Here is a 57671-nt window from a genome sequence, read left to right as displayed (position 1 = left end):
TTCCTGCTTTACCGATTATTTTGGTTATGCGCCCAGTGCGGTAAAATACAGGCAGGAGAATGTTCTACTCGACAACGGTTCTTCCATTTCGCATAGTAAAGCCAATCCCTCAAAACATAGGATAAGAATTATCGCAAGTAGTGTTGTTCTCATTTCATTACTATTGATTTCTTATGTTTTATGGCCTGTGTTTAATAAAACTGCGGTAGATGCAAAAGAAAGTCCGGATCAGGGAATGACACAAAATCCGGAAGCATACGACCTTTATCTTAAAGGAGAACATCTTCGCAGGATCTACACGCCATCGAGCCTTGATGAATCGATTGAATATTTTAATAAAGCCATAGCTTTGGATTCAAGCTTTGCTCTGGCTTATGCCGGGATTGCTCAAACCCTTATATCAAAAGCATGCATTTTTGATGCATCGCTGCATCCCCTCGAATCCTTTAAACAGGTGCGCCCTTTGCTTGAAAAAGCCGAAGACCTGGAACCCGGAATGATACAGGTTCACATACTAAAAGGTTTTATTCATGTATTTGGCGACTGGGATTTTGAGAAAGCAGAAGAGGAATATCAAAAAGCGATTGTTACCAATTACCCCGAAGCGCTTGGTGTTTACATCGATCTTTTGAATTTTGTACAAAAGCACGAGTTGGCACTTGAAATGTCAAACCGGCTAAACCGAAATCATCCGCATTATCCCAACAGCCGAATGATTCTGACACTTTGTTTTTTAGGCGAATATGAAAAGGCTGAGGAATTTGCATCTGAACGACTTAAGATTTTCAATAACTATTTCACGCTCGACAACAGTGGTTTTCTGTACCTGAATACCGGACAATATGCCAAAGCTATTTCCCTTTTTCAGCAGGCAATCGATATGGAAGGAATTCGCTACCCCCGAATGTTGGGATGGATGGGGGCCGCTTATGCCAAATTGGGCGACACGGAAAAAGTTATGGCCCTGCTACAGGAATTAAAAGATAAAAAGGACGAAGGCTTTTCAGGTTCCTACGCCTTTTTTGTTGCTGTAATTTACGCTTCGTTAGGCGATACGGCCTCGGCACTGGAGTGGCTCGAAATCTCCTATCAGCACCACGATATGGAGATTCCCTGGTTGCTAACGGAGCCCCAGTTTTTACCGCTTCACAACGAGCCTGCTTTTCAGGAACTTGTACGCAAAGTCGGTTTTTCTAATCCAAAATATTCTTCATAGGCACTGCAATTGAGCAAGTTGTATGGATTTTTGCAACATGATTGATAGCTTGTAAAAAAAAGTTGATAGCATTTGCAACATGACAGATAGGCGACATAAAGGTGTTTTTTTCAACTTTGATTAAAGCAAAATTTCACCTCTAAAATCTGTTGCAATGAAAATTCATTTTCCCTTTTTAAGCACTTTATTATTTAGCATCGTACTTCAGTTGTTTTTGCTGCCGGTTTTTGCTCAGAGTAATAAAGCCGAATTCCCAACCAGGTTTAAAGTTGCCGCAGCGCGATTAGCTCCCGTTTTTATGAATAGGGAGAAGACCCTGGAAAAAGCCTGCAATGCGATTGCCGAAGCCAGTGCACAGGGCGCGAAGCTCGTGGTGTTTCATTTTTCCGTTGCCGGTGACGATAAAATCAATAACCCATAAAAAGTTTAACCATGAAAAACAACGATAAAATTCTATTAAGGGGAGGGGCGGTGTATATAATAATCGGATTACTACTGGCATGGAGCCTGATAGGTGTTTACTCAGATTTAGGTTTTGTAAAGGCCATTTTTCCGGGAGAGACACAGCGCATCCTCCAGGCACACATCGATTTTTTATTGATGAGTGCCCTCATTCTGGGATTGCGAGCCACACGTGTGCCTTTTTATTGGCACATTAAATGGAGTATGGTAACTGGAGCCTTCACCAACTCGGGCATATTCCTGGTTTTTGCCATGTTTCCGGTTACCGACCCGAGCTCCGAATTGTATATGTCCGAACTCAAAATGAATGATATTGTACACGCATTGTTCCGCATCAGCTTTGTAATTACCACTTATGGATTTGGTGGAGCGGGCATTAGTCTCTTACGATCGACGCTGAATAAAAAACAACATTTACCTGAATAGCCATGAAAAACAATGACAAAATCCTCTTACGCGGAGGTAGTTTATTCGTCTGTATAGGATTACTCCTGGCATGGTGCCTGATTGGCTCTTACAGCGGCGTTAGTTATGTAAAGGCTGTATTTCCGGGCGACCCTCAGCGAATATTGCAGGCACACCTGTATTTTCTATATATGGGTGCTCTTACACTGGGTTTGAGGGCCACTGAGCTTCCTTTGTACTGGCACATAAAATGGAGTATGGTTATTGGAGCCTTCACCTTCTCGGGCATTTTTCTGGTGTCTGCTATGTTTCCAGCTACCGACCCGCGATCCGACTTGTATATGCCGGAACTCAAAATAAATGATATTGCACACTATTTGTCGCGGTTCAGCTTTATCATCACAACTTATGGATTCGGTGGAGCAGGCATTAGCCTCTTCCGGTACACTGTAAGTAATAAATAACCTCAAACTGACAAGCGATGAAAAACAACGACAAACTCTTATTCCGTGCGGTGGGACTGTATATTATTTTTGGCTTACTGTTGGCCTGGTGTTTGGTGGGCAAATACAGTGCACTTCCCTGGGTGGAAAAAATATTACCGGGAAATCCTCATCGCATATTGCAGGGGCATCTCGATTTTCTGTTGATGAGTGCCTTGATATTGGGAGCCTCAGCAACACGGGTAAGGCTGTCCTGGCATATCCGTTGGAGTATGGTAATTGGTGCTTTTACCAACTCCAGTTCGGTCATCGTTTTTGCGATGTTTCCTTCTGCCGATCCCGGATCTGAAGCCTACATATCGGGTTTGCCGGTCAATAACATGATTAGCTTCCTGATGAGAATAAGCTTTATTATTACGACTTATGGATTTGGCGGAGCAGCTATTTGTATTTTTCTTTCCACTTTCGAAAAAAGTAAACTTTATACGGAGCATTTAAAAAACAACGACATACTCCTGTTGCGTGCTGCCGGTTTGTACCTCATCATTGCCTTAATTTTAGCCTGGACACTAATTGGTAAATACAACGGCATGGCGGTAGTGGAAAAACTATTACCGGGCAATCCGCATCGCATATTGCAAACGCACATCGGGTTTCTTCTCGGGACTGCCCTGATACTGGGAATAGCTGCAGCTCCGGCAAAAATTGCCTGGCATATTCGTTGGGCTCTGGTAATTGGCGCCTTTACCAATACCAATATATTTCTTTCTTTTGCCATGTTTCCTGTTGCCGATCCCGGCTCCGATGCTTATTTATCCGGTTTGTTAGCCAATGAAATATTTGGTTATTTCACAAGAGTCAGCTTTGTTGTCACAACATATGGTTTTGTTGGATCGGGTGTTAGTATTGTGAAATCAACTTTCTCCGGAACAAAAACGAATTTCTAGAGACTTCTTGATAAACGTAAGGCTGGCTATCATCGCCTTTGGTTAAGTTCAGAAAGAAGTTTTCGGCGATCAGTTTACTTGTATTTAGGAAGACTAATCTTAAACTGTGTGCCAATTCCGGGCTGGCTATCCACGGTAATTCTTCCGTTGTGCTTGTCAATAATTTCTTTCGATAGCATTAAACCATAACCGGTACCAACTTCTCCGTTAGTTCCCATGCTTGATTTTGTTTTGCCGTATTCGAATAATGTTTTTAGCCTCTTGTCTTCAATACCAATACCATTGTCCGAAATAATAATCTCAATCCAGTCGCCTGCTTGTTTTGTTTGTATGGATACATGGCCACCCTTATTCGTGAACTTAATTGCATTACTTAAAAAATTACGAATCATCGTAGCAATCAGGTCTTTCTTGCCATATATTTCCGCAGCTCCGCCTATTTCCTGTATTAGCTTAATATCTTTTAAAAGTGCCGAAGGTTGTACAATTTGCAGTACTTCCGAAATTAAACTTGTGGCATTAATTTTCTCAAACGATTCCAAAGCAGCTTTTTCAAGGTTTCGCGCATAACCAATCAGACTGTCTAATAATTCAAGGTTTTTAACTGATAGTTTATTAATGATTTGCGAATACTTGTAAGCCTCGGTATTTTCGGTATTATTTAGGTTTTCGAGAAGTAAATCTGAAAACCCGATGAGCGAATGGTACGGACTTCTCATATCGTGACAAATAATGGAGAATATTTTGTCTTTGGCCGACATCAGCTCATTTATTTTACGATGCTGAATATGCAACAATGAGTGTGTTGTTATTTTCGAAATCAGTTCGTCGAGTTGGAAAGGTTTGGTTATAATGTCGCGGCAACCCGATTTAAACGCTTTTGAAATGTTTTCTAAATCGGTTTTCTCGGCCATAAAAATAACCGGGGTGTCAGCATTTTTTATTGTCGATTTTAACGACTCGCAAACCTGAAAACCATCGGTTGGCATTCGAATATCGAGAAGGATTAAATCGAACTCAATTTCTTTACAAAAATTAATGGCTTCATCGGGCAACACCGTAGCTTTTATAATGTAGTTGGCATCCTCGAAAAACGAAGAGATTAATTTTAAATTCTCGGGTTTATCATCAATAATCAATAAGTTAATCAGGTCGATGTTGTTCATACACTTATGTTGTAACGTATGCGATTAATATCAATATTATTTTCCGACACAAATTCTTTGAGTTTCATATCCTCCGATACGGTATGATTAATAAACCAGTCTTTCAGAAAATCATAAAATTTTGAGAATTCGTGTTCTCCGTATTTAACCAGGTTTAATTGCTCGAGAAGTTCAAAATGATGGATTTGATGATCTTTCAATTCAGGATAATCAATCATCGACATACAGTTTTCTTCACTGATGAAATGAAAAACTGCATATTTTTCAATTTCGGTAAGTATCCTGAGCAATTCTCCCTTGGGTCTTTCGGTATTTAAGGCAAATTTAAAAGAATTCATTAACTCCAGAAAAATGCGGTGTTCTAAATCAATTCTGTGAATTCCGGTGTTGAATTCTTCTCTCCACTTGATAATGTCGTCGTTCATAAGTTGTTAGCCCTCATTTTTTAAGTGTTTGTAATCGTGCAAGTAAAAGAAAGGTTTCTTTATCGCTAATTAACAATTATTGAAGACAAGTTGTTGTTCGTTTTTATCGACCTGAGATATGGTATAAAACATGTTTACTCCTTGGAGCTTAATTAATATAAATCTAATTATTTGAGTATTAGTGTTTAGGAGCGGGGGCCGCATGTGTTCAATGTTGTATAACAACTTTTGGTGTTAAAATAGCATATTTACGATACGAGATCGAACATAAAGTTGCCGAACGTTTTATCGGCTGATACACATTAAAACGATCAGGTTGAAGTAGATGAGATTGTTTGTGTTTAATTACTATGGTTTGGGTATAATCAACCGAACAGTAACGCCATCTTCGTTATTTTTTAGGCTAACACTGCCGTCGTGTGCTTCTAAAATTAATTTGCTTAGATAAAGCGAAAGCCCCGGATTCATATCAACATGTTTAAATCCCGTTTTAAATGGTCTGATCTGAATCTCGTCATTATTTTCAGGGAAAAGCTCACCGATATCGGTTATGGAAATTTCATAAGCATTTTCGATTTTCGTTAATCTTACCGTGATTTGACTTGCTTCATTCGCAAACTTAATGGCATTATCCATAATCATACAAATGGCTTTCTTTAGTAACGATTCATCGTAGGAGAAAACAGCTTCATTAACATTGAAACGGGTTAAAACCTCCAGCTGCTTTTCGGCCAGTTGCGGTTGTTTCTCCACGATACAAATCTTTATGGTGTTTATCAAATTTCCTCTATACAAAGTAAGTGCTTCTTTTGCTTTTGTGGCAAGCATCGATATATCGAGGGCTTTATACGAGAAACTTTCCAAACGGTCGGATGATATCTGGATGATCTTCAGAAACTCCTTCAGGTTGTCGGGCAATTCGCTTACATCGAGAATGCCGAGCATACCTACAATTCCGTTTAAAGGCGTGCGTATTTCGTGACTGATAATATTCAGAAATTCCGTTTTTGCGTCATCTAATTGAAGCAACTCAAGGTTAGCTTTTTCTAATTCGATTGTTCGTTCTTTTACCTTTTTTTCCAGGCTCTGGTTTAATACTTTTAATGCCTCTTCGCTTTGTTTTAATTGCTTGTTCAACTTTCTGTTTCGAAGTAATTCGATAAAAAGGGCTATTGCAAGTACTACAAATAGCAGAATTACGAGTTTTTGCCGGCCGCTTAACTTTGTCAGTTTTTGAATCGTTCCGATATATTCCTGGTTTGCCGCCAATAATTCTTCGCGTTGAGCCGACATTTTTTCAATCTCCTGCTCCACTTCAAGGCGTATATACTCCATTTTACCTTCTTCGTCCAGCTTTGAACGCTGCGCTTCAATCATCCCCTGGTAATGCGTTAATGCACTTTGGTAATTTCCATTAATACTATCTATTTTATAAAGCGTTTCTAAATTCACCCGAGTTTCCTGCCAACTATTTATTGCCGACGAAAGCTGGTACGCTTCGGTGCTTATACGTTTTGCTTTGACGTAATCGCCCAACTTAAAAAGCACTAAACCGTAGTGGGTAACTACAAAAGGATAATAGCTCGACATGCTCTCGAGCCGTTCATCGTTATACGCCTTCTCAAAAAAGCTGAGAGCTGTGTTGTAGTCCTCATTCTGAATTTGTGCAGCCGCCAGGTACGACCGGGCATAAAGTTGGTCTAGCCAGCTTGTATTAGGTTTGGAAGCAGCCAGCGATTCTTTGAAATATTTTTCTGCCGTGGTGTAATCTTTTAAATTCTCGGAATAAATAGCTCCCATATTTGCCAAAATCAGCGATCTGAACGATCTGTCCGGAGTATTGACCAGACTATCGTAATGCAATGCATAATTAAAAAATTCAAGGGCATAATCGTTTTCCGCGAAAATGGAGAAGAATGCACCAATGTCGTTGCATATGTATAACAGGTGGGTAGTATCGTTGTTTTCCAGTAATACCTGGTACGAATTATAAAGTTTTCGTGCAGCCTCCACAAATTCGCCGCTAACCAAATCTTTTGTCGCCGCAAAATGTCGGGCGCGGGCAATAAACAACGGATCGCCCACGGAGTCGGCCAGCGCATAAGCATCATCAAAATACGGGAACGACTGAGGTAACATGCCAAGAAAGGAGTACGACATTCCTAAATGAAGGTTAATGGCGTATTTTGAACTTAAATCGTTTACATTATCGATTAATGCATAAGCTTTTAGCAAAGCCTCCTGTGCTTCGTTATAGCGAACCTGATCTAAAAGGTATTTCCCTTTTTTGTGATAGAGCGAAGCAACTTGTTCAAGATCATTCTGTTCTTCTGCAAGCAGAATTGATGCGTTTAATTCGTGAAGTATTTTTTCCTGCTGAATGGAGTCTGTTGTGATGTTATTGCTTTCAACGTTTGGTTTTCCAACGTTTTCTCCTCTGGCTACAAAAACAAGTGAGAAAAATGCATAACACAAAGTAATGAGAAAGAATTTTGTCATGTATTTATGTTTTTAAAACCGGGGAAGAACACCTAAAATGTTCCTCGTTCTCTTTATGACTAACAACATACGGATAAAAAAGATTTTTAACACCATTTTTTTAAACAAAATTTTAAAAAGTAGTATGAAGTTAACCTTGTTGTTTAAAGGTGTTTATGAAAGCCAGTAAGGAGGTAGTTGCGGAAGTGAGTGGATGTAACTGAACAGAAAAGTGGAAATAAAAAAAAGCCCGGGGCTGTATGTGTAAAATCAATACAGCCCCGGGCTTTAATCAGGAATCGTAGTACATTGTTTAATCAACCACAAACTTAACCCCAAATGAGAACATCGATGCGGAGAACGCTGAATCGCGGTCGTATTTGTGGAATTTGGCGTCGATACTTTTTAAGCCCAGTTTCCAGATGTGGCTTTTCGTAAACACATCGGTGTAGCTAACACCAAATCCGTAGTTGTTGGCCGAAAATTTCGACAGGTCGTAATCCGAGGTGTAATACTCTTCGGTAGACAAATGCTCGTTGTACGGCGCAAAATAGTCGGCGGCCGTTTGGTTGTAAAACCGGTACGACGGGTAAATCGTAAACTTATCGGTAATCTTTACCGGAATTTCAAGGCTTGCCGTGTGCGAGGTAATTCCCCAATCGTCGGTGTAATAGCGGTAATAGGTGCGCAGTGTTACCCGGTGGTTTACAAAATAGTTGAGCCGGGCACCCAGCGCAATTTTAAAGCGTGAGTCGGGCAGCTGCTCAATATCATCAGCCAGTTGGAAGTTCTCGTAAAAGTAATCTTCCTTATCGGCAAAATAAATTCGATGAAACGGAGTCGCCAGCAATCCATCCTGTAAAATAAAATCAGCCGATACATATCCCGTCATTCTGCTCGACAGTATTTGCGAAAGACCAATACCGGCAGAGTATGAGTTTCGTCCTTTGCTGGTATGCTCGTTAAACGACGGATCGTAACCGGGAACTACCTGCTGGAATGAACCTCCTTCAGGCCTTAGTTCGATAGGGTAGAGAAGTTTCCAGGTGTCGAGGTATATATTACCATTCAGCGATAATTCTGTATTTTTCTCGTTGAATAACCAGGTGCGTCCTCCGCCAAAACCAAACGAGGTGTAATCAAATTCAGCTGAAACCGAAAGGTTTGCATTCCACAGCAGGTTCCGGTCTTCGGAACTATGGCTGTAACTTCCAACCACATTTGCCCATACATCCGATTTTGATGCCCCGCTGCTGGCCACAAAAGGATCGGCCGGTTGCTTGCCATCAAAAGGATCAATGTTACTCGATGAGGCAGAAGTGTAAGCTGAAATATTGGCGTTAATCGTCAGTACATCGTCGTCGTTCAGCGGAACGGCCACAACAATTGTCGGCGAAAGATCTTGTAATTCCTCCGTTCCGTAGCCACCGGTAACAGCGGCATTCTCTCCATCCTGCTGGTAGTAATTCACCAGAAAATCTATCTCGGTATGCTCCAGTACACGTTTTTTGTATTCGCCCGCCGTGATATCATCCTGGGCACTAACAGCGAGTACTGAACCAATCAATAATAAACTAAATAAGTACTTCATGTCTGAAAAATGGATTAATTGCAGCCGCATCCGCCACCGGTTTTACCTCCGTTTGCTCCCGAAGCAGCTTCTCTGTACGATTGAAAAGTAGTTTGGAATTTATCGATCTTGCGGTCGGCCAGCGCCATATCCGGATCGTTTATATTTACCTTTTCGTACTCCTTAAGCACTGTGCACGAACTGAAAAGCATAATGCCCAGTCCGGCCAGTAAAACAATTTTTTTCTTCATCTTCATTCTGTTTCGATTTTAATATTTTCTGATTGATGAATATTTCCTTTGTCGTCAACGATAATACAATCGATTTGTGGTAATTGATTAATGCGGTCTATTCCCACTTCAATTCCCATTACAAAAACTGATGTTGCCAGGGCATCGGCCAGTTCGGCCTTTGGTGCAAATACGGTAGCACTGATGATGCCGTGTGCCGGATAACCGGTTCGTGGGTCGATAATATGTGCGTAGCGGATGCCGTTAAATTTTACATATTTTTCGTAGTCGCCCGAGGTTACCACCGCCCCGTTTTTAATAGGTAGAAGTGCAAAAGCCTTGTCTTTGTTCATTGGGTTGGTAATGGCCACTTTCCAGTACGAGCCGTCGGGTTGTTTGCCCCAGGTATTCATATCGCCCGATGCGTTGATAATGCCCGCGCTAACACCTTTGTCGATCAGCAATGCTTTGGCTTTATCCGCTGCATAACCTTTTCCAATGGCTCCAAAACCGATTTTCATTCCCTCTTTTTTCAGGAATACAGTTGTAGCAGCTTTGTCCAACACAATGTTTTCATAACCAACTTTTGCCACCGAGGAAGCAATGGTTTCTTCCGAAGGCATGGCCGTCATACTTCCATCAAAATGCCAGATGCGGTCCATCGAAGCATAACTGATGTCGAAAGCACCGTCGGTTAACTTCGAAATCTGAATGGCCCGTTCGATCAATGCAAAGAGTTCGGGCGATACTTTTACCGGGTTTATTCCTGCATTTTTATTTATAGCTGAAGTCTCTGAATTGGCATCCCACGAGGAAATTAGTTTTTCAATGCGCTGAATCTCTTCAACTGCCAGGTCGATATAAGCGTTTGCTTCCTGCTCGTTGTTGGCAACAACAGTAATGTCGAAACGGCTTCCCATAAGTTTTAGCGTTCGTTTATAAGGTTGCTGGCCAAAAACCTGCAGCCCCATTGTTACTAAAACCAACAGTATTGATATTTGGCGAACCATTAGTTCACGAAAGTTTCAAGATGTTTGATGTATTCGTCGGGCGAGAGTTTTTTATAGCCCGTTTCTCCCAGCACTTTGCCGGTTTCGTCCAACACTACCACCAGCGGAAAGAAACCTTTTTGGTTGTACTTTTCGGCCAGTTCTTTGTTGGCTTTCACCTGTTCGCTGTCGGGCTGGTTCTTTTTCTTACGCGGGAAATCAGCTTTGTAAAGCACAAAATGCTCGGCCGAATAGTTTTTAAACACATCTGAACTCCAGATCTCGTTCTCCAGTTTCATACACGGCGCACACCAATCCGAACCTGAAAATACCAGGATGATGGGTTTGTCTTCTGCTTTAGCAGTTTGTAGTGATTGCTGAAAATCGGTTTGCCAGTTTTGACCAAACGCGATACCCGAAAAAATCAGGGTAAGTAGAAAAGTCAATGAGGCAGTTTTAGAAACGGTTTTTTTGCTCACTGTTCTATATTGTTAAGATTATCGAATCATATAGATTTTTCGATATGTATAACTTAATAGTGTTCAAATTGTTTTGCAACAATCGAAATTTAACAGAATTTAAATATAGAGGATCAGGGAATTAGTCCTCCACAGGGATATTGTTTTGGCCATTTATTACATGATGAAAACCCAGTTGCTCGGCTTTGTGTACATCGTTTTTAGCTACTCTGATGCTTCGCCGGCTTTGTAAAACCGCGTGGTAGGATAAGCGAAATGAATATCGTTTTCTTTATTAAAAGCAGTAAGAATATCTTGCCAGATTATATTCTCCGATCCTCGTCGTTGCCGCGGATTACAGAGGTAGCGAATAGTAAGACGCACACCAAACTCCATAACTTTAGTGTAAATAATTGGAGTGAGATGTTTGTAATAGATCATATAATTTTTGCTGGCTTCCTGAATTTCCTTGTGAGCTTTTATATGAATATCCTTTGAATAGTCCTGACTAATTGTTTCAAGCAGACTTTTAGCCTTTTCCCAATTGCTCTCGAAGGTGATATTTACTTTTACTTCGTTCCAGATGTACTCAAAACCGGAGCTGAAATTAGCCTGTGGTTCCATAAAAACTTTTCCATTAGGAAGGTGGATAATTCGGCCGGTACTTTGGTCGGCATCTACCCAGTTGCCGATTTCGAGCATTGTAAATTGAAACAGACGGATGTCGATAATATCGCCGGTGTTTTCACCAACCTGAATACGGTCGCCCACAACGAATGGTTTGCGTGTGACAATAAAAAACCACCCTGCAAGATTGGTTAAAGGATCTTTTAGAGCAATGGCCAAACCTGCGGAGAACAGACCTAAAAAGGCCCCAAACTGTTCGAATGCCGGCAGCCAGATGGCTCCAACCAAAACGATCGTAACAATTGGAATGACAAATGAAAGTGTGCGTTTCCATTGATAGCGGGTTTTAACATTTTCCGTCTGTCGCCACACAACTCTTAATATGGCAAACCGGATAACCGAAAGCAGGATAATTACAATTAACGAAAACAGAATCTCCGATTGTGTTTGTACTGACAATCCGGTATGCTCAGTAATAAATTCGCTAATATTCATAGGTAGTAAAACGAAATTGCTCGTTTAGGAAGATACGAAATATTTTGTTTTGTTCAGCAAGCGTAAGAAAATGTGTTACTCAATTGCCTTTTGCTCTTTTGAATGCACAAACAAAATCGTACCCAGATCATCGTATCCCGCAAAAGTGTTTTCTTTTTCGTGTTTTATCATTTCCTCGCGCAGCCCGACCAAAATTAAACCGGCATCTTTCGATTTTTGCGAGATAATAGTTTTGGTAGAAATCTCGTCAGTACGCTGAATAATCTTAATATTTTTTTCGGTAATCGGCATTCGTCCCGACAGTACCAGCTTTTTCATTTCTTCTTTTGATTGCTGCACTTCGTCTTCGTGGCAAACCACAAAAATCTCGATGCTCGTTTTTTTCAATTCGGGGTGTCCCAGAATAATAAAACTAAGCAGGATCATCAGGTTGGCATTTTCGGTGTCGAACGAATTGATCCAGATGTGGATGCCATTCTGAATTTTCATCTTTTTAGGCGACGATGCCAAAACGCAAATATCGAAGTCGCCACTGTTTACCAGCGAGAAGTTCTCGATAATTCTCCCCAGGTTATCGGGTTTTTCTTTGTTGTATTCAAAAATCACCATATTGTTTTCCATCCCGGCGACACCAGGTATTTGTATGGCCTGCGCAATTGCCGAAGTGTACGATGGCGAAATAATGGTGTCGATGTATACGTAGTTTTCTTCGTCATCGGCTTCCTCAATCATTTGGTTGAGAACCTGGTCGGCCTTTTCAACGGTTTTGGAAGAATAATAACCTTCGATGAGGTAGAGGAAAGTGCCAAAACCATATTTGTACGAAATCCAGTTTAACAGTTGAAAAGCCCGATTATTATGGGTTGTATTATCGGAAATACAAATGGCACTGGGGCGCCATTCATTCTGTTGTACCATTTTTTTGCGCTTCTGCAGATGTACCTGCAATTTGCGGTTTAACTGAAAAAGGGAGTTGGCAAACAACGATGCAAAGTCTTTTCGGTGTTTGTGATAGTGGTTAATGTATAGGTAAATCAAGGTCATTGCTCCACCTGCCATTAGCGCATAAGGAGTACTGATTTTAAACATAACCCAAATTGAGACAAGGAAACCGATCAGCGACAGGTACCAGCGTGAGCGGAAAGTGGGGCGATACGACGGTGAGGCTCCAAAATGATTCAAAAATGAGATGAGGCACAAGGAACCATAGGTCACCATAAAAAACATGGAGATGACGGATGCAACGGCATTTACATCGCCAAGTGCCACAAAAACAAAGGCGATCGCCACAGTTACTATCGATGCATTTTGTGGCTCGTTATCGGCCGGATTTACTTTCGATATCCAGCGGTTAATTCGTTTCGAAGGGAAAGCACGATCGAGCGCTAAAGCCTGTAAAGTACGTGGTGCTACCATTACCGATCCCAAAGCCGAAGAAAGTGTTGATGCAGCCAGTCCGAGCGGTACAATTACCGAACCGGCAATAGCAACTTTACCCATAATCAACTGGTGTTCCAACAGATCCTCAGTGGATGCTGAAATAGTGAGTTTGTATACGATAAAAACGTACAGTATCATGCCCGAAACTGTTGCCAGCACCGTCCCGAGTGGAATGGATTTCGAAGGGTTTTTTAAATCGCCCGATAAACCAACTCCGGCCGTCATTCCAGTAAAAGCCGGGAAAATAATCGCAAATACAACAAAAAAATTGTCGAAGTTACGGAACTGATCACCTGAAAAAGGCAGACTTGCAGTTTGCGAAAATTCTGTTGATCCGAGAAAGAACAGAATAATTGATATAAACAAAATCCCCACTACAAAATAAAGTGCTTTAACGCCCAAATTGGCACCTTTTTTAATGATCAGCAACGCCAGACCGGCCATAACCGGTAAGCTGATTACCTGCCGTGGCAAAAGAAAATCGTATTTATCGGCCAGCAGGTTAAAAAAGAATTCAAATGCTTCGGTAAATGCAATTACATAAAATGCCACACTGATGGCTTGCGAAAAGAACAGGGCTACACCAATGGTTGCGCCAATGTTCAGTCCAAACGAGCGCGAAATGATAAAATACTCGCCACCTCCTTCAACACGTTTATTGGTTGCAATTTCAGAAATGGCAAGTGCTGTTGGAATGGTAACCAGGTGGCCCAAAAAGATAATAAGGATAACTCCCCAAAATCCGAGGGTACCCACTGCATAACCAAAACGCAGGAATAAAATGGCTCCTAATATCGTAGATATGGCCGTAAGAAATACTGGTGCTGTTCCAAATTTATTGCTTTGAGCTGTCATGTATAGTCTGTTATCGTGATTGTATCCGCTATATAAAAATAAGAAAGTTAGCCGTCATATGTTTTCCCATTTTTAAATAAATGCATTTTATACTCAATTTGTTCTAATAATAATACAATATTCCTTGTGGATTTAATTCGGGAAAAGGATTCAATATGGATCAAATGAAACAATGTGTCCCATAATGAGATCGATGAAATGTTTTGTTAAATGCCCTAAAGGGTTGAAGAATAAGCATTTATATGTTTTGGCATGTGAGTTGGTTAGAATGAAGTACGCTTTTACAGAATTTAAACACAACAACAAGGACGCAAAAAATGAAAAAAGAAAATCTAACAAAACATTTAATCAGGTAGTAAAATAAACTGTATTAAATCGCCGTAAAACCAGCGAATGAATTCACATACAAACCAAGTCATTCGTAACACAACAGGCGTATTTACTTAGATTTCTTTTCGATTTGTATCGTTTCTTGAAAAAGAAAAATGATATGAAAACTTCAGTAGCAAGTAAAATTAAAATTTCATCCCCTTTATCAGGTTTAGCAGTACTGTTTATTGCTTTGCTGATTTTACTTCCCGGGATAGAAAATAGCTATGCACAGGTTTTTGATGGAAATTATAGCGACGCAGATTTTGCATCGGCTCAAACGATTCTTGTTGATCCGGAAGCATCGTCCACATGCGAGGTTGAACAGATATGGGCAACTACAACAGCTAACTCGGAATTGCTTCTTGGTTTTTTAAACGGAAATAACGGAAGTGCAATTTTCAGAATGTACATGGACAGCGATAATGATGCCACAACAGGTTTGCAATACGATACATACGGTGAGGAATATTATGTTGGAGGAGCCGACCTGGTACTGGAAGTAAATGTAAAAAACGCAAAAATTGATTTGTATCGCTGGAATGGTGTAGAACTTGAAATCGACAATTCCGGTCTTGTTCAATCAGCAATTGGAAATTATACAGGTAAGGATGGTAAATTCTTCGAGGTTTTGATGCCATTGTCGGTTTTCGATAATATCTGTTCTTCAGGAGCATATAATGTTGTTAACCTGGTACGATATATTGCATTTGCAGGAGGTGATACACATTCTTCGGTATGTTACCAGACAAATGTTGGTTTTGGAATCGGACTTGGTGGAAATTTAACACCCGAAGCAGTAAGTGTTTGCGAGGGAAATAATAGTACACTGCTAACACTGAATGATTACGAAGGAAAAATTATTGGATGGCAGTCAAGTACAGATAACAGAGAAACCTGGACTGATATAACCAATACGGAAGAAACTTATCTTGTAGAGGACCTGACTGAAACTACCATTTTCAGAGTTTTAGTTGAAGATGAAAATTTTCTGTGTCCGGTAGGCGAGAAGGTGATACTGCAGTCGGCTAATGCTGTAATAACAGTTAATCCGAATGTTTCAGCAACCGTTGATGTTCAGGCTTGTGATTCATACAGCTGGAACGGAAATACTTATACCGAAAGCGGAGTTTACACAGCAAACTTCGAAACAGTAAACGGATGCGACTCAACAGTAACTATAAATCTAACAATTAACAGCTCAGTTGAAACAGAAGAAACAGTTTCAGCTTGTGACGTTTACGAGTGGAACGGAACAGCTTACACTGAAAGTGGCGTTTACACTGCAAACATTGAAACAGTAAACGGATGTGATTCAGTAGCCACTTTGAATTTGACAATTAACAACTCAGTAGAAACTGAAGAAACAGTTTCAGCTTGTGACGTTTACGAATGGAATGGAACAACTTACACCGAAAGCGGAATTTATACAGCAAACTTCGAAACAGTAGACGGATGCGATTCAACTGCGACTTTAAATCTTACAATAAACAACTCAGTAGAAACTTCAGAAACAATTTCAGCTTGTGATTCTTACGACTGGAACGGAACAACATACACTGAAAGTGGAGTTTACACCGAAAACTTTGAGACAGTAAACGGTTGCGATTCAGTTGCCACTTTAAATCTGACAATCAATAACTCAGTAGAAACTTCAGAAACAATTTCAGCTTGTGATTCTTACGACTGGAACGGAACAACATACACTGAAAGTGGAGTTTACACTGCAAACTTTGAAACAGTTAACGGATGTGACTCAACAGCGACTTTAAATCTTACAATAAACAACTCAGTAGAAACTTCAGAAACAGTTTCAGCTTGTGACGCTTACGAATGGAACGGAACAACTTATACCGAAAGTGGCGTTTTCACTGCAAACTTTGAAACTGTTAACGGTTGTGATTCAACAGCGACTTTAAATCTGACAATCAATAACTCAGTAGAAACTTCAGAAACAGTTTCAGCTTGTGACGCTTACGAATGGAATGGAACAACTTATACCGAAAGTGGCGTTTTCACTGCAAACTTTGAAACTGTTAACGGTTGTGACTCAACAGCGACTTTAAACCTGACAATCAATAACTCAGTAGAAACTTCAGAAACAGTTTCAACTTGTGACGCTTACGACTGGAACGGAACAACTTATACCGAAAGCGGAGTTTACACAGCATCTTTCGAAACAGTAAACGGATGCGATTCAGTTGCCACTTTGAACCTGACAATTAATAGCTCAGTAGAAACAGAAGAAACAGTTTCAGCTTGTGACGCTTACGATTGGAATGGAACAACTTACACCGAAAGCGGAGTTTACACAGCAAACTTTGAAACAGTAAACGGATGCGATTCAGTTGCTACTTTGAACCTGACAATCAATAACTCAGTAGAAACTGCAGAGACTGTTGCAGCTTGTGATGCTTACGAATGGAACGGAACAACTTACACTGCAAGTGGCGTTTACACAGCAACTTTCGAAACAGTAAACGGATGCGACTCAACTGCTACTTTGAATCTGACAATTAATAATGCAATAGAAATACAACTGACAGTTGCCGCTTGTGGTTCTTACGAATGGAACGGAACAACTTACGCCGAAAGTGGTGTTTATACCACAAACTTCGAAACTGTAACTGGCTGTGACTCGATTGTAACACTGGACCTGACAATCAATAACTCAGTAGAAACAGAAGAAATAGTTTCAGCTTGCGAGTCTTACGATTGGAACGGAACTACTTACACTGAAAGCGGAGTTTACTCGGCAACTTTCGAAACCGTTAACGGCTGTGATTCAATCGCCACTTTGAAGCTTACAATTAACAACTCAGTAGAAACTTCAGAAATTGTTTCAGCTTGTGATTCTTATAGCTGGAACGGAACAACTTATACCGAAAGCGGCGTTTACACAGCAAACTTCAAAACAGTAAACGGATGCGATTCAGTTGCGATTTTGAATTTGACAATTAACAACTCAGTAGAAACTTCAGAAACAGTTGCAGCTTGTGATTCTTACAACTGGAACGAAACAACTTACACTGAAAGTGGCGTTTACACAGCAACTTTCGAAACTGTTAACGGATGTGATTCAGTCGCCACTTTAAACCTGACAATCAACAACTCAGTAGAAACTTCAGAAACAGTTTCAGCTTGTCAGTCTTACGACTGGAACGGAACAACTTATACTGAAAGTGGCGTTTACACAGCGTTTTTCGAAACATTAAACGGATGCGACTCAACTGCTACTTTGAATCTGACAATTAATAATGCAATAGAAATACAACTGACAGTTGCCGCTTGTGGTTCTTACGAATGGAACGGAACAACTTACGCCGAAAGTGGTGTTTATACCACAAACTTCGAAACTGTAACTGGCTGTGACTCGATTGTAACACTGGACCTGACAATCAATAACTCAGTAGAAACAGAAGAAATAGTTTCAGCTTGTGAGTCTTACGTCTGGAACGGAACAGCTTACACTGAAAGCGGCGTTTACACAGCAACTTTCGAAACTGTAAACGGATGTGACTCAACAGCGACTTTAAATCTTACAATAAACAACTCAGTAGAAACTGCAGAAACAGTTTCAGCTTGTGAGTCTTACGAATGGAATGGAACAACTTACACTGAAAGTGGCGTTTATACCGCTAACTTTGAAACCGAAAATGGCTGTGATTCAATCGCTACATTGAAGCTAACAATCAGCAATTCTTCTGTTACCGAGAAAACAGTTGTTGCTTGTGATTCGTACAAATGGAACGGAAAAGTTTACACCAAAAGCGGAATTTATTACGTTACAACACAAACCAATAGCGGTTGCACTGCTACCTCAATTTTAAATCTTACAATTAATAATTCAATAGAAATTGAATTGACAGTTGCCGCTTGTGGTTCTTACGAATGGAACGGAACAACTTACACCGAAAGTGGTGTTTATACAACAACTTTCGAAACTGTAAGCGGCTGCGATTCTATTGTAACGTTGGATTTAGTAATCAACAATTCAGTAGAAACTGAAGAAACAATTTCAGCTTGCGAGTCTTACGACTGGAACGGAACAACTTACACTGAAAGCGGAGTTTACACTGCAAACTTTGAAACAGTAAATGGTTGTGATTCAATTGCCACTTTATACCTGACAATCAATAACTCACTAGAAACAGAAGAGACTGTTTCAGCTTGTGAGTTTTACGAATGGAACGGAACAACTTACACCGAAAGTGGCGTTTACACAACAACTTTCGAAACCGTAAACGGATGCGACTCAACAGCGACTTTATACCTTACAATAAACAATTCAATTGAGATTGAAGAAATTATTTCAGCTTGTGATTCTTTCACCTGGAATGAAACAACCTACACCGAAAGTGGTGTTTATACAGCAACTTTCGAAACCGTAAATGGATGTGATTCAATAGCTATTTTAAATCTGACAGTAACCAACGATTGTAACAAGGCTGCTATCGAAGCAGTTAGCGATAACCTGGTTTTGGTGGCCTGTTCGGATAGTAAAATTCAAGGCGAAATCAATATTCTTAGCAACGACCTTGGAATTGACGGAGACGTAATGGTGTCGATTGAAAATCTGCCTGACGGATTTATTTTCGAGAACGGTATCTTATTCTACTCAGCTGAAAATCTGACAAAAAGTATTTACTCTATGTCGTACCGCGTTTGCTCGTCGGTTAATCCGGAAGCTTGTTCGGAGGCAGAAATTCTGATCACCATTTTGGTGGATACTGACTGTGATAACATAGCCGATGTTGATGACATTGACGATGACAACGACGGAATCCTGGATATTCACGAAATGGATGATAACGAGTTTGATATCGATTCGGATAACGACGGAATTGTAGACCGTTTGGATATTGATTCGGATGGCGACGGTATTGTTGATAACATTGAATGGCAATCGACAATTAGTGAAGGCGGTTACTACGATTATGTTGCTCCATCGGGAGTTGACAGCAATAACGACGGCTGGGACGATGTTTACGACGCAGAGTTTGGTGGAGTTTATTACGAAGCCTGGGATACCGACGGAGATGGAACTCCTGATTATTTGGATCTTGACTCTGATAACGACGGAATTGATGATGTGATTGAAGGAAATGATTTAAACTTTAACAAAGAAGCAGATGCTACTCCGCTTGGAGAAGATATGGATGCCGACGGATTGGATGAAGTTTACGATATTGTTTCGGGAAGATCGCAAACTACAAATCCAATCGGAAGTAATGCACCACTTCAGGATGAAGAAAACAATGGAATCAGAGATTGGAGAGATACTCCTGAAACAGCTGACGCACAGGATATGTACATTCAGACTGAAGATGAATGTACCCTCTTTATTCCTGACGGATTTTCACCAAATCAGGATGGATACAACGACTACTTTAAAATGGAATGTTTCGAAAAATATCCAAACGCCAGCATCGAGATTTTCAACCGCTGGGGAAATTTGGTTTACGAAAAAGAAGATTACGGAAATGAGGATCGTTGGGGATCAACAGATGCATGGTGGGATGGAAAATGTACCAGCAAGATGCGAATTGGCGGCGATATGTCACCAACAGGAACTTATTTCTATGTGCTGAACCTGGGAGATGGTTCTACTCCGGTTGCCGGTTCAATTTTCCTGAATAATTAATGATTAACAAAAGAAACACAAGATGAAAACAAGAATACAAATAGGATTTAGCGCACTGTTGATTTTGTTGAGTGTTGTATCGAAAGCTCAGCAAGATCCGATGTACACACAGTACATGTTTAATACGCAGACCATTAACCCTGCTTATGCCGGAACATGGGAGTCGGTTGGATTTCTGGTACTTGGTCGCCAGCAGTGGGCCGGATTCGAAGGTGCCCCGGAGACTTATTCCTTTTCGTTTCAGGCGCCACTAAAAAACGAAAAAGTAGCGTTAGGATTTAATGTTATTAACGATAAAGTGGGCTATGTAAAACGTTTTTATGTGTATGGCGATTATTCGTACCTGGTTCCGTTAAGCGAGACCTTAAAACTTCGCTTGGGATTAAAAGGTGGTTTTACCAGTTATAGTCACAACCTGGCAGCGCATAATATTCTCGATCCGGGAGATCCGTCGTTTGTTGGCGAGATCAATTCGAAATTAAAACCAAACTTTGGGGTAGGAGCTTTTCTGTACAGCCAAAAAGCTTATGTTGGATTCTCCATTCCGAGAGTGGTAAACAGTACTTTTGAAAACGATTATGAGAATTTTTCGATAAGCGGGCAGATGCGCCATTATTTCCTGATTGCAGGAGCTGTTTTCGACCTGGGTGAAAACGTAAAATTTAAACCAACAGCTTTAACCAAAGCATCGTTTACAGGCGAAACAGGTGCGCCATTACAGTTTGACTTAACCGGTAATTTCCTGATCAAAGAAAAGCTTTGGCTGGGCGGAATGTGGCGTTCCGGCGATTCGTTTGGATTTATCACTCAATTTATGTTTGCTGAAAAACTGAGAGTGGGTTATGCCATTGATTTTTCAACAACTAACCTGAAAAATTACAGCCACGGTACCCACGAAGTAATGATATCATACGAATTGAAATTTAAGAAAGAAGAAGTGATTTCACCAAGATATTTCTAAAAGCTAATTTGATGTTGTGTTAAAAAGGGCATTTCGGATTTCCGGGTGCTCTTTTTTGTTTTTTAGAAGCACCGGTTTAGTATTCGGCATACACTGCAAAACCTTTTTCCACCAGTTCGTCGTTTAGCGTTTGCTCGTTGTCGGCAAGCCGAATAACACCAATGTAGCGGCCAAATTTACCCACTTCTTTGCTGGTTTCAACAATCACTTCGTTGTTGTTAGCCGAAATCCGCTCCATAACAAATGTTTTGGCTTCCATGCCTTTTTTGTACTCTTCCGAATCTTTTTTTACGTTGTACGTTTCAGGGGTGTTAATGCCACGAAGACGGATGCGCTGAAACGTGGTGATTTTAAATCCAAGATCGATAACCAGGTCGATGGTGTCGCCATCTACAACGCGATCAACTTTTGCTTTATAGGTATACATGTTTTTGAGTTTTGTTCCATTCAAGTTACGGATTTGAAGCCTAATAAAGTAGTTTATACGTGAGTAATTTGGATTCGTGCTTTTGTATAAGTCGTTGTGTTGTACTAAATTCGGAAAACGAATTAAACTAAAATGCCTAAATTAATTATCACGAAACCGTCGGGAGTCCGGCAGTGGGCGTTAATCCTGGCGCCGCTTATCAGTTTGTTTGTAATTCTTTTCACCGACCTCGATCCGCAAAACCGAAATGTAACTTATTGTTTTGCCATTGCTTTGTTAATGGCGATCTGGTGGATAACCGAAGCCATTCCGCTGGCAGTTACGGCATTGTTGCCGGTGGCACTTTTCCCTTTGTTTGGTGTTGTTGATGGTAAAACCATTTCAGCCATGTATTTTAACCACCTCATTTTCCTTTTTATTGGTGGATTTTTAATGGCTTTTGCCATGGAACGGTGGAATTTGCACCGAAGAATTGCATTGCGGATTTTGCTGGTTGTGGGGATAAGTCCCGGGCGGATTTTACTGGGATTTATGCTGGCAACATCTTTCCTTTCGATGTGGATGTCGAACACCGCAACAGCTATGATGATGGTTCCAATCGCCCTTTCGATAATTATAAAACTGGAAGAAAGTCTGGGCGAAAAGAAAATGGGAAAGTACGCGATCGGTTTACTTTTGGGAATCGCATATTCAGCATCGATAGGCGGTGTAGCCACGCTAGTCGGAACACCGCCTAATTTATCCTTTGCGCGGATTGTAAGCATTATTTTTCCGGAGATGACAGAAATCTCATTTGCCGACTGGTTTATTTTTGCGCTGCCGGTAACTGTGCTGTTATTTGTAATGGCATGGCTGCTACTTTTTATGATGTACAAACCCAAAAAAAGCTGGAAAAAGATTCACATCAACCAGTTTCGTGAAGAATATAATGCATTGGGAAAAGCAAAACCCGAGGAGAAGATTGTACTGATTATGTTTGTTATCCTGGCATTTCTATGGATATTCCGTTCCGGATTTACCATTCAGACGTTTGAGATACCGGGCTGGTCGAAATTGTTTAAAAATCCATCGTACATAAACGATGGTACAGTGGCCATATTTATTGCGGTGCTGCTTTTTATCCTGCCGTCGAAATCGGAAAAAGGGGAGCGGATAATGAATTGGGAAACCGCCCGAAAAATTCCATGGAACATTGTTTTGCTTTTTGGCGGTGGTTTTGCACTGGCCCAGGGATTTGTAGAGTCCGGACTTTCGGTTTGGTTTGGCGAACAAATGGCCGGTCTTGCCAATGTGAAACCAATTGTGCTAACTTTTGCCAACGTTACCATGATGTCGTTTTTAACTGAACTAACATCAAACACTGCCACCACCGAAATGATTCTGCCTATTCTTTCAGGGCTTTCAACTACCATCGAAGTTAATCCCTTGTTGTTAATGATACCGGCAACTTTGGCGGCTTCATTGGCATTTATGTTGCCGGTGGCCACGCCTCCCAATGCCATCATTTTTGGCACCAACCGCATCAAGGTAAAAGATATGGTTAAAACCGGCATTCTGCTCAACCTTGCCGGGATTATTGTTGCAACGCTGGTAATGTATTTCTGGGGCGTTTTGGTGTTTAATATTGATGTTACTGTTTTTCCTGATTGGGCAGCTGTCGCGGCAGCCACAAGTTAGTTCGTTGACTTAGCTGTATTTTCTGATTCGGCTTTCCATTCTCAGATTTCGTTTTCAAGAACGTATAATCCAACTATCATTTCTTTTATGGAATTATTCTGTTTTCAATTTATAAAAGTTATTGTTCCTAATATTTAGTTAAACATAGAATAACTTATTGTATAAAAAAATAAGGTGCTGACTCTCCAGATTTTGACCCAAAAACCCGTTTCTGACACTTGACACGTATGCTCAAAAAGCATTAACTTACGTACTTATTCAATATTTTATGAAGTTCATTATCAGATGAAATTGAACTGCAACAGGATACCTAAAACCAAATTTATGATTCAGCAGAATATAAAATGCCCTTCTTTTTTACGCTATTTAAACTTAAAAGCAGGTTTACGTTTTTTATTTATTTCCGGTTTAATTTTGTTCGGATTCTCAGAAACAAAAGGACAAAACTGTACGGTGAATGCAGGTACCAACGGTGATTTCTGTATAAACGAGACCGCAACCCTCGACGGGGCAGCAGCAGGTTTATTTGTCAATCCTGATTCAACGGCATCGTGGAGCCAGGTCTCCGGACCAAGTGTGGCCATTGTTGATCCGTATGATTTGCAAACTAAGATAATTGGTTTAGTTGGTGGCCAAACTTATGTATTCAGGCTTTCGGCAACTTGCGAAGACGGAACACTGGTTTCGCAGGATGTGACTTATTTAGCTGATCCTATTACTATTGCTGACGCTGGTGAAGATCAAACATACTGCCCGGGTAATTATGTTTTAAGTGCAAATGAACCCGGCGAAGATGAGTACGGAAGATGGAGCTTTGCTGATGAATCGTATGGTATTACATTTACAACTCAATCCATATCGGAAAAAATCAGTGGCGATCCGAGTGCAGGCATAACAGTTGATGGAAGTTCCTGTGGGGCGGTTGGTTTGGTCTGGACTATTTTTGGTGCCAACGGTTGTATAAGTCGCGATACAGTAGTTATTACCAATCGTGGAGGCGATCTGCCGGTTAGTGCAGGCAGCGATATCGTTCTTGACAATTGTTATTCCACTACTCAAAGTACCAATTTAAATGCTTCGTCGGGTGGATGTGGAATTGATGGACAGCAAGGAACGTGGACGGTTCTCGACGGACCAAATTCACCTACAATTGCCAATTCAAATTCGAATACATCCCGCATTTCGAACCTGGTAGAAGGAACTTACACGCTGAGGTGGACGGTTGAAGGACCGTGTGCCAGTGGATCCGACGAGGTAACTATAACTGTTCCGGCTCCTACAGCTGATGTTACGGATGCTCAGGGTGGAAGTGCTGTGTATTGTGATGGACGTACCGAAATTATTCTCGATGCGAACCAACCACTTTATGCCAACGAAACAGCAATGTGGACACTGGTGAGCCCGGATGATCCGAATGTGGTTATTGAGAATGCTGACAATTATATTGCCCTGGCTAAAAATCTTGATGGAGTAAGCGATTATGTTTTTCGTTATACCATAACAAATCCAATTACCGGTTGTGTAAGTTCTGCCGATGTTCATATATCGTATGCCGAATCACCGTCGGTTAATATTATCCCCAGCACCATTATAATGCAATTAGGGCAGGTATCAGACTCCATTCCATTTGAAGAAACCGGAACAGGTGAAACTACCTGGAGTATTGTGTCGGGGCCGGTTGGAGGACTTATAAGCAGCCCCAATGGAATAAAAACTTTAGAATCAGTTCCAACAGAAGAGTATTCCTTTGATTCATCTCCACTTGTTTTGGGATTCGAAACTGCCGGAACCTACATTGTGCGGATCAGAAAGTTTGCCGCTTTTGGTGGCGATTGTGAAACGGCACTGGATGAAGTAGCTGTTGTGGTATCGCGCGAAGCAGAAAATTCAAATGCCGGAACCGACCAGTATTTAGCCTGTGATGTTACAAATACTTCGCTGTCGGGTAACGATCCCGGCGATGGCACAGGACTTTGGTCTCAGGTATCAGGACCGAATACGGCTAACATAACTTCTCCTCATACCAGAATTACCCCAATTAGCGATTTAATAAGTGGAACCTATGAATTTAAATGGAACATCATAAACGGTCCTTTAAGTGTCCCGCACGAACAAATTGTTAAAATCGTTGTAGCCGACACTATTCCTTCTCAAGCCGATGCAGGTCCAGATCAGGTGGTGTGTCAGCAAACACCGGTTTACCTCGACGGGAATGAACCAATTTTAAATGAGTGGGGAAACTGGGAAGTTATTCCCGATGAATCGTGGATTGTTTTTTCCGATAAAAGTGATCCGAATACAAAAGTGACGGGCTTGCTGCCTAATTCAACTTACTTGTTTGTATGGTCGCACGAAAACGCATGTGGAATAACTTACGATACCTGTGTGGTTGAAGTTACCGGAACAGTTGGTCCTGTTGAAGCCGATGCCGGTGCTGACGCATGTTATACTTCCGGAACAAACTCATTTAATCTTGCAGGAAGTGATCCCGGGTCGGGAACTGGAACCTGGACGCAGGTAAACGGATCAGGAGCGAATATTACCACTCCTTCATCTCCAACAACAACTGTAACTGTCACTGCCGACGGAACATATTATTTCGAGTGGTCGGTTAGCTCAGGTGTTGGTTGTAATCCATCCGTGGATACGGTGATGATAACGATAGCAGCTGAAACTTCTCAGGCCGATGCAGGTCCAGATCAACAGATTTGTGGCGATACCATTTATATGAGTGCTGCCAGTCCGACTATCGGAACAGGAGAATGGATTCAGTTATACGGAGCAGGGGGCGTTGTAATTGAAGATATTACTTCGCCAACAACCATGATGTACGGCCTTGTTGAAGGTACATATTGGTTTATATGGGAGGTAAGCAACAATGCTTGCGATGTAACTCGTGATACGGTTGTAGTTAATGTTTCGGAAAGAGCCGAAACTCCTGATGCCGGACCTGACCAGGTAATTTGTGCTGCCAATTCCACCACACTCGATGCCAATTATATTAGCAATGGTTTATGGACGATTGTTACAGGACCTACCAACCCTGTATTTTCTTCACACACCGATCCGAAAGCCGAACTTTCGAATCTGGTAATGGGAAGATATGTTTTAACCTGGGCCGGACTTGGAGGTGCCTATTGTCCGATTAAAACCGATACATTGATTTTGTATGTTGTTCCTCTGGCCGATGCCGGCCCCGATCAGGAACATTGTAATACCATTACTGCAGTTGAATTGGCCGGTAACGATGCCAGTAAAGGAACCTGGGAAGAGGTCACTGACTTTGGGGCAGTTATAACAGCAACTTCAGCTAACTTTGCCACTGCTTCAAATTTGGTACTCACCGAAACCTACTTGTTTAGTTATACCATCGATACGGCAGGTTGTACAACTTCCGATACAATGGCTGTTACTTTATATCCGCCACCTGATATTGCCGATGCCGGCCCCGATCAGGTACTTTGTGGTGCAGGCAGCTTCGATTTAAGTGCACTGGATTATGACGGCTCAAACGGAACAGGTCAGTGGACCGTATTGTACAGCCCGGGCGGAGGAACATTCTCACCCGATGCATCATCACCTGACGTTACTTTTACTCCCGATCCGGGATCGGAATATGGTATTTTTGTTTTTGGCTGGGAAATAGCCAACGGAACCTGTTCTAATACTGATCAGATCAGAGTAGAAAATTACGAACCACCGTCGCAGGCCGATGCCGGTAATCCACAGCTTATAACCTGTGAACCTTTTACAACTTTAGGTGCCGACACTACCGATATGGTTGGTGTTGGACACTGGTATTACTTGAGTGGTACCGGTGCCACAGAGCCGGTTATCGAGTCACCTCTTGATCCGCATACCACCGTATCCAATCTCAGTCCAACCGCGGCAGGAACTGTTGCCAATTACCGTTTTGTGTGGACAGTTAGTAATGGTCCGCTTTGTCCGTCTTCGTCGGATACCGTTTTTATCCTCGTTGAAAATCAACCAAGTGTGGCCGATGCCGGAGAAGATCAGGAATTGTGTGAGCAAAGCACGATAAATATGAATGCCATTGTTCCTGAAATTGGTGATGGTGCCTGGACTTTCATTGATGAGGGACAGGAGGTTCAACCGATAATTGACTTTCCCGATTCGGCAACAACCAGTGTGTCGAACCTAACGCCGGGTGTTTTTCGTTTTGTTTGGCAAACCTCAAAAAGCTTTTGTACCTCCGAAGATACGGTTACCATAACAAATTATGCTGAACCAAGTGATCCATACGCCGGTGAAGATTTCGACTATTGTCAGTTTGATGTAGTTGTTTTGGCGGCTACTCCACCTGAGGTGGGAACCGGAGTCTGGAGTCAGGTTTCAGGTCCTACAAACGCAATTTTACTTACCCCAAATAATCCCGAGACGGTGGTTGCCGGTACAGTGGTAACAGATGATTCAACGTCTTATGTATTCGTTTATACGGTAAGCAATGAAACCTGTCCATCAAAAAGCGATTCGGTGATCGTTAAGATTTTCGATGCACCGGTGCAAGCAAATGCAGGACCTGATATTGGTGTTTGTAATGCCGATAGCGTACAGCTTAATGCAAATACACCTGCAGTCTTTTCTTCTCCTGATACAGTGGTACATGGTGTGTGGTCGGTTGAACCGGCAAATTCCATTTCTTTTGATGATTCAACAGATCACGAAACAATCGTTCGGGGACTTGTTCCCGGAAACACATATACGCTTACCTGGACACTTTACAGTAACCAGTGTACCTCGACCGACGAAATGGTAATTACCGTTTATGACGACGTGACTATTATTGGACCTGAAAGTGAGGATCTTTGTGTTGGTGGTAATGCCGCTTTGAGCGTTTCTGTAAGTGGTGGTACCGGAGCATACTTTTATCAGTGGCAGGTAGATACATTATCCGCATCCGGTGGTTGGTCAGATATCAGCGGTGCAACATCACGAACGTATACAACGCCAAGTTACGATACGCCCGGAGAATATGCTTATCGGGTAATCGTAACCGATTGCGGAACTGCAATTTCCGACTCGGCAGTTATTACCATTTTCGACGATCCATCCATTATCACTCAACCTGAAGGAGATACCCTGTGTTATGGCGATACACATACCATGAGTGTGTTGGCAGATGGAGGAGCCGATCTGACTTATCGTTGGCAAACCAGTACAACAGGCACAGGAAATTGGAGTGATATTAGTGGCGCTACAGGGGCCTCGTATACCACCGAATCGATCACGCAAATTACGTACTATAGAGTGGTAATTGAGGACCATAATACTGGTTGCGATAACGTTACTTCCGAAGTAGTTGCCGTATATATACCTACAATAGAAACACAACCGCTAGACGAAATTTTATGCGAAGGCGGAACAGCAAATCTGTTCCTTGAAATGAGTGCAGATGGGGCTTATTCGTATTCCTATCAGTGGCAAATCTCAACTGATAATACCAACTGGAATGATATCGTCGATTCAACATCAACAACTTTAACCACTGATGTTTTACCGATAGGTGTATACTATTATCGTTGTGAAATTACTTCCGATTCACCTGTGACTTGTACCTTAACCAGTAACGCTGTAGCCGTTGAAGTAGTTGCCGATCCGATCATCGATTCGGAATCTGGAGATGCAGATATATGTGTTGGTGGTACTGTTACAAATTCCGTTTCGGTTTCGGGAGGAGTTAGCGGAAGTAGCTTTAATTACCAATGGCAAGTGTCAACAATTGACTGCAACTCAGGTTTCAGCAATATTGGTGGAGCGACGTCAGCCACTTATACAACTTCTGCGTTAACTATTCCACTTACATATTATTTCCGTTGTATTATCACCCAGGATGAGCCGGGCTGTGAAGTTATTTCAGCATGTAAAACTGTTGTTGTTCATCCCGATCCGGTAATTTCTCCGCACCCCGAAAGTGTGTCCGTATGTAGTGGCGACTCGCACACCATGTCGTTGGGAGTGAGCGAAGGAGTAGGAGATTATGGCTATCAGTGGAGAAGCAGACCGCAGGGAACTTCAACATGGAATACCATTGAAGGAGCAACCGACAGTATTTATACCGCAACCAATATAACCGAGAATACTGAATTTCAGGTGATCGTAACCGATGGCGTTGGATGCGATGTAATTGCATCCAATTTAGCCACTGTTTACGTGCCAAGTATTACTGTGCAGCCGATTGGTGCTGATGTTTGCGACGGAGGAGAACATACAATGACAGTGGAAGTGGATACTCAACTGGCCATGACCTACGATTATCAGTGGGAACACGCACTCGATCCGAGCGGGCCATGGAGTAGCGTAGATGTTGAAATTACAGATGGAACTGGATTCGACACCGATTCTTTCACTTCAGCGCCTTTGCTAACGTCACTGCATTATTTCCGTTGTGTGGTTACACCAACCGATCCGGCCTGTTCGCCAATTTATACCGATACAGTTTTGGTTAATGCAGCTACCGATCCGGTGGACACAACCGCAGCAATTCTAAAAGAAATTTGTGATGGAACCAACGAAACTTTTACCGTTGAAGTAGATGCCGGTGTTGACGGAAGCAGCTACATATACCAGTGGCAGGACAGCATCGCCGGTGGTAGTTGGGCTGATGTTTCCGGTGGAACAGGAGCCGATTCGGCTAGTTATACAACCGCAAATATTAACATTACTACACCCGGCAAAACAGACACGATATTTTATCGATGTCTGATCACACAAGCCGAGTCGGGATGTTTGGATGTTTCAGAACCTGATACTTTGCTTATTCATCCGCAACCTGAAATTGTGGCCCTTTCAGCCGACACGACAATTTGTGCGGGTACTACTGCAACCTTAAATGTTGAAGCGCAGTTTGGTTTGGGAGATTACCAGTACCAGTGGCAAAAAGACACTACCGGTACCGGTGATTGGGTCAACATTACAGGCGCAACCGACAGCACGTACATTACCGATGCACTTTATTCAAAAACATATTTCCGTGTATTGATAAACGACGAAGGCAAAAACTGTAACGATCTGGTTTCAGAAACTATTACTGTTTCTGTTCCCGAGATTTTAGTTCATCCGCAGGACAATGAAGTTTGCGAAGGTGCCGAAGATGTTTTGTCGGTGGTTGTTGATGCCGGCTCGGCAACAATTTCTTACCAGTGGCAGTTCAGCGATTTCGATTGCGAATCGGGTTGGCAGGATATTGTTGGAGCAACCGACAGTACATACGTTGACAATGTGTTGCCGGCAGAAGGACAAACACGCTATTTCAGGTGTTTGGTTTCGGTAAACGATCCGGCCTGTACCGAATTGTATTCCGAGTGTGCAGCTATTACAATCATCGACTGCGACGCCGTTATCGGAATTGCGAATCAATTGGTTTCTTTAGTTTCCAATGGCGATGGTTCATACGATGCCTTATTTAATATCAGGGTTGAAAACCTTGGATCCGGTAACTTAAATAATATTCAGGTAGTCAATAATCTTGTCGATTCCTTTGGAGTGGGCAATTATTCGGTGGAGGAAATATTCAGTACTTCTTTTGCCGTGGATACTACTTTTAATGGCGATACCAATCAAAACATGTTAATGCCACTCGGCAATTCGCTTGTCAGTGGTGCCTCAACAAATATCGAACTTACCATTACGATTTATTCCGGTGGAACGTATTGGATGTCTTGCACCGCAAGTGGTGAAAGAGCGGATGGAAATTTGGTTACAGATATTTCTGACAACGGAAGCCAAACCGATACCAACCTGAATGGCGATCCTACCGAGGAGGATGAAAACGATCCTACACCTATTTATGTTGACGATCAGGCCGATCTTGTAACCGTTAAAACACTTTCCGATTTAACCTATTCGTACCTCGATTACACTCAGGTTTCAGTCAGGATACAAGATGGAGGCGATGATGTTCTGGAATCGGATGGAGGTGATGTTTTAATTAGTACAACGAGTCTGGAACTGGTAAACGACGATAGTTTGCAACTGGTAGCATTACGTTTTTCTGATTTGAATATTCCTCAGGGAGCAATAATTGAGAATGCGTATATTCAGTTTCATGCTAATGCAACAAATAGCGAAACAACCAATTATACGATCGTAGGGCATGCCAGCGATGATTCGCCTACTTTCTTAAGCAGTCTTTTTAATGTTTCTTTAAGAAGCGCAACAACTTCGTCAGTAAGTTGGGAACCTCCTTCATGGATTGCCGGCGAAGAAGGCCTCGATCAGCAAACTCCTGATTTAACTTCGATTATCCAGGAAATTGTTAATCGCGCTGGTTTTTCAGAAAGCAGTGCCATTACATTTATGATATCGGGCGTGGGAGCAAATGCCCGAGCTGCAGTTTCGTACGAGCAGGATCCTTCAAAAGCACCACTTTTGCGAATTGGATATTCTGAAAGTGTTGCCCAGCCCGATACGCTGGTTAACGAGGGGGATCTTGTTTTCTTTAATGTGAAGGTAAGCAACAACGGTCCTTCAGTGGCCACTAATGTTGAACTGAATGATATTATTCCTGATGGTCTGGCTGTTGAAGAGGCTACTACCTACGGAGATGGCACTTTTAATAGTGGAACCGGAGTTTGGAGTATTGGTACTTTAAGTCCAGGAGAAAGTGTTAACCTGGGAATAGATGCCCTGGTTGAGGAAGGTACTTCAGGTTCGCAGCTTACCAATTTGGTAACAGCGGCAGTTTCTGATATGCCCGATACAACTTCGGTAGGAGACACCCTCTCCGCCAGTGTGTATGTTCAGGATTATACAAACCTGGTAATTTCCAAAAACATTTTAGGAAGTAATGAACTTTCAGAAGGCGCAACAGATACTTTCCTGATCAGGGTGATCAACAAAGGTACTGCCTTGGCAACCAACGTAAGTTTAAACGATCTTCTACCTGCCGGATTAACTGCAAACGGAAGTCCGGTGGTAACACAGGGCAGCTATGATTCAGGTACAGGATTGTGGCAGATCGGTACGCTTGGAGCAGAAAGTTATCCATCTTCTGCTGTAACGCATGCGGCTGAAATTTATATCCCGATAAAAGTCGATGTAGGGACAGCCGGTGACACCATTACCAATGTTATAAGTAATGTCAGTCTCGATCAACAGGATACCACCACTGCCGGTGACGATCTTGAAGAAAGCATTGTGGTGGTGCTGTCGCTTCTTGCCGAAAATGATGTAAACACAACACTTGAAAACATTCCTGTTACCGGTCAGGTATTTACCAACGATATTATTGGAGAAAACGTAACGGTTAGCGGGCCGTTTAATGGACCGTTAAACGGAAGTATTGCCTTTGTGGCCGACGGTAGTTATACCTACTCGCCAAACGAGGCATTTACAGGAGAAGATAGTTTTGATTATGTGATTTGTGACAATAATGGTATTTGTGATACGGCTACTGTTGTTATTGAAGTTATTCCGGCTTTTGCTGATGAAAACCGTTCGCCTGTTGCTGTCAATGATAATTCTACAGCTAAAATTAATTCGCCTGTAAATGGACAGTTACTCTCCAACGATTTCGATCCCGATGGCGATAATATTACCATTAATACCACACCTGTAAGCGGACCTGCTTCGGGAAGTCTGACAATTAACGCAGACGGAACTTATACGTTTACGCCTGCTGTTGACTTTGTTGGTCCGGTTTCGTTTGAATATGAAATTTGTGACAATGGCAGCCCTTCGTTGTGTGACACAGCTTTGGTTACCATTCAGATTTTGAATACTTCTTCGGCTACCAATACAACGGTTGCCGTTGATGATGCTTATATGATTGATTGCGGAGAATCAGTCTCCGACAATGTTTCGGTGAATGACTACGACCAGGAAGGCGATTCCCAGAATAATTTTACATTGCTTAGTACAGTAGCAAATGGAACACTATCGTTTAACGCCGACGGTAGTTTTAGCTATACACCGGATGTCGGATTCGAAGGAAATGATCAGTTTATTTATCAGGTTTGTGATGATGGTAGTCCATCGGCTTGTCATCCGGCAACGGTTTATATTTTGGTTGAAATACCTAAACCCGATGCTGTTTGCCTGAACATATCAATTCCGCTCGACCTGACAGGTTCGGCATACATTGAACCCGAAGATCTGGATGGAGGATCGAGTAGCAGCTGCAGTTCGCTGAGTTTTAGTGTTGATATAAACAGTTTTAGCTGTGATGATATTGGCGATAACACGGTTCAGTTGACTGTAACCGATGAATATGGAAAATCGGATACCTGTTTCGCTATTGTTACAATTCTCGATAGTATATCACCAGTTTTGGTTTGTCCTCCTACACAAATAGGCTATGCCGATGAAAATTGCGAGACAACCGTGCCTGATTTTGGTACTGTAATAGCCGGTATAGGATGTTCTGACGGTATTATTATTACACAATCGCCATTGGCTGATGCCGTGGTTCCTTTGGGAGACACTACAATAACCATAATCGCTACTGATACTTTGGGAAATGCTGATACGTGTACTACAATCTATTCGGTGGTAGATACTATTGCTCCGGAATTTACATGTCCGGGAATGCAAACACTTTATCTGGATACTAATTGCCAGGCGGAGGTACCTAATCTCGCCGACAGTATTACCGATGCACTGGATAATTGCGGTCCGGTATCAATTACTCAAAGCACACCGGCCGGAACGCTGATAAGTAATAATCTGCCTGTTATCGTAACGGTTAGCGATCCTTCGGGCAACAGTTCTCAATGTATAGTAATCTTGCAGCTTGTTGATACAACATCTCCAACGGCTGTATGCACTGATATTACTCTTCCTCTCGATATCACGGGTAGGGCAAGTATTTCTACTGCAGATGTTGATGGAGGTTCTACGGATAACTGTAGTCCAGTGAGTTTGTCAATAGATAAAAGTGAATTTAACTGCGATAATATTGGGGCTAATGCGGTTACATTAACGGTGACCGATGAAAGTGGAAATGTAAGTACTTGTGTTGCCACAGTAACTGTTGTCGACAGTATTGCTCCAGCACTGGATTGCCCGGAATCACAAATTGCTTATGCCGATCTAAACTGTGAAGGCACTGTTCCAGATTTTGGAGCACAGATACTTGAAATTGGATGTCTGGATGGTATTACCATCACGCAGACGCCGACAGCCGGCGAAGTTGTTCTACTAGGTGAAACTACAATTACGATTGTTGCTACCGATGCCCAGGGCAACACCGACAGCTGCACCACACTGTTTACAGTAATCGATACTACGCCACCGACATTTACCTGCCCACCAACACAAACGGTTTATGCCGATGTCAACTGCCAGGGAGCAGTACCGGACCTTCTGGCACTTGTAACAGATGCAACAGACAATTGCGAAGTAACACTGGCACAAAGTATTTCAGCCGGAACCTTGATCAATAACGATATCCCGGTAGAGATTACAGCCACTGATGCAAGTGGCAACGAAACCAGTTGTACGGTACTGATTCAGGTAGAAGACACGATCTCGCCGACAGCGGTTTGCCAAAATATCGAGCGTCCGCTGGATATGACCGGCAGTGTATACATTACAGCAGCAGATGTTGATGGAGGTTCAACAGATAATTGCAGCGCAGTCAACCTGTCACTGGACATCACAGAATTTAGCTGCGACGATATTGGAGATAACATTGTCATTTTAACCGTAACCGACCAGAGCGGTAACCAATCCACCTGCCAGGCCACAGTTACAATTACAGACAGCATAGCACCGGCACTGGATTGTCCTGAGTCACAAATAGGATATGCCGATACGAATTGCGAAGGCACTGTACCAGACTTTGTCGCAACGATCAGCGGCGGAGGTTGTACGGATGGTATTACGATCACACAAACGCCGACAGCCGGCGAAGTTGTTCCTTTGGGTGAAACTACAATTACCATTGTGGCTACCGATGCCGAAGGCAACTCCGACAGCTGCACCACGTTGTTTACAGTAATCGATACTACGCCACCGACATTTACCTGTCCACCAACGCAGACGGTTTATGCCGATGTCAACTGCCAGGGAGCAGTACCAGATCTGCTGGCACTTGTAACAGATGCAACAGACAACTGCGAAGTAACATTGGAACAAAGTATCTCAGCCGGAACGCTGATTAATAACGATATCCCGGTAGAGATTACAGCCATTGATGCGAGTGGCAACGAAACCAGTTGTACGGTACTGATCCAGTTAGAAGATACGATCTCGCCGACAGCAGTTTGCCAAAATATCGAGCGTCCGCTGGATATGACCGGCAGTGTCTATATTACTGCTGCCGATGTTGATGGCGGATCGACCGATAATTGCAGCGCAGTCAACCTGTCATTGGATATCACAGAATTTACCTGCGATGATATTGGAGATAACACAGTAACACTCACTGTGACCGACCAAAGTGGTAACCAATCCACTTGTCAGGCTACTGTTACGATTACCGACAGTATTGCCCCTGCACTGGATTGTCCCGAATCGCAGGTTGGCTATGCCGATACAAACTGTGAAGGAACAGTACCAGACTTTGCCGCATCGATCAGTGGCGGAGGATGTACCGATGGTATAACGATCACACAAACACCGGCCGCGGGCGCAACCGTAGCACTTGGCGAAAACGCGATCACGATCATCGCTACGGATGCCGAAGGCAACTCCGACACTTGCACCACGCTGTTTACAGTAATCGATACCACGCCACCGACATTTACATGTCCACCAACACAAACGGTTTACGCTGATGTCAACTGCCAGGGAGCAGTACCAGATCTGCTCAGCTTAATCAGCGATGCTGATGACAATTGCGAAGTAACATTGGCACAAAGTATCTCAGCCGGCACATTGATTAATAACGACATCCCGGTAGAGATTACAGCAACGGATGCGAGTGGCAATGCAACCAGTTGTTCGGTATTGATCCAGATAGAAGACACAATCAGCCCGACAGCAGTTTGCCAGAATATTGAGCGTCCGCTGGATATGACCGGCAGCGTATACATCACTGCAGCAGATGTTGATGGCGGATCGACCGATAATTGCAGCTCAGTCAGCCTGTCATTGGACATCACAGAATTTACCTGTGATGATATTGGAGATAACATTGTCATTTTAACTGTAACCGATCAGAGTGGTAACCAATCCACCTGCCAGGCCACAGTTACGATCACCGACAGCATTGCACCAGCATTGGATTGTCCTGAATCGCAAGTTGGTTATGCCGATACAAACTGTGAAGGTACAGTACCAGACTTTGCCGCAACGATCAGTGGAGGAGGTTGTACTGATGGTATCACGATCACACAGACACCTGCTGCAGGAGTGATTGTTCCTTTGGGTGAAACTACAATTACGATTGTTGCTACCGATGCACAGGGCAACACCGACAGTTGTACTACGCTGTTTACGGTAATCGATACCACGCCACCGACATTTATCTGTCCACCGACGCAGACGGTTTACGCTGATGTTAACTGCCAGAGCGAGGTTCCGGATCTTCTGGCACTTGTAACAGATGCAACAGACAACTGCGAAGTAACGCTGGCACAAAGCATTGTAGCCGGCACGCTGATCAACAGCGACATCCCGGTAGAGATTACAGCAACGGATGCGAGTGGCAACGAAACCAGTTGTACGGTACTGATCCAGGTAGAAGACACGATCTCGCCGACAGCAGTTTGTCAAAATATCGAGCGTCCGCTGGATATGACCGGCAGTGTTTATATCACAGCAGCAGATGTTGATGGAGGTTCAACAGATAATTGCAGCTCAGTCAGTCTGTCATTGGATATCACAGAATTTAACTGCGACAACATAGGTGACAACACGGTTACATTAACCGTAACCGACCAGAGTGGCAATCAATCCTCCTGCCAGGCCACAGTTACAATTACAGACAGCATAGCACCGGCACTGGATTGTCCTGAGTCACAAATAGGATATGCCGATACGAACTGTGAAGGTACAGTACCAGACTTTGCCGCAACTATCAGCGGCGGAGGTTGTACAGATGGTATAACGATCACACAAACACCGGCCGCAGGCGCAACCGTAGCACTTGGCGAGAACGAGATCACGATCATCGCCACGGATGCCGAAGGCAACTCCGATACCTGCACCACGTTGTTTACAGTAATTGATACAACGCCACCGACATTTACCTGTCCACCGACACAAACGGTTTACGCTGATGCCAACTGCCAGGGGGCGGTACCAAATCTGCTTAGTTTAATTAGTGATGCTGATGACAACTGCGAAGTAACACTGGCACAGAGTATCTCAGCCGGCACCTTGATCAATAACGACATCCCGGTAGAAATTAAAGCCACCGATGCAAGTGGCAACGAAACCAGTTGTTTGGTACTGATCCAGGTAGAAGACACAATCAGTCCAACAGCGGTTTGCCAAAATATCGAACGTCCACTGGATATGACCGGCAGCGTTTACATTACAGCGGCCGATGTTGATGGAGGTTCAACAGATAATTGCAGTCCTGTTAGCCTGTCATTGGATATCACAGAATTTACCTGCGACGATATCGGAGATAACATCGTCACCTTAACAGTAACCGATCAGAGTGGTAACCAATCCACCTGCCAGGCCACAGTTACAATTACCGACAGCATTGCACCTGCACTGGATTGTCCTGAATCACAAGTTGGTTATGCCGATACCAACTGTGAAGGCACTGTACCAGACTTTGCCGCAACGATCAGCGGCGGAGGTTGTACTGATGGTATCACGATCACACAAACACCTGTAGCTGGTGAGATTGTTCCCCTAGGGGAAACTACAATTACCATTGTGGCTACCGATGCCCAAGGCAACACCGACAGCTGCACAACGCTGTTTACGGTAATCGATACTACGCCACCGACATTTACCTGTCCACCGACGCAGACGGTTTACGCTGATGTCAACTGCCAGGGAACAGTACCAGATCTGCTGGCACTTATAACAGATGCAACAGACAACTGCGAAGTAACACTGGCGCAGAGTATCTCCGCCGGAACGCTGATTAATAACGATATCCCGGTTGAGATTACAGCTACCGATGCAAGCGGCAACGAAACCAGTTGTACGGTACTGATACAGGTAGAAGACACGATCTCGCCGACAGCAGTTTGCCAAAATATCGAACGTCCGCTGGATATGACCGGCAGTGTTTATATCACAGCGGCAGATGTAGACGGAGGTTCAACAGATAATTGCAGCGCAGTAAGCCTGTCACTGGACATTACAGAATTTACCTGCGATGATATTGGAGATAACATTGTCACTTTAACTGTGACCGACCAAAGTGGCAATCAATCCACCTGCCAGGCAACTGTTACGATCACCGACAGCATAGCACCAGCACTGGATTGTCCTGAATCGCAAGTTGGTTATGCCGATACAAACTGTGAAGGTACAGTACCAGACTTTGCCGCAACGATCAGCGGCGGAGGTTGTACTGATGGTATCACGATCTCGCAAACTCCTGTTGCAGGAACGGTTGTTCCACTGGGTGAAACTACAATTACGATTGTAGCCACGGATGCACAGGGCAACTCCGACAGCTGCACCACACTGCTTACAGTAATCGATACAACTCCACCGACATTTACATGTCCACCGACACAAACGGTTTACGCCGATGTTAACTGCCAGGGCGAGGTTCCGGATCTTCTGGCACTTGTAACAGATGCAACAGACAACTGCGAAGTAACACTGGCACAAAGTATCTCCGCCGGCACACTGATCAATAACGACATCCCGGTAGAAATTACAGCCACTGATGCAAGTGGCAACGAAACCAGTTGCTCGGTACTGATTCAGGTAGAAGACACAATCTCGCCGACAGCAGTTTGTACGAATATCGAACGTCCGCTGGATATGACCGGCAGTGTTTATATTACAGCGGCAGATGTTGATGGAGGTTCAACAGATAATTGCAGCGCGGTGAGCCTGTCATTGGACATCACAGAATTTACCTGCGATGATATTGGAGATAACATCGTCATTTTAACTGTAACCGATCAGAGTGGTAACCAATCCACCTGCCAGGCCACAGTTACGATCACCGACAGCATAGCACCGGCACTGGATTGTCCTGAATCAAAAGTTGGTTATGCCGATACAAACTGTGAAGGCACTGTTCCTGACTTTGCTGCAACGATCAGTGGAGGAGGTTGTACTGATGGCATTTCGATCACACAAGAACCTGTTGCAGGCACGTTTGTTCCGTTGGGTGAAACTACAATTACGATTGTAGCCACGGATGCACAGGGCAACACCGACAGTTGTACTACGCTGTTTACAGTAATCGATACTACGCCACCGACATTTACCTGTCCACCAACACAAACTGTTGCGGCAGATGAAAATTGTGAGGGAACTGTACCCGATTTGATAACTTTGATCACGGATGCTGCTGATAACTGCCAGGTGAGTCTTTCACAAAATATACCCGCAGGAACAATCATAAGTAATGATATAGTTGTTGATATTAAGGCGGTTGATGGTTCAGGAAATGAAACAGAATGTTCGGTTCTTATTCAAATTGAATATGAAGGCAGACCAACGGTTGATGCCGGAGAAAATGCAAATATCTGCACAAGTGATGGCAGTTACCTACTAAATGGTGTCGTAACGAATTCTGACAGTGTGGTATGGATAAGCAGCGGCTCCGGTAACTTTAGCGATTCTACTGCTTTGAATGCAACCTATACGCCAAGTGAAGCCGATTGGATGGATGGACAAATTCAACTTACACTAACGGCGTACGGAAAGGGTCGTTGTGGTGAAGCGTCGGATCAAATGGTGCTTACCTTATGGCAGGAGCCAAGTGTTTATGCCGGTCGTGATGTATCGATAGGCCCGGACGAAACCTATCAGATACTTGATGCTGAACTTGAAAATGCACAAGATTTTACCTGGGAGTTGATTGGAGGTGGAGCCCTGCGCGATACTTCAACCTTAACGCCACTCTTTGATCCTGATCCGGGACAATTGGGCACAGTCACCGTCGTACTTACTGCTATCCCTTACGGTTCTTGTCCGCAGGTAACAGATTCGATGACAATTGCAATTAGCGAAGATCCGGGACTTACATTCGAGAAGAGAGTGGTTCAGGCGACTGTGAACAACGATGGAAGCTACACCATATTATTTGAATTCAGTTTGGAGAATACCGGTAATGTAATTTTGAGTAATTTAAGTATAACAGATGATTTGGAAACTGTTTTTGTAAGTGCCTGCGATTATTCCATTACAGGGATGACGTCAGCAAACTTAAACCTGAACTTTGACTTTGACGGAAACACCGACACCGAAATTCTGAATACAGGAAATACGCTGGAGGTGGGAATTAAAAAGTCTGTGGTGATGACTGTTAGACTGGAAAATTGTGATCCGACAATTACAGAGTATACCAATACTGCAATTGGACGCGGTGATTCGCCCGGTGGAGATATCTTGAGTGGTTCCGATTCAGCGGATATTCTACTTAAGGATAATCCAAACATTGGATTGGCAAAACAGCTTGTATCTATTAATCAGGAAACAAGTGGACACTTTGTTGCCCATTTCGATTTGAGGGTTAAAAATTATGGCGATGTAGAACTTACAAATATCATTGTAACCGACGATTTGGATGCAGCCTTTGGAGCCGGTAATTATGAAGTTTATGAAATATACAGCGAACTTTTTACTGTGAATACCGCATTTGATGGTTCAGCAGATATCAATTTGCTTGCTGATGATAATACACTTCAGGTTGGAGAAACAGGTTCGATTGATCTTCGTGTTACAATTTTATCGGGAGGATATTATGAAAACACTGCCACTGTAACAGGTAACGATCCTGCCGGAAATAATTTGACTGATACATCGCACGATGGTGCAGATCCTGCTCCGGGTGGAGGGAATAATCCTGATGCCTTTAGCGATCCAACCATAATAAGTATAAATACGCATCCAAATATCGGATTGGCCAAACAATTGGTTTCGATCGAAGAGTTGTCAGATGGTTCTTTCTCTGCTCTGTTTAATTTCAGAATCAAAAACTATGGCGATGTCGATTTAATCGATCTTAAACTGAACGATAATCTCGATGCTGCTTTTGGAGCCGGAAATTATGAAGTAAACGAGATTTACAGCGAGATTCTTGCTGTTAATACCTCGTTTAACGGTTCGTCGGATGTGAATTTACTTGCAGAAAATAATTCGCTGGGTGCCTTGCAATCGGGCTCTGTCATTCTTCGGATCACCATATTCTCAGCAGGAAACTATACCAATACTGCCATGGTAACGGCAACTGATCCGTTGGGTAACGGCCTTTCTGATACCTCGCAGGATGGATCTGATCCCGCACCGGGTGGAGAAAATAATCCTGAGGATTTCGGCGATCCAACAATCATTCAGATTAGCGATTGCACACTTGAGGTCTCTTGTCCTTCTGCAGGCACATATACTTTCGAGAGTACACCGGGATTATGTGGTTACAAAGTAGCCGGTACAAGTCTTGATGCAGTTGTGGGTGGTGATTGTAGTAATGTTACGCTATCACATGATTTTTACGACTGGGGAAATCCTGTTTCATTAGATGGAGCAATCTTCCCGGTTGGAACAACTGTTGTAACCTGGACAGCTACGCAGCCGAACGGAAAATCAGAAACCTGTTCGGTAACAATAACCGTAATCGATTCAGAAGCACCTGAATTTGTAAACTGTCCTTCGGGAGTTACATTTACGGTTGGATTACCAAGCGGAGCTTGCGAAGGTGGTGCAATCTGGAATATTCCGGTTGCGACCGACAATTGTTCGGATGTAACAGTTGCTCAAACTGCCGGTCCTGAACAGGGAAGTATACTCACCGCCGGAATTTACACCATCGAATTTACTGCTACGGATGCTTCGGGTAATACATCAACCTGTAGTTTTAATGTGTTTGTAACCGACACCGAAGAACCAATTATTGTTTGTCAGCCGGATATTATACGTGCAACAGATGAAGGTTCATGTTCATGGACATCGATTCCGGGAAGTTTATCGCCGTTGCTGGCACGAAGTAATTGCGATGCGGCAATAGTTTGGGAAGTTACGAATCCTGATGGAACAACAGAAACCGGTTCCGACGATGTGAGCGGATACGTTTTTGATGCCGGAACGAGTAAGGTAAAATATGTTATTGCCGAAACCACCAGTGGGCAGACCTGGGAATGTAGCTTCAATGTAACCATCGTTGATGAAAATCCTCCGATGATCGAATGCAGTCCCGATCTGACTTTAACATCCGATGCCGAAAACTGTCAGGCAGATGTTGAACTTATTCCTCCAACTGTAAGCGATAATTGCGGATCGGCAGAATATTCGGTTTCGTACAGGGTTTACAATCCTAATAATTCAACAAGCGCTCTCATCCAGGGAACTGAACTGAATTACAGTTTTGCGATAGGATATAGTCGGGTAGAATGGATTATAACCGATGGAGCGGGAAATTCGGTCTTCTGTTTCCAGAATGTATTGGTAAGTGCAAGCGATTCATCGATGCATGTAAATGCCGGTATTGATGCTGAGTTATGTGGAGGAACTACTTACAGTACCACAGGTGCTGAGGCTCCGGATTATGCGACTCTGAAATGGACAACAAATGGTTCGGGTAGTTTTAGTAATCCAGCTGAATTGTTTACCAGTTATACGCCAAGTACAGCTGATGAACTAAATGGTAGTGTTGTACTCACCTTAACTGCGAGCACCGATTGTGCTGAAACAAGTGATGAGGTGGCCTTGTTATTTGGCAGTCCGCCCGAAGCAGATGCCGGACCAAATATCGCCACATGTTATGGTGTGCCGATACAAATTGAGGGTGCAACTGCACAAAACTACAGTTCTGTGCTCTGGACTACAGACGGTGCCGGAGAGTTGATAAATGAGCAAACACTGACTCCATCATACTATCCAGCCGATAATGAGGACGGTACAATAGAATTAATAATGCTGGTTGTTGGCGATGGTGCATGTTCGGGTGATACTATCCACGATTTGGTTCATCTGCAAATTTACCCTGAGTTGTTGGTTGAGACAGGTCCTGATGATACAATTTTTATTGGCAACCAAACAGAGTTGACGGTTAAGGTCTCAAACGGATCAGGAAATTACTTCTACAGTTGGGACCCAGCGGTATTTGTAACCGATGACAAGGCTGCTACAACCTTAACACAGCCGCTGGATGTTACCACCGTCTTCGAAGTTTTGGTTACCGATGCGGAAACACAGTGTACGGCCACCGACGAAATAACAATTTATGTGGAGGAAGACAATGATAAACTGATCGGGTTCTACAACGCCTTCAGCCCGAACGGCGATGGTGTTAACGATACCTGGGCGATTAGGGGAATTGAGGAATTTCCGAGGAATGAAGTTATGATCTTTAATATGTGGGGAGACAAGCTTAGAGAGTTCCAAAATTACGACAACGTGAACGTATTTTGGGATGGAACAAACAAGAATGAGAAGCTGCTTCCTGATGGTACTTACTATTTTGTCATTACTTTAACTGGAGTGAAGTCTTATGCCGGTTGGGTTCATATTAAAGGAGGAAATTAATAAGATGAAGAAAATTAAATATATCAAAAAAGCCTTACTGGTAATTGCCTTATTAGCCGGATTTTCAGCTGCTGCGCAACAAGATCAGATGTTTACGCAATACATGTTTAATAAACTGGTGCTGAATCCTGCTTATGCCGGCAGCCGCGAAATCTTTACAGTTGATCTGCTGAATCGCTATCAATGGGTGGGTATCGACGGTGCTCCAAGAATCATAACGCTATCGGGGCATACTTTACTGAAAAACTCTAACGTTGGTTTGGGAGCATATCTGTATCGCGATGAGATCGGTCCAACCATAAACCAGGGGGCAATGGGTACTTATTCATACCGTATTCAAACTCAACAAGGGTGGTTTTCGTTTGGAATTCAGTTTGGTGTAAAGTATTTCACTTTCGATTGGAATGCCATTGACACCGAGTATCCTGATGCGGTTTTCAGTCCTGAGGATGTTCAGCGTTTAAGTCCCGATATGAACCTGGGGGTGTATTATCAAACCAAGCGGTTTTATGCCGGTTTATCGTCGAAACAATTGCTCGAAAATGAATATGGCTCCGGGAAAGTTGATGGGAAAAATACGTTTACAAAACTTTCGAGGCACTATTATGCGATGCTGGGGATGGCAATCCCAATCGATGAAAAAATCGTTTTCAGGCCATCGGCACTTACAAAGGTTGTAGGGAACGTTAGGCCGCAGGTCGATCTTAACGCCAGTTTTTTATTTGGCGATACATTTTGGGTGGGACTTTCATTCCGAACTCAACGAACGGTTGCTTTTCTGACAGAGTTTCGAATTACCGAATACCTCCGACTGGGTTATTCGTTCGACTTAATGATGAATGATCTGCAGCTGCATAACAAAGGCACGCACGAATTCAGGCTTGGTTTCGACATTGCAACAGCCAAACGTATGAAGACACCTCGTTATTTCTGATTAAAAACTATTTGAAAACCTGCGAAATGAATATACGAACGGTAACAACAATTATACTCACAGTACTTTTAGGCTTTGGTGCCCACGCACAGCTTAAAAAGGCGAACAAGCTTTACGAATATTTTAATTATGCTGAAGCCATACCTTATTACCTGAAAGTCGCCGACTCGGGTGAAACTAATGAGCGATTTGAAGCCACACAAAAGCTGGCGAACTGCTATCGTTTAACAAACGACGTGGTAAATGCAGCTAACTGGTATCAGAAAGTGCTTCAATTTAATAATGCCGATACCCTGAATTATTATTATTTAGGTCAGGCGCTGCGGAGTATGGCCATGTATAACGAAGCTGCCGATGCTTTTTCCACGTTTATAAAAGCATGTCCCGATAGTCTCGATGCACAGAAGTACCATGACTTTTGTATCGATATAAAAGAATGGCTGGTATTACCGCCCATGGCTGATGTGATAAATATTCGGTCGATAAATTCGGAATACTCCGATTTTGGTCCGGCATTTTATAAAAACGGAATGGTATTTACCTCCGATCGTCGGCTGGATGTGATCGACAATTCAACCTATGGCTGGACAAATTTTTACTATTTGAACCTGTATTATACAGAGCCGGAATACACCGGTAATTTTGGCGATGCCATGACCACACCGGAACAGATGGATAAGAATTTTAATCAGTCGTATCACGACGGCCCAATTAGTTTTTCGAAAGACGAGAAGACGGTTTATGTTACCAAAACCGTGGCAAAGGATGCAAAGAAAGAAAAAGGGGAGCCGGAAACTTATCTATTGAAAATTTACTTTGCGCATATTACTGATGGAAAAAAGCTTCATTACGAGCCTTTCTTTTTAAATTCTTCGGAATATTCAGTCGCGCATCCGGCCTTAAAAAGCGATGGTTCGGAGATTGTTTTCTCATCTGATATGCCGGGTGGTTACGGAGGATCCGATCTGTATTTGTGCTACTTACAGGATGATGATAAATGGAGTGATCCTATAAATCTTGGATCGGAGGTAAATACATCGGGCAACGAAGTTTTTCCGTTTCTGGCCAACGATTCGCTTTTATACTTTGCTTCCGACGGGCATCTCGGATTTGGCGGACTGGATATTTACCGGTCGGCAAAAATCGATTCGGAATGGAAAAAGCCGGAGAATCTGTTAAAGCCAATCAACTCTTCGTATGACGATTTTGGTATCGTGGTTGAAGAAAACGGCACCGAAGGTCTTTTTAGTTCAAATCGTCCCGGCGGCGCAGGATCGGATGATATCTATTCTTTTCAGAACCTTCGAAACAATTTGGTACTTGGCGGTTTTGTAAAGGAATTTGGCTTGAACAAGCCCATCTACGATGCAACCGTTTTTGTATTAAATACCACCCGAAATGAAGTGGAAATTTTAAAAACCGACGACAAAGGTTATTTTGAAACGACCGTTGATCGTAACGAACAGTATGTGATGAAAGCCATGAAAAACGGGTACATTTACGATTGTATGCTACAGGTAACTCCGTCCGATAATTCCGTAAAAAACACATTTGCCGAACGCGATCTTTTGCTGACTAAGCTTGAATTGGATCAGCGTTTTATTTTCCAGGATATTTATTTTGATTTGGATAAGGCAACTATTAGCGAAGAGTCGAAGCCGGTGCTGATGGAACTCGTGGAATTGATGAAATATTATCCAATAACAGCTGAATTGTCGGCACATACCGATTCCCGCGCTTCGGCAGAATATAACATGGCACTTTCTCAAAGAAGGGCAGAGGCAACGGTAAACTTTTTAGTGGCAGAGGGAGTTGACCGAAACAGGCTGGTAGCTCGCGGATATGGTGAAAGTCAGTTGCTGAACCAATGCAGCGATTCGGTGCAATGTACGGAAGAAGAGCACGCTGTAAACCGCAGGATCGAATTTAAAGTGACTTCGTTTTTAACGGATAATGTAGTAGAGCAGGAATATAATCCGGGATCGTACAAAGGTGGAACCCGTATGAATGCAGGGGCATTAAAACCAGGATTTTTTAGCAGTTGTTTTGAGGATGATGAGATAAAAGAAGAAGAGGAAGTGGCTGAGACAACTACTGAAACGGCATCATCCGGTTCGTTGCAGCCAATCTACAGGGTGCAGTTAATATCAACGCAGGAACCTATTAATGTTCAGAGCAGCTTTGCGCCTATAAAAGATATTATCAATGAATACGGGGTAATTGCGCTGTACAACAATGAACTGTACAATTATCAGGTTGGTCATTTCCATTCAAACGATGAAGCCACCGATGTGATGAAACAAATTCGCGACCGAGGTTTTACTGATTGTTTTGTCATCTCATTAACGAAATAATGAGAATGTTTGCAGGTTGTTCCTGTATCTTCGCATTGACTAAAGGTGGTGCAGAATTAAGACCTTTTTAAAAGTGAAGGGGCTTTTTTTATGAAATCGGCAACGAGTTGGTTTGACGCATACAAAACACCCCGGTGATTCATAAACGAAGAATCGCTTCGGTTCAGGTCGAGTGGAGTGCCATCAAAACTACTTGCCGGTGCGCCGAGCTCGTTAAAAATACACGCTGTAGCAGAAAAATCCCATAGGCTTCCGCCGCCGGGTGTTGGTTTCGAAAGTTTAAAATAACACCCCGGGGCTTGCTCGAGTGTCCAGATGGCATTTAACACTGCACCGGCCCGTTTTTGTAGTTGCAATTCGTTGATAGATAATTCTTGCAACTTCTCTTCCAGTTCGGAAATAAATTCATCAAAATGTTCGTATTTCAGAAAAGTGCGGTCCATTTGGAGGGTAAAAGTTCTTTTACCTTTCAGTTCCAAATCAGATTGCCAGCTTTTGTGGTTTTTAAAAGCGCCCTGACCTTTTACTGCATGATACAGATTTTGTGTTGTTGGATCGAAAACAACACCGATAACCGGTTCTCCCGATTTTGAAACCAGCGCAATTGAAACGGCGTATCCGGGAGTTTTTTCTGTAAAAGCCAGTGTTCCGTCCATCGGATCGATACACCAGAAATAGTCTTTCTCGAAACGGCTTTTATCGTCAGTGCTTTCTTCGGTTAGCAAAGCCAGATCGAACTCTGAAATGGATGGTGACAGCACTTCCAAAATGGCATTTTGTGCTTTTACATCCACTTCGGTAACTACCTGCGAGGCCAGACTGTCGGCAGCTTCTTTATTTTTTACAACTACTTCTTTTGTGGAATATTCACGGATTAAAGCGCCTGCTTTTTGGGCAGCTTCAATGGCAAGTTCGGAGAGGGTAATCAAATTTTCAGTAGTTAAACGCATAATCAGAACAGATCGTTGATGATGTAATTATGCGCTAAAGGTACACAAAGATGCGGTTACACCGTGAGTTTTTCAATGACTTCGCGCGAAACACGTTCGCTGTACGAATTGATTTTCCAGTGCCCCGGGTGCCAGCCTTTTAAAAAGCGATGAAAATCGGCCCAGGCAACGTGATATAAATTTCGCCAGTCGTTTTCCAATGCCTTAAAATCAACTGTCGAATTTTTCTTTTGAAGTGCGTCAGACAGATGAGCAAAATACATGTCGAGCAGTTTATGCTCGTATTTTTCGCAATCATTTTCGCTCATGCAACTTCCAATAAAATAAGCCAGGTCTTTCATTCCGCAACCACCGCCTACATACTGAAAATCGACAGCTGCAACATTTTTGCCATTATCCGAAAAGCAAAAGTTGGCCAGTTTGGCATCGCCGTGCACCAGCGTTTGAAAAGGACTGTCGCTTAGTTTTTTATCAATAGCTAAGGCTGCATTTTTTAGCGGAAGATCATCCATTGCTTCCAGCTCTTCGGGGCGGGTTTCAAGGTGCCAGTAGGTTCCGATTCTCCATAAACCTTCCGGTTTAACTCCCATAAAAGTCGCATGGAAATTGGCCAGCCAAAACAAACATGCATTTATGTTGTCCCAGTTAACCGAAGAACTCAAACGTTCTGCAAATCCTGTGCTGTCGAGGTCTTCAAAAACCATTAACACTTCGCTGCCCTTTGTTTCCAGCGCGTAACATTGTGGCGTTTTGCAATTATCGTCACAATTTTTATTGAACGATTTATACCACTCCGTTTCCACTTTGTACGATTTTAGTTTCCGCTGATGCGAAAGATCGGTGTTCCAACCACGTGGATGCGATCCTCCTTCGGGGAGATTAACATGTTTTACCACCACACTTTCAAGTTCACAACCTTCCAGCCCAAAACGTACGATTTCGCCGTATCCGCTCCACAAACTCTGAATGACTTCAATTTTGTGAAGATTTTTAGCTCCGGTTGATTGTAAGATAAGTTCCTGAAAATGTGAATTCATGTTTTCGTTTTATTTCAGGTTGGTATTAAAAAGTTTGCGGTTGCCGGCCATTTCGCCCAGCGATGCCGGACCGTTAATACAGCCACCCTCGCAAACCATTACTTCAATAAAGTTGGCTGGCGCTTTTCCGCGTGCGTAAGCTTTCATCATACCCACAGCTTTTTTGTCCACTCCGTTAATCACCAGTTCTTTAATATTTGCCTCAGGGCGCTCAGCTTTTACCGCGGCTGTAACACCACCTGATAACGCAAATCCACGGTCGAGCGTTTTCTCATTGTTGCGGCTTTCGCTATCGGGTAATCCTCCCAAATCGATATCAAGTCCAACGATAAGTGCATTCAACTCTTCAAACGACATTACGTGATCAACTTTCTCGTTACGCCTGGCTTCTTTGCGTTTACCAATACATGGCCCGATGAACACAACTTTAGTATCCGGGTTTTTCTCACGTGCCATGTCGGCGGCATACATCATCGGCGATGGCGTGTCCGAAACAAATGGTTTTAATCCTTTTACGTGTTTTTCAACGGTTTCCACATAACTTGGGCAGCAGCTGGTTGTCATAAACGGTGCGCCTTCATCGAGTCGCTCCAGAAATTCTGCCGATTCGTGCTCAACGGTTTTACGTGCTCCGTCGGCAACTTCTACCACTTCGTTAAAACCAATTTCTTTTAACAGACTTTCGATTTGTCCGGTTGAGAGGTTAAACTGACCGTGAATTGCCGGTGCAAAAATGGCGGTAGTGTGCTCTTCTTTTCGGATGCACATCAGGATATCGATGAGCTGACTAACTTCGAAAATACTTCCGAACGGACAAGCCACCATACATTTTCCACAGTAAATACATTTGTCGTCGTCGATGCGTTCAACGCCGTATTCGTCTTTCGAAATGGCTCCAACCGGGCAAGCTGCCTCACACGGAATTGGCACATGAATAATAGCATGATACTGACACTGTTTCTGGCAAATGCCACAATTAATACACTTATCGGTGTTTATTTGTGCCTGCCCGTTTACCATGCTAACGGCGTCTTTCGGGCAGTTCATCATACACGGACGAGCCACACAACCGCGGCAAAGGTTACTCACCACATACTGCGCTTTTACACAGCTGGTACAGGCTTCGTCAACCACCGTCATTATTTCTTTTTTAACCTGCGTGCGGTTTTGGGCAATTTCAGCATAAACACTCAGGGGAGTCAGTTCATCCTTTTCGTCGTCAACAGTGTAACCCAACAAAGGAAAAAGCTTATATTTTATCACAGCCCGCTCTTTGTGAATACAACAGCGGTGCTGTGCTTCACGTCGTTTAGGCGCCATTTGAATAGGAATACGGTCGATTTCTTCAACCAGTCTTCCATCGGCAAATAGCCTGACCATTTGTTTTAATAAATCTCTCCTGATAATCAGCGTATTGCTTGTGTATCCCATGTTGTCCTGTTTTTTTGACGCCGCAAAAGTACTGCCTTTTTTATGTTCCGCAACGCCTTTGTAGTGATTAGTTGATTCTTGTTAAGACAGGGTTAAAATGGAGGAGCCTGCAAAAGGTGTTACAGTCTGAAAAAGTTAGGATTATGGACAGAAAATTAGTTGTCAGACGCCATTTGGATCAGCTTTTTGTTAAATTTGAAAATATCCGAATGTATCGACCTTTCGGATTAAAATTAAACTAACAAAAAACTCATTCTCATGAAATCTTTCAAAGCTTATTTCCCGTTTTTATTCTTGCTCGTTTTATTGGTTACAGCGTGTAATTCAACACCAAAAGAACAGAAGGCAAATTCCGGTGCAGTTGTCGATTCATTGGCAGCGGCAGAAAATCTTATTCAAAAATATATTGATGAAGGGGAATTGGCCGGATTTTCGGCGCTGGTAATTAAAGATGGTGAAGAGGTTTTTAGGATGAATAAAGGTTATGCAGACCGGGAAAATGAAAAACCATTGGAAGAGAATACCATCTATCGGATTTTTTCGATGAGTAAACCGGTTACGGCTGTTGCTTTGATGACTTTGTACGATGAGGGAAAATTTGATCTGGATGATAAAGTATCGGATTATATTCCGAACTATGGCAGTAGTAAAGTTTACTCTCCAAATGAAGATGGTTTTAGTCTGGAACCTCAGGAAAATGAAATGACGATTCGCCATTTGCTTACGCACACTTCAGGAATTTCGTATGGCTGGAATCCGGGTTATGTTGATTCGCTTTACCGTGTAAATAATGTTAGTGGCTGGGATGGAAAGTTGGAAGATAAAATGCTTTCGTTGGCCGATATGCCGCTTAATTTTCAACCCGGAGCGCGGTGGATGTACGGACTTTCGATTGATGTGGCCGGTTACCTTGTCGAGGTGCTTTCGGGACAACCGTTTGACGAATACCTTCAGGAGCATATTTTTGGACCACTTAAAATGGACGATTCAGGATTTTATGTACCTGAAGAAAAACACGACCGCTTGTGTGATTTGTACAATCAAGGAGAAGATAAAATGCTGACACCTGCTCAAGAAGGCATGGCTGGGGCGTTTAAACAACCTGCTACACTTTACTCTGGAGGTGGAGGTTTGGTTTCAACGATTGATGATTATGCGCGTTTTTGTAAAATGATGCTGAACGAAGGAGAACTGGATGGTGCCAGAATTTTACAACCCGAAACAGTGAAAATGATTATGAGCAACCAACTTCCTGAAACGGCAACTTACGATAACGGAAATGCAGGATTCGGATTGGCCGGTGCTGTTGATTTTGGAACAGGTGAATATAGCTGGGCAGGAGCGGCTTCCACAAATTTTTGGATCAATCCGACTGACCAGCTAATTATTATAACTGCAACACAGATAATGCCAAATAATTTCGACTACGCCAACGAATTCAAATCGATAATCGACAATACTTTAACAAAATAAGATGCAACTTCTGAACATGAGAAATTCAATACTATTCGCACTGATTACTTTTCTGTTTTTATCCTGCAGTACAACACCAGATGAGTGGGAATCGCTAATGGACCAGGATCTTTCGAAGTGGGACAGGTATTTAAGCTATAAGCACCAACTGGGGTACGATGGGCAACAACCCAAAGATGCAGATGGGAACCTGATTCCTCCGATTGGTTTAAATAAAGACGGATTCAATGTATTTACGGTAACTGAAGATGAAGGCGAAGAAGTATTGAAGATAAGCGGTGAGATTTATGGTTGCCTGATTACAAAAAAGGAATATGCCAATTACCACTTGCGGCTGAAAATGAAATGGGGAGACAAGAAGTTTGATCCGCGTAAAAACCTGTTGATGGACTCCGGAATTTTATACCATTCCATTGGGCCACTTGGTGCAGAATACTGGCGAACCTGGATGCTATCGCAGGAATTTCAGGTGATGGAAGGTCACCTGGGCGATTACTGGAGCCAGATCACTTCAGCAATTGATGTGAGAGCGTATTTACCCGAATATATTATGAATCCGGTTGCCGATGTAAATCAACCTTTTTTGGCAATGGGGCAGGATGAAGAAATTCAGGGATTTTGTCTGCGCAGTGGAAATTACGAAAAAGCGCCGGGAGAATGGAATACATTGGAATTAGTCTGTTTCGACGGAAATAGCATTCATATTGTAAATGGGGAAGTGGTGATGGTATTGCGTAATTCACGCTACATTAAGGATGGTGAAACTTTGCCCTTGGATAAAGGGAAAATTCAGATACAAAGCGAGGCCGCCGAAGTTTTTTACAAGGATATTGAGATTAAAGAACTGGACGAAATGCCCGAAGATTTTGCAGTGTATTACAATTAACTGATTAACTCTTTCGGGGATTTTCCGCTGTTTAATTTACCGTGCTCGGCAACCAGTTCCCATCCCACTGATTCTATTAACTGACGGATAAGTGAAACCGTGTCAGTTGCCTGGCTTTTTGCTATTTGCACCAGGTGACTGGTTTCAACTTTCTGGCGAATAAACTCCTTCGATTTTTTATTCATGTTGGTTAAATCGGTTTCGTTAAATTTATTGATAATCCCTTTTTGTACATCGTAATATTCCAGGTCGTTATCGATGCTCAGAATTTCGGGTTCAGGAAATTGTGAAAGCCGGACCTGTCGTTTAGGGGTATTAATTTCGATGTTTATTTTGGTAAGATCGAAGCCGATCATCACTTTTGCCTTAACGATAAGCAAGGCTTTTTTTTCTGTTTGAAAGAGTTTGAAGAACAGGTTTTTTTCATCACGGTGGGTGAAAATCTCCGAGAATTCGCCTTCAACAGTTATTAGCTTACAAACCTGCTTTATTTTTTCCAGCAATAAAACCGATTGGCTCTGCAGCTGTTTCTCGTTGCGGCTTTTGTAAAAATAAATGGTTCCGGCAATTCCTCCTGCCAGCCCGATAATTATTCCCAAAAAAATAAGGGTTTCCATAAAAAGTTTTGTTTAACAAATCTAAAATAAAACTTTTTGTAGAAACCCTTTGTATTCTCGCTTCGAAATAAAATCCTATTCTCTGGCTTCACCCTGTTTTGGCAGGAAAAAATCGGCCACTAAAAACAAGGGAAAATTTGCCCGATCCTGGGTGAGATTGGCAGTCATGGCCAAAACAAGCTGTTCTTCGGGGAATATAAGCACCGCAGAGCTGCCACCGTGTACGTACCCTTCGCGGCCATAAGCCAGATTGCCTTTTCTGTCGTGAAGAATAATCCAGCCATTTACAAATTGCGACACCGTATTATTTCCCAGTGTGTCAGGTTGAAATAGCATTTCGCGTGTATCAGCGTTCAAATAATCAGAGTTGAGGAAAACATTACCCATTTTAACCAGGTCCTCTGCACTTGATAAAAGCCCGTCCGACGGAAGGCGCCACCTTAAATCCAGAGAAGTGGAATTTACCACCTGTGCAATAATATTATGATCGTAAAAATCAGTACGTCCTTTTACGGTTCCAAACAGATTATCGGGTACCGTATTTTCGAAATGCAAGGTATCGGTAACATATTCTTTCAGCACCTCGTGAAAATGTTTGCCCGTGGCTTTTTCCATAATAGCGCCAAGCAGGTTAAAGTTTAAGCGGCTTTCTTTCTGGAAAACTCCCGGAGGCGCCATCAGCTCATCGTTTTGAAAGACTTCGAGACCTTTTTCAATTCCTACATTAAGTGCAGTCCAATTGCGTTCCTGGTTGTTCATTTCCCGGATTCCGGAAGTGTGATTTTCTAGGTTTTTTACCGTTAGCGGAAGTTGTTTTTTCGGGAATTCAGGTAAATAATGTTGAACCGTAGAATCGGGAATAAGCGTACCATCTTCCACCATTTTAAGATAGGCAAGCGTGGTAAACATCTCTGAAAGCGAACCAATCCGGAATTTTGTGTCGCGGGTTGTTTTTACTTCCAGGTCTTTCGATGCCAATCCAATTCCCTCGGAATAAATCAATTCGCCGTTTTTGGAAATGGCAATTTGTGCGCCCGGAATTAAGTTACTTTGTAAGTAAAAGCCGATTTCTTTTCTGGCTTGTTTAATCTCGTCGATGTACTTTTTGTTGTACAGGATGTCGTTTTCTGCCTTCTTACAATTCGTAAGAGTTAGCAAAACAAAAAACAAAATAAAAATCTGAAAACTTCGCATCATTTTTTACTGGTTTTTTCGTTCTTAAAAGCGCTTGCAAAAATAGAAAAATAGCAAAAAATTGTGCGTGAAATTTTGTTAAAAAGGCAGAGGAAAGGGGAGTTGTTTAAATAAAATTCTTTTTCTGAAGCAGGTTCTGAAAAGCAATCTTATAGGTGCTGCTAACCGGAATCAGTTTGTCTTTGATTTTTATAGTGTTATTTTCGATGTAGTCGATCTTGTCGATTGAAATAATATACGATTTATGAACGCGAATAAATTTCTGATCATCGAGTAACTCCTGCATTTTTTTGAAATTCAGGAGGGTCATAATCCGGCTGTCTTCGGTATGAATTTGCAGGTAATCGCGTTGTCCTTCAATGTACAGGATCTTATCGAAATATACTTTAACCGTTTTATTCCCCGATTTAATAAAGGTAAAATCAGCGTGTTCTTTCTGTTCTTCCGGCTGTTGTTGTACCTGAGCCGGAGTGTGGCTGTTTTGGTCCTTTAAAAAACGTGCGTAAACCTTTTCAGTGGCTTTTACAAAACGCTCAAACGGAATGGGTTTTAACAGGTAATCGATCACATCAAGCTCGTAGGCTTTTAGTGCATATTCATCAAAAGCAGTGGTTAAAATTACGTATGGCGGATCTTTTATGGTTTCGAGCAACTGGATGCCGGTAAATTCATCCATTTGTATATCGAGGAAAATAAGGTCGACCTTGTTTTCGCGTAAAAACGAAAAGGTTGACAAGGCATTATCGAAAGTAGCCAAAAGGTTGAGGTAGTCAATTTTATCGGCAAAACGTTCAATCTTTTTTAAGGCCAAAAGTTCGTCGTCAACAGCTATACAATTCATTTTCATAAGAAACACGTTTTTTTGGTTAAACCGGCACTTTTATGTGCACATCAAATTTATCCATATCCTTATTAATATCAAAAGTAAAGTTGCTGCCATAAAGGAGTTTTAGTCGCTTTTCAACATTTTTTAGCCCTGTTCCGGTACCACTGTCGGGCAGCTTAAAGTTGTTGCGTTTTACAAAGTTCGAAGTTTTTAACTCAATACTTTCCGGTTCAATATCGAAGTTAATAACCACTCCCGGCGATTGCGATTGTTTGTTGCAATGTTTCACCGCATTTTCGATGATGGGTATAAATAACAGCGGAGGAACCATTTGCGAATTGGGGTGTCCGTTTTGTTCAAATTTCAGGAATCCGGGATCAGCAAAACTCAACTTGGCCAGTTCAAGATAATCTTCAATATAACTCAGTTCTTTGTCCAGTTTCACTTTCTCGTGTGTAGATTCCTGCAGCATATAACGCATAATCTTCGATAAAAGAACAATGGCATTCGATGCTTTTTCCTTGTCCTCGAAAATAAGGGCGTCGATATTGTTTAAAACGTTAAAAAGAAAATGCGGATTTACCTGCGAACGCAAAATACCGAGTTCCGACTGAACGGTTTTGCGCTCGAGTTCCGATTGTGTTAACTGAATATTGTATGAATAGCTAAACAGCTTAAAGGCAGTGGCTGTACCAATAATCATAAAATTATTGAGTAATGACGAAAACATTTCGGCGCTAAACGGACGGCGAACTACCCAGAATCCCAGCAAGGGCTGAATGTTTAATTTTATAAATTGAGAAATACCAATGTTAAGCGCGATAATTACGGCGGTTCCGATGATAAAGATTCCAAAATTTCGCTTCTTAAAGACAAACTTCGGAATCAGATATTCGATAACAATGTAAACGCCAACAATATCAACCGGAATATAAATGATGTTTATAAATGCTTCAAATACAAAACCATACGACAAAAGGTAGGGGATGGTATAAAAAGTAAATATAAATATCCAAAACAGGATGTGGTTAAGTACCCGGTATTTAAAGATTTTCATTGTAATGTTAAATGCATTTACAATACAATGGTAAGGCATTTATTTGAATAATCCATTGATATTCTGCCAATAAGCAGATATATTCGTCTAGCGTGATTATTTCTTTCTCACCTGTAATTGGTAGATTGAAATTGTAGTTTTGCAGTCTAAAACATGTTGTTTGTGGAATTCAAACAAATGAAAACGGCAGGTTGACAAACCAGCATTCAAACTACAAACAAAAGTAATTTAACGAGTTCTTAAATAGCGATATTTGTTGGTTCTTTCTCCGATCGGGCTACCGTAACGGCACCACAGCTGTCGCTCCAAACGTTAATTGAAGTTCTGGCCATATCGAGCGGAAGATCAACGGCAAGAATTAATCCAATTCCTTCAAGCGGTAAACCGGCCGCAGTAAGAATTACAGTAAGCATAACCAGGCCTGCCATTGGAATACCGGCAGCTCCAATTGATGCCAACAGAGCGGTAACAACGATTAAAATTTGTTGTATAAAAGTAAATTCAATACCATAAACCTGAGCAATAAACATGGCTGCAACACACTCGTACAGTGCCGTTCCATCCATATTCACCGTTGCTCCCAGCGGTAAAGTGAAACTCGTAATTTTATTCGATACACCACTTTTGTGTTCTACGGCTTCCATGGTTAAAGGAAGCGTGGCACTTGATGAAGCTGTTGAAAATGCTGTTAACAAGGCAGTTGCCATGTTGTTGAAGTGTTTGAAAGGTTTGGCTTTTGCTACAAATCGAAGAATTAACGGAAGTGTTACGAAAGCGTGAATACCTAACGACAATACAACTGTTAACATATAAATGGCCATGCCGCCGGCTAAGTCAGCCAGCTGATGAGCATTTCTGCTTACTTCGCGCGAAACAATTCCAAAAATTCCCAGCGGAGTGAATTTAATAATGAACATGGTCATTTTCATCATCACTTCAAAAACTGCTTCAAAAAAGGTGGTTAGTGAACTCTTGTACTTGTCATTAACTTGTGTAATAAATACTCCGAAAATGATTGCGAAGAAAATGATGGGAAGGATTTCTCCAT

At 42.5% G+C, this 57671-nt stretch carries 31 protein-coding genes (2 of these 31 only partly in view); 13 read left to right on the top strand and 18 right to left on the bottom strand.

The window, feature by feature from the left end:
- The 5 genes from SLH46_RS14610 to SLH46_RS14590 form a co-directional block, all read left to right on the top strand.
- Positions 1-1216 carry the 3' portion of a helix-turn-helix domain-containing protein gene (locus SLH46_RS14610; protein ID WP_320281948.1) on the top strand. It extends 311 nt beyond the left edge of the window, so 1216 of the gene's 1527 nt are visible here — the last part of the coding sequence; the start codon falls outside the window, past its left edge; its stop codon occupies positions 1214-1216.
- Positions 1217-1370: 154 nt separating this feature from the next.
- Positions 1371-1637, top strand: a complete 267-nt coding sequence (locus tag SLH46_RS14605; RefSeq protein ID WP_320281947.1) for a hypothetical protein — start codon at positions 1371-1373, stop codon at positions 1635-1637.
- Between the two features lie 11 nt (positions 1638-1648).
- On the top strand, positions 1649-2104 hold the full coding sequence (locus SLH46_RS14600; protein WP_320281946.1) for a hypothetical protein: 456 nt from the start codon (positions 1649-1651) through the stop codon (positions 2102-2104).
- A gap of 2 nt (positions 2105-2106) precedes the next feature.
- The gene (locus tag SLH46_RS14595) at positions 2107-2547 is read left to right on the top strand and encodes a hypothetical protein (protein ID WP_320281945.1); all 441 of its coding nucleotides are present in this window, start codon (positions 2107-2109) and stop codon (positions 2545-2547) included.
- Positions 2548-2564: 17 nt separating this feature from the next.
- Positions 2565-3473, top strand: a complete 909-nt coding sequence (locus SLH46_RS14590) for a hypothetical protein (RefSeq protein WP_320281944.1) — start codon at positions 2565-2567, stop codon at positions 3471-3473.
- Between the two features lie 74 nt (positions 3474-3547).
- Here SLH46_RS14590 and SLH46_RS14585 read toward each other — a convergent pair whose 3' ends face one another.
- The 9 genes from SLH46_RS14585 to SLH46_RS14545 all read right to left on the bottom strand — a co-directional run bounded on the left by SLH46_RS14585 (position 3548) and on the right by SLH46_RS14545 (position 14206).
- Entirely contained in the window at positions 3548-4639 is a 1092-nt protein-coding gene (locus SLH46_RS14585; RefSeq protein WP_320281943.1) for a hybrid sensor histidine kinase/response regulator, read from the bottom strand.
- Positions 4636-5064: a bacteriohemerythrin gene (locus tag SLH46_RS14580; protein ID WP_320281942.1), complete on the bottom strand. Its 429-nt coding sequence runs from the start codon at positions 5062-5064 to the stop codon at positions 4636-4638. Before SLH46_RS14580 ends, SLH46_RS14585 begins: the two co-directional genes overlap by 4 nt.
- A 348-nt stretch (positions 5065-5412) precedes the next feature.
- A complete protein-coding gene (locus SLH46_RS14575; protein ID WP_320281941.1) occupies positions 5413-7563 on the bottom strand; it encodes an ATP-binding protein in 2151 nt (716 codons plus the stop codon).
- Between the two features lie 292 nt (positions 7564-7855).
- The gene (locus tag SLH46_RS14570) at positions 7856-9133 is read right to left on the bottom strand and encodes a DUF3570 domain-containing protein (RefSeq protein WP_320281940.1); all 1278 of its coding nucleotides are present in this window, start codon (positions 9131-9133) and stop codon (positions 7856-7858) included.
- A gap of 14 nt (positions 9134-9147) precedes the next feature.
- Positions 9148-9363: a DUF4266 domain-containing protein gene (locus tag SLH46_RS14565; protein WP_320281939.1), complete on the bottom strand. Its 216-nt coding sequence runs from the start codon at positions 9361-9363 to the stop codon at positions 9148-9150.
- Positions 9364-9365: 2 nt separating this feature from the next.
- Positions 9366-10352 (bottom strand): FAD:protein FMN transferase, encoded by a 987-nt coding sequence (locus tag SLH46_RS14560; protein ID WP_320281938.1) that lies wholly within the window; start codon positions 10350-10352, stop codon positions 9366-9368.
- A complete protein-coding gene (locus tag SLH46_RS14555) occupies positions 10352-10777 on the bottom strand; it encodes a thioredoxin family protein (protein ID WP_320281937.1) in 426 nt (141 codons plus the stop codon). Before SLH46_RS14555 ends, SLH46_RS14560 begins: the two co-directional genes overlap by 1 nt.
- A 237-nt stretch (positions 10778-11014) precedes the next feature.
- Entirely contained in the window at positions 11015-11911 is an 897-nt protein-coding gene (locus SLH46_RS14550) for a mechanosensitive ion channel family protein (RefSeq protein WP_320281936.1), read from the bottom strand.
- A gap of 75 nt (positions 11912-11986) precedes the next feature.
- The gene (locus SLH46_RS14545) at positions 11987-14206 is read right to left on the bottom strand and encodes an amino acid permease (RefSeq protein ID WP_320281935.1); all 2220 of its coding nucleotides are present in this window, start codon (positions 14204-14206) and stop codon (positions 11987-11989) included.
- Positions 14207-14696: 490 nt separating this feature from the next.
- Between SLH46_RS14545 and SLH46_RS14540 the strand changes: the two genes are divergently transcribed.
- Both SLH46_RS14540 and SLH46_RS14535 read left to right on the top strand, forming a co-directional pair.
- Positions 14697-20219, top strand: a complete 5523-nt coding sequence (locus tag SLH46_RS14540) for a gliding motility-associated C-terminal domain-containing protein (protein ID WP_320281934.1) — start codon at positions 14697-14699, stop codon at positions 20217-20219.
- Positions 20220-20241: 22 nt separating this feature from the next.
- Entirely contained in the window at positions 20242-21180 is a 939-nt protein-coding gene (locus tag SLH46_RS14535; protein WP_320281933.1) for a PorP/SprF family type IX secretion system membrane protein, read from the top strand.
- Between the two features lie 76 nt (positions 21181-21256).
- Here the strand turns inward: SLH46_RS14535 and SLH46_RS14530 are convergent, their stop codons facing one another.
- On the bottom strand, positions 21257-21607 hold the full coding sequence (locus SLH46_RS14530) for a thermonuclease family protein (RefSeq protein ID WP_320281932.1): 351 nt from the start codon (positions 21605-21607) through the stop codon (positions 21257-21259).
- 132 nt (positions 21608-21739) lie between these two features.
- Here SLH46_RS14530 and SLH46_RS14525 point away from each other — a divergent pair, with 132 nt between their 5' ends.
- From SLH46_RS14525 to SLH46_RS14510, 4 genes are all read left to right on the top strand, one after another.
- On the top strand, positions 21740-23284 hold the full coding sequence (locus SLH46_RS14525) for an SLC13 family permease (protein WP_320281931.1): 1545 nt from the start codon (positions 21740-21742) through the stop codon (positions 23282-23284).
- A gap of 324 nt (positions 23285-23608) precedes the next feature.
- Complete coding sequence (locus tag SLH46_RS14520; RefSeq protein WP_320281930.1) at positions 23609-43864, top strand: HYR domain-containing protein; 20256 nt, start codon at positions 23609-23611, stop codon at positions 43862-43864.
- A gap of 4 nt (positions 43865-43868) precedes the next feature.
- On the top strand, positions 43869-44798 hold the full coding sequence (locus SLH46_RS14515; RefSeq protein WP_320281929.1) for a PorP/SprF family type IX secretion system membrane protein: 930 nt from the start codon (positions 43869-43871) through the stop codon (positions 44796-44798).
- Positions 44799-44824: 26 nt separating this feature from the next.
- The gene (locus SLH46_RS14510; RefSeq protein WP_320281928.1) at positions 44825-47152 is read left to right on the top strand and encodes an OmpA family protein; all 2328 of its coding nucleotides are present in this window, start codon (positions 44825-44827) and stop codon (positions 47150-47152) included.
- Positions 47153-47208: 56 nt separating this feature from the next.
- On the opposite strand, the gene SLH46_RS14505 is transcribed toward SLH46_RS14510, so the two are convergent.
- From SLH46_RS14505 to SLH46_RS14495, 3 genes are read right to left on the bottom strand one after another with little or no spacing between them, the layout of a single operon-like run.
- Positions 47209-48102, bottom strand: coding sequence for a 3'(2'),5'-bisphosphate nucleotidase CysQ family protein (locus SLH46_RS14505; RefSeq protein WP_320281927.1), 894 nt, complete (start codon positions 48100-48102; stop codon positions 47209-47211).
- Positions 48103-48158: 56 nt separating this feature from the next.
- Positions 48159-49139 carry an oxidoreductase family protein gene (locus tag SLH46_RS14500; protein ID WP_320281926.1) on the bottom strand — a complete coding sequence of 327 codons (981 nt, stop codon included), beginning with the start codon at positions 49137-49139 and terminating at the stop codon, positions 48159-48161.
- 9 nt (positions 49140-49148) lie between these two features.
- Positions 49149-50570 (bottom strand): monomeric [FeFe] hydrogenase, encoded by a 1422-nt coding sequence (locus tag SLH46_RS14495; protein ID WP_320281925.1) that lies wholly within the window; start codon positions 50568-50570, stop codon positions 49149-49151.
- Positions 50571-50828: 258 nt separating this feature from the next.
- On the opposite strand from SLH46_RS14495, the gene SLH46_RS14490 reads away from it, so the two are divergent.
- A complete protein-coding gene (locus tag SLH46_RS14490; RefSeq protein ID WP_320281924.1) occupies positions 50829-52043 on the top strand; it encodes a serine hydrolase domain-containing protein in 1215 nt (404 codons plus the stop codon).
- A gap of 16 nt (positions 52044-52059) precedes the next feature.
- Complete coding sequence (locus SLH46_RS14485) at positions 52060-52929, top strand: 3-keto-disaccharide hydrolase (RefSeq protein ID WP_320281923.1); 870 nt, start codon at positions 52060-52062, stop codon at positions 52927-52929.
- Here SLH46_RS14485 and SLH46_RS14480 read toward each other — a convergent pair.
- From SLH46_RS14480 to SLH46_RS14460, 5 genes are all read right to left on the bottom strand, one after another.
- Positions 52926-53546 (bottom strand): DUF4230 domain-containing protein, encoded by a 621-nt coding sequence (locus tag SLH46_RS14480; RefSeq protein WP_320281922.1) that lies wholly within the window; start codon positions 53544-53546, stop codon positions 52926-52928. The genes SLH46_RS14485 and SLH46_RS14480 overlap by 4 nt on opposite strands.
- Positions 53547-53621: 75 nt before the next feature.
- The gene (locus SLH46_RS14475; RefSeq protein WP_320281921.1) at positions 53622-54743 is read right to left on the bottom strand and encodes a serine hydrolase domain-containing protein; all 1122 of its coding nucleotides are present in this window, start codon (positions 54741-54743) and stop codon (positions 53622-53624) included.
- A gap of 103 nt (positions 54744-54846) precedes the next feature.
- Positions 54847-55587, bottom strand: coding sequence for a LytR/AlgR family response regulator transcription factor (locus SLH46_RS14470; protein WP_320281920.1), 741 nt, complete (start codon positions 55585-55587; stop codon positions 54847-54849).
- 19 nt (positions 55588-55606) lie between these two features.
- The gene (locus SLH46_RS14465; RefSeq protein WP_320281919.1) at positions 55607-56623 is read right to left on the bottom strand and encodes a sensor histidine kinase; all 1017 of its coding nucleotides are present in this window, start codon (positions 56621-56623) and stop codon (positions 55607-55609) included.
- 239 nt (positions 56624-56862) lie between these two features.
- Positions 56863-57671: the 3' portion of a dicarboxylate/amino acid:cation symporter gene (locus SLH46_RS14460; RefSeq protein WP_320281918.1), read on the bottom strand. 418 nt of this gene lie beyond the right edge of the window; the window shows 809 of its 1227 coding nt (coding positions 419-1227); the start codon falls outside the window, past its right edge; its stop codon occupies positions 56863-56865.

This window comes from Draconibacterium sp. IB214405, assembly GCF_033963885.1.
In the GTDB taxonomy this organism is placed as follows: domain Bacteria; phylum Bacteroidota; class Bacteroidia; order Bacteroidales; family Prolixibacteraceae; genus Draconibacterium.
Note: the sequence above shows the minus strand (reverse complement) of the source record. Positions and strands in the feature narration are given on the sequence as shown.

What these genes read in the sequence shown, in the direction of transcription:
- SLH46_RS14570 (WP_320281940.1), bottom strand. Translation starts at nt 9,133, where the DNA reads ATGAAGTACTTATTTAGTTTATTATTGATTGGTTCAGTACTCGCTGTT.
- SLH46_RS14515 (WP_320281929.1), top strand. Translation starts at nt 43,869, where the DNA reads ATGAAGAAAATTAAATATATCAAAAAAGCCTTACTGGTAATTGCCTTA.
- SLH46_RS14590 (WP_320281944.1), top strand. Translation starts at nt 2,565, where the DNA reads ATGAAAAACAACGACAAACTCTTATTCCGTGCGGTGGGACTGTATATT.
- SLH46_RS14465 (WP_320281919.1), bottom strand. Translation starts at nt 56,623, where the DNA reads ATGAAAATCTTTAAATACCGGGTACTTAACCACATCCTGTTTTGGATA.
- SLH46_RS14475 (WP_320281921.1), bottom strand. Translation starts at nt 54,743, where the DNA reads ATGATGCGAAGTTTTCAGATTTTTATTTTGTTTTTTGTTTTGCTAACT.
- SLH46_RS14585 (WP_320281943.1), bottom strand. Translation starts at nt 4,639, where the DNA reads ATGAACAACATCGACCTGATTAACTTATTGATTATTGATGATAAACCC.
- SLH46_RS14470 (WP_320281920.1), bottom strand. Translation starts at nt 55,587, where the DNA reads ATGAAAATGAATTGTATAGCTGTTGACGACGAACTTTTGGCCTTAAAA.
- SLH46_RS14525 (WP_320281931.1), top strand. Translation starts at nt 21,740, where the DNA reads ATGCCTAAATTAATTATCACGAAACCGTCGGGAGTCCGGCAGTGGGCG.
- SLH46_RS14560 (WP_320281938.1), bottom strand. Translation starts at nt 10,352, where the DNA reads ATGGTTCGCCAAATATCAATACTGTTGGTTTTAGTAACAATGGGGCTG.
- SLH46_RS14530 (WP_320281932.1), bottom strand. Translation starts at nt 21,607, where the DNA reads ATGTATACCTATAAAGCAAAAGTTGATCGCGTTGTAGATGGCGACACC.
- SLH46_RS14600 (WP_320281946.1), top strand. Translation starts at nt 1,649, where the DNA reads ATGAAAAACAACGATAAAATTCTATTAAGGGGAGGGGCGGTGTATATA.
- SLH46_RS14565 (WP_320281939.1), bottom strand. Translation starts at nt 9,363, where the DNA reads ATGAAGAAAAAAATTGTTTTACTGGCCGGACTGGGCATTATGCTTTTC.
- SLH46_RS14540 (WP_320281934.1), top strand. Translation starts at nt 14,697, where the DNA reads ATGAAAACTTCAGTAGCAAGTAAAATTAAAATTTCATCCCCTTTATCA.
- SLH46_RS14495 (WP_320281925.1), bottom strand. Translation starts at nt 50,570, where the DNA reads ATGGGATACACAAGCAATACGCTGATTATCAGGAGAGATTTATTAAAA.
- SLH46_RS14595 (WP_320281945.1), top strand. Translation starts at nt 2,107, where the DNA reads ATGAAAAACAATGACAAAATCCTCTTACGCGGAGGTAGTTTATTCGTC.
- SLH46_RS14605 (WP_320281947.1), top strand. Translation starts at nt 1,371, where the DNA reads ATGAAAATTCATTTTCCCTTTTTAAGCACTTTATTATTTAGCATCGTA.
- SLH46_RS14510 (WP_320281928.1), top strand. Translation starts at nt 44,825, where the DNA reads ATGAATATACGAACGGTAACAACAATTATACTCACAGTACTTTTAGGC.
- SLH46_RS14575 (WP_320281941.1), bottom strand. Translation starts at nt 7,563, where the DNA reads ATGACAAAATTCTTTCTCATTACTTTGTGTTATGCATTTTTCTCACTT.
- SLH46_RS14580 (WP_320281942.1), bottom strand. Translation starts at nt 5,064, where the DNA reads ATGAACGACGACATTATCAAGTGGAGAGAAGAATTCAACACCGGAATT.
- SLH46_RS14490 (WP_320281924.1), top strand. Translation starts at nt 50,829, where the DNA reads ATGAAATCTTTCAAAGCTTATTTCCCGTTTTTATTCTTGCTCGTTTTA.
- SLH46_RS14550 (WP_320281936.1), bottom strand. Translation starts at nt 11,911, where the DNA reads ATGAATATTAGCGAATTTATTACTGAGCATACCGGATTGTCAGTACAA.
- SLH46_RS14480 (WP_320281922.1), bottom strand. Translation starts at nt 53,546, where the DNA reads ATGGAAACCCTTATTTTTTTGGGAATAATTATCGGGCTGGCAGGAGGA.
- SLH46_RS14545 (WP_320281935.1), bottom strand. Translation starts at nt 14,206, where the DNA reads ATGACAGCTCAAAGCAATAAATTTGGAACAGCACCAGTATTTCTTACG.
- SLH46_RS14520 (WP_320281930.1), top strand. Translation starts at nt 23,609, where the DNA reads ATGATTCAGCAGAATATAAAATGCCCTTCTTTTTTACGCTATTTAAAC.
- SLH46_RS14500 (WP_320281926.1), bottom strand. Translation starts at nt 49,139, where the DNA reads ATGAATTCACATTTTCAGGAACTTATCTTACAATCAACCGGAGCTAAA.
- SLH46_RS14505 (WP_320281927.1), bottom strand. Translation starts at nt 48,102, where the DNA reads ATGCGTTTAACTACTGAAAATTTGATTACCCTCTCCGAACTTGCCATT.
- SLH46_RS14535 (WP_320281933.1), top strand. Translation starts at nt 20,242, where the DNA reads ATGAAAACAAGAATACAAATAGGATTTAGCGCACTGTTGATTTTGTTG.
- SLH46_RS14485 (WP_320281923.1), top strand. Translation starts at nt 52,060, where the DNA reads ATGAGAAATTCAATACTATTCGCACTGATTACTTTTCTGTTTTTATCC.